Raw genomic sequence first — 57,671 nt, 5'->3', positions numbered from 1 at the left:
GAGGGCCTGTGCGGAAGGCTGGCGATTATCTCCCAGCGCATGCACGCCATTCATGGAAGAGAGCAGCGTTGCTCCGCAGGCGGTGTGACAGCCGTGGAAGGCAACAGATTTACCATTTACGGTAAAGGTTGGATGCCCCTCAACGATGGGGCAGACACCATGTCCCTTCTGTGGGCAAGCCACCATATCGCCCACCACCGCCACAGGTGTACCGTTAACAAGATAGCTAGCTTGGGCAGTGACGACCGTTCCGCCATGACTGGTCGAGTCGCCCAGCAGGATAGTCCCATCCCCTGGATTGAACATTCCCTACCCCCACTTCCATATGAGCCGAAAAGTCATCCTAGCGCTCTAGGCGATGTCTCGGGGGAGCAGGTTGTGCTGTAGAAGCCAAGCAACGCGTCACCTCAGAGCATGCAGGAAATGGCTAACGGGTCTGAGAGTGCTGTCTCAACAAAGCGACGGTACCAGACACCATGACGTGACCTGAACAGATAAGGCGCGCTGGGGCTCTTGCGCTGACGAGAAGATGAGCGGAGCTTTGATGGCCGAGGCTTTGCTGACCGAGGCTTTGATGGGCAGGGCTCTGGAGAATCTTGGTCTGTTGGCTTTTCAACAGAGGAAGGCGCTGATTCGGGCATCTTTGTACCACCTCGTTGTACCACTGTGGGTCAATGAGGGGAAAACCTGCGAATCATCAAGGAGGGGGCCTGAAATGGAGGCAGCCCCGACAGCCACATCCCGGCACACGCGTCCACCACTACCGTTGCTCCCTTCCGGGCCTGGCGGGGTTTGCGGTCTAGCGTTGCGGGAGGACCGACGGGGCCACCACAGCGAGGCAGAGTAACGATTCTACTGCCTGTGCCTGAAGCGCTGGCATGCTGAACTCTCTCATCTTGCCTTTCAAGAGGTACTCTTTTGGGGAACACCTCAAGGACAAGACCTTCGAAATCAGCCCCTTGCCTCAGAGCGCGTGCACTATACCAAGGTCGCGCCTTGGCCACAAGGGTAAACCCAGTAGACTTTGCCTTTCCGGCCTAAAGACGGCCGATATGTGAGACTTCCCCCCTAAAGCTGTATGGTGAAAGCCTCTTATTGCCTGGGAGCGCACCTTTCCGGGCACCGTCATTTGAGGATAACGACGACCGACGATTCCGACCTCACGCACCTACATGCCTGTTACAGGAGGCGCTGCATGAACAAGGACCCCAATAAAGGCTACATCGCCCTGCTCGGCTGGAGCTTGAATGCCATCGAAGCCGCCGAGAACTTCGATCGCCGCTACGTTGTGGTGGCACCGGACTGGGCCGAGGACTACTGCAAGCAGCACGACATCCCCTATGTCTCCTGGAACTTTGAGCGACTCAATGATCGCTCCATGGAGATCGCCGAAACCTTGCGCGACATGGGCGTGGACGTCGCCATTCCGCTGTTCGAGGAAACGGTCGAATGGTCTGGCGCCATCAACTCGGTATTGCTGGACAACCCCCGCCTCTACGGCCAGTCGCTGCTGCTGCGCGACAAGGCACTGATGAAGCGTCGCGCCCAGCTTGGGGGCATCCGCGTCGGCATCTTCGAAGAGGCCCACGATCACCAGGACGTGATTCGCTTCCTCAAGCGCGTCAACCAGACCTTGCTCAAGCTTGATGGCGACCCCAACGACCCCATCCATCTGAAGGCCTTCGACAAGGCGGGCTGCCTGGGTCATCGGGTCATTCGCACGCCAGACGAGGTGGACACCATCCCGGAGGAAGAATTCCCGGTCCTGATGGAGTCCCACCTGGATGGCTGGGAGTTCGCCGTCGAGGCATGGATTCACAACGGCAAGATCGCATTCCTCAACATTTCCGAATACGTGACCTTGGGCTACTCCGTGTTTGTCCCGGCCTCACCGGAGCTGGAGCGCTACCGGGAGCAGATTCGGGTACAGATCGAAAAGCTGATCAAGGCCTTCGATATCGACTTCGGCCTGATTCACCCGGAATACTTCGTCACCAGCGACGGCGAGATGTACTTCGGTGAAGTGGCCTATCGTCCCCCTGGCTTCAAGGTGTTCGAACTGCTGGAGCGGGTTTACGGCTTCAACGCCTATCAGGCCAGCATGCTGGTCTTCGACCCCAAGACAACGGCCGAGGAAGTCGCGGACTTCTTCCCCAAAGAGGTGGTCGACGCCAACGGATTCGCAGGCTGCTTTGGCGTTTACCCCCGTCGTCGTGTGGTCAGCCGTCTGGAAATCCCGGAGTCGGTGGAGGACCACCCCTACTTCGAGTCCCACGAACTGACTGCGCCCCTGGAAGAGACGGTGACCAAGCGCACCGCCTTCGGCACCCACTGGGGACTGGTGTACTTCCGTGGTGACGATGCGCACACCCTTCGAGACCTGCTGAAAGCCCAGGAAGACGAGGACTACTACGTCTAGGCGCCGGGCCAACCGTTCATAAAGGCGTCACCACGCGTTATTGCCCCCGTCCACGGTGCCGATGCCTGCACAACGACACCGTGGCACGCGGCGGCGTTGCACATTTGCGCCAGCGTCACGCATCATACCGGAACGGCTAGACGCCCTCGCCCACCAACCGCCCAGGAGCCGGAGTGACCTCCCCTGACATCTCCCCCACCGACAACGACAAGCTGAAGCGACTGCTGGTCAAGTTGGACGATGCCATCGCTGGTCTTGAGGCCGCTGCCGCGTTCGCCAAACCAGGCAAGCTCCCCCATGTACTCGACATCTGCCGCCGGGTGCTGCTGCAGCCCGATGGTTGTGCGCAGCTGGAAACGCGAGCACAGCGCCTGGAGCAGGCCGGTGTCTTTGACGGTTCCGACTGGGCCTACCCCCACATTCTCATCCCGTCGCTGACCAGCCACTCGCTAAAGAGTGCCGACGCGCAGCTGGTGGTGATCGAGGTGCTGAGCGAGCTGCGTATGCTGGCAGTGGCCAAGCAGCAGTACCGACACCCCTTGATCTCGAGTGAAGGGGCTCACCGCTATCTGACCCAGGTCATGGCCATCAACCTGCCGCTGCTGTTCTCGGCTCCCAGCGAAGCCGAGCGGGAAACCCAGGGACGACTGGCCCAGATCCCTCGCGCGCTGTTCCAGCACCTGGCCAACCGGGTCGGTTACGAACACGTCATCGACGAGCTGATCAGCGAAATCTGGCGGATACTCCAGCAGCGTCCGATTCAGGTCGAGCCGGTCAAGCAGATGGTGACCCAGATCGCACTCTGCCAGGCCAACCCGAATATTGATCTGGGCGCCAGCGGCCAAGGCGCGGACCGCCTGGTCAGCTCGCTGTTCGGCCCGACCCAGGGCTGTCGCGAAGACCCCGGCGTGGAAGTCTTTCGGGAGCGCCTGACCGCCATGGATGCCAGGGCACTGCAATACGAAGCCAGCGGTTTTGCCCGGGCCATGCATGACACGGGACTGGTGTCACCCTATCACCCGGTCCTGCTCAGGCACCTGCTGGACCTGGGCGACAACCTACTGTCGGAAGCCCTTGGCCTGTCGTCGACCGGACGTGATTGTCTGCTGTGCTATCGGGACCTGGTGCACAGCATGATTCGCACCGCGATTCATCCCCAGACAGCCCAGGCGGTCTACGGCCTGGCCCTGACCCTGGAGCGCGGCATTCTCTATCAGCCCCCCGTAGCCCCCGCCCTGTGGAGGCAATTGGGTCTCACCTTGTCGGACTGGTCAGAGGCGCGCCTGCATGCCGCCTTCGGGGACGCAGTGTCACACCGCGCCCGACTGATGGAGGGCGTGCTGTGCATGCTGGGCCTGCCCCTGGGGGTCGGCCAGGGCAACAACCCCACCTGCCAGTCCGCTCGCGCCCTGTCCATGTGGGCCTACAACGATCCGGACTACCTGCTGCAGATGGTGACCTGGGCAGCCAGGGATGATGAAATCATCATGCACTTCGAGGGCCAGCCAATCTCGTCCCGCGACAGCGAGTCAGGGGTTGCCCAGACCTTGCCGCTGGATCTCGACCCGGTGTCATTGCTGGTGGTTCCCCACCTCGATCGCATCTATGCGGAAATGGGGCGCCGCTGTATCGGTCGCGAGGGAGACCCCCACCGCTGGGTCAATCCGGAATTTCACGGCTGGTGGGCCGGCCGTGGCTTTGGCATCAACGTCGACGTCGCCACCGGGCAACTGGCCGATGTGGACATCTTTTTGCGCCACTTCTATGCCAGCTACCACCCCTACTACAACGGCAACCAACCGCTGATTCACCCGCAACCTGCCGGCATCGCGGTCACCGATAGCGCCGGCCGCTTCATTGGCTGGCACGCCATCACCATCCTGCGCGCCTCCCTCGATCCCGCCGGCGACATGCGGGTCTACTTTTTCAACCCCAATAACGACAGTGGTCAGGACTGGGGCCTGGGCGTCAAGGTCAGCACCTCTGGCCAGGGCGAGCGCTTCGGTGAAGCCTCATTGTCCTTCGAACAGTTTGCCTCACGCCTCTACATCTACCACTACGATCCACTGGAGCATGGCGAGCTCGCCCAGGTGAGGCAAGAAGAGCTGGACCGGGTCATCGCCATGATTCAAGAGAGCTGGGGGGCAGACAGGATTCCGGCGGGGGGCCTGCAGGCCGTGGACAGCAGCAACCCTGGGTGACACGCAGCACGGTAAATTCTGCCCCACCTCCTGACCGGCCTTTTGGTTAATCCCTCAAGCGACCTCTCGTTCAAACCGTGGGCGCACCCGTCGTGAGAGTGGCGGCGCCCATGGCATAATGCCGCCGCATCTCACGTCAGGAACGTTCTATCGCCATGCTTCGTCTCGACCAGCTTCTCGTGAGCCAGGGGTTCGCCCGCTCTCGTACCCGCGCGCAGCGCTTGATACGCCACGGCCGCGTCAGCCGCCTGTCAGATGGCAAGGTGCTCACCCGCCCTGGTGAGAAGTGCCCTGAAGACCTGGCACTCCAGGTGGAGCAGGATCCGGAAGATCGCTACGTCTCACGGGCAGGACTCAAGCTGGAAGCCGTGCTACAGACCCTCGGGTTATCTCTGGAAGGCCTTCGCGTACTGGATGTGGGCCAATCGACCGGCGGCTTTACCGACTGCGCACTGGCAGCCGGGGCGCGGCACGTGGTGGGTGTCGAAGTCGGCCATGATCAGCTGGATGCCAGCCTGCGCGCCGACAGCCGGGTCACCTGCCTTGAGGGGCTAAACGCCCGCCACATGGCAAGCGCCGCGCCGCTGCTCGAGCTTTTGGAAAGGGATGGGCGCCCGGACGTCGCCGTGATGGACGTATCCTTCATCTCGCAGACGCTGATTCTTCCGGAGCTGGCCAAGCTGCTGGCGTCCGACGCCCTGCTACTGTCACTGGTCAAGCCGCAGTTCGAGCTGGGGCCAGGCGCAGTCGATCAGCGTGGACTGGTCAGCGACCCGCGCCGCTACGCCGACGTCGAACAGCGGATTCGCCGCTGCTGCGACCTGCACGGATTCGACATCCTGCACTGGCAGGAGAGCCCGATCCTTGGCGGCGACGGTAACCGTGAATTCCTGCTTCAGGCCCGACGCCGTTGACGGCAAGGGCCTGAATCCACACTGCGCGCTCGCGATCAGCGCCCCCCGGCATCGCCACCGCCATCTGCGCCACCCTCTCCACCGCCGATACCGACATCCCCTGGGTCTCCCTTGGCGCCGGGAGGGGGGTGACCATCGCTAGGGTCGGCATACTGGCGCTGAATACCTTTCCACACGTCTCGCTGGCCCGACCGCCGTATATGCACATCGAGTTGATCGAAGGCGATACGAATACCGTTTTCGGCAAACAGGTCCCCGATGCGACCGTTCAGCTCATCCGTGGCGAGCAGACGGTCCCCCAGCGCATTCACGTAGATACGCAGCTCGTATTCCATGGTGCTGGCGGTGTACGCCATAAAGTAGATCTCTGGAGGCGGATCGGTCAGCACCCGCTCGTTCTCCTGGGCCGCCTGTTCCAGCAGACGATGCACCAGACTGCGATCCGCGTCATGACTGACCCCGTATTTCAGGGTGACCCGCGTCACGCTATCTGACAACGACCAGTTGATCAGCTGATCGGTAACAAAGGTCTTGTTGGGGATGATGATTTCCTTGCGATCAAAGTCCGTCACCGTGGTCGCACGGATGCGAATACGACTGACGGTACCCGTCAGGTTCCCCAACGTAATGGTGTCGCCGATACGCACCGGGCGTTCAAACAGGATGATCAGGCCGGAGATAAAGTTGGCAAAGATCTCCTGCAGGCCGAAACCAAGACCCACACCAAGCGCAGCCACCAGCCACTGCAGCTTGGACCAGGACACGCCGAGGGCACCCAGCGTCATCACCGAGCCGGTACCGACGATCACGTATGACAGCAGCGAACTGATGGCATAGGCACTGCCCTGCTTCAGTTCCAGCCGCGACAGCACCATCACCTCGAGCAGACCCGGCAGGTTGCGTGCCAGCATCATGGTAATACCGGCGATAAACAGCGCGACCAGCACGTCGCCCACGCTGAGGTTGTCCTCCAGCGCCTCGCCGCCTTCGCCCATGGCACCCTCGACCAGGGTGACATTGTCGAGATACCCGATGACCGCCAGAAAGTCAGCCCACACCACATACAGCATGGCGGCGAAGCCGATGGTCAACAGCAGCTTGGACAGCCGCAGCGATTGCTGGTTGACCTGTTCCATGTCTAGCGGTGGCTCCTCGACGATATCCAGGCCGCTGTCATCCTGGCTCAAGGCCCGCCGCCGCGCCAAGGCGCGGCGGTACGCCAGCCGCCTGGCCGCCACGGCCAAGCCGCGGACCACGGTCGCCTCGACCAGTATCCATACACCGAGCAAATACAGGGAGATCACGAAACGGCTGATCAAGCTGAGCGAAGAGTAGACGTAGCCGTAGAGCACCGCCCCAGCCAGCGCAATCGGCACCAGCGCCAGGGCAAGCCCGAGCACCAACCTGAACAGCTTGACCCCGAAGAATGGCGTATGCGCCAGGATCAGCTTGGACAGGGCCACGCTCATACCGAGCAGCCCCACCAGCAGCAACCCGAGCCCCAGCGGACGCTGATTGAAGGTCAGCGCGGCATCCCGGGCGTGGGGAGCAATCAGCAGCACCGGGGCCAAGCTCACCCCCAGCCACAGCATCCACCAGCGCAGCTTGGCGGCGTACTTGACCGGCCAATGGAAATGCCGGGTCGCGACCCCGTCGTTCACCAGCAGTCGGCGCGACCAGGCCACCACGCCCCAGGCCAGCGACAGCTGCAGTACGGAGTGACCGATATCCACCGCCACCTCAGACCCGCCCAGCGTCAGCAGCAGCCCAAAGGCCACTAGGCACAGTGGCCCCGGCGCGGCAATCAAGGCGTTGAGGGCAATCGCCCTCGGCGTGTGCAGCTGGCTATCGAAGCGCAGGCGGCCGATCTGTTCATGAATTTCGCCTAGCCTGCGCAGAATGGCCCGGCGCAGTAACAACAGCAGGGCCACGACCAGCAGCACCGGCGCCGCTATCCATCCCCCAGGTCCGGGCCACTGCCAGTGTGTCGGCAGCACCTGCCGCCATTCTCCCTCGCGCCACTCCATCAGCAGGTTCTGGGGAATCTTCATCATCCACCCCAGGTCGATGGGGCGGGCGTTGGCGACCCAGAACAGCTGTTCATCGATGCTCGAGCGCAGCTCAGCACTGATATCCAGCAGCTGTTGCTGGTTGAGCTGCAGGTCGATGGCCGCACTCAGGATTTGACCGTAGGTGGGTTCCAGCTGGTTGATCAGCTCCCGGCGGGAGTCAAGCAGCTGCACAAGGGGCTGAACCAGGGGCTCCGGGTTGTCTACCGCGGCCTCGTCAAGCGCCTTGCGTGCCATGCTCTCGGGGGATCGCAGTGCCTCTCGCTCACTATCCAGCTCGAACTGGGCCAGGCGCACATCGGCAATCTCATCACGCAGCCCGGGGCGCGGCTGCACCTCGGGCAGTGACTGACGCTGCTCACGGAGAATGCGAGACAGCAGAATACTGCCGCGCACGGCTTCGATGTTCTGACTGAGCCCCTGCTGCAGACGACGCACCCTTTCAAGCTGACGCCTGACTTCCAGCCCATCCCGCACCAGATCATTGGCCCGGGACGTCGCATTGAGCAAGTCCCTCGACAGCTCCCGATTGGTGACCTGGGCCGCCTGAATGACCGGATGCTGCGACACTGCCTCAGGCTCGTCACGCACCGCATCGGCAATCGCCCGCTCGGTCTGCTCGCGACGCAGCTGATCAAGTCGTCCCTGTAGCGCGGACACCCAGGCTTCCTCGCTGGCGGCTTCCAGTTCGAGCAGCTCCAGGCGCTGCTGCAGCACTTCGCGCATCCGCGTGTTGGTCGTCAGCTGACGCTGGTGAAAATCCAGCTGTGCGTCGGCCAGTGCCTGCTGGGCTCTCGCCGCCAGGCGCTGTGGAGCATCGTCCGGTAGATCACGACGGTTCAGCTCCTCCAGCGACAGACGCGCATCGTCCATGGCCTGATTGGCCTCCGTGATGGCCTGTTGCGCGCGCTCCGGAAGCGTCTGGGCGCCCAACAGCTGACTCTGCACACTGGTGAGCGTGTCCTGGGTCGACTGAAGCACACGAGCAGCGTCACTCAGACGCTGCTCCACGGCAGGTATCTGCAGCCCTTCCAGCTCCGACAGGTCATGGGACTCATCTTCCTCTCGCTGGCGCAACGCCTGCTCCAGCGCCGCCAGACGTTCGGGTGCCTCCTCCAGGCGTCGCTCGAGACTCGCCATGTCTCGCTTGACGTCCTCAAGCTTCTCCAGGGAGTCAATCGCCGAGGTCAACGCATCGATATCCTGTTGCGCCGCAGCACTGGGGGGATCACTGGCATTGGCGATACGCTCGTCCAGGCGGGACTGCAGCTCCTGCTTATCGGGAAGCCCCCTGTCGGGAGCTTCCTGAGCGGCCACCGGAAAGGCCGCAAGCGCCAGGCAGAGCAAGCAGGACAGCAGCACAAACAGCGCGGAACGAGGGCTTGGCATCTTAAGGAAATTTCCTGTCGCAACGGGGTGAAAGGCGCGATTTTCAACCCAGTGTGTCAGTATGGCAATCCAGTGCAAGATTCTTTCATGAAGTTGACTCGTGCTGCCGCCATGGTAGAACAACGCCTCAACCTGTCCATTGGATCATCCTATGAGCCGCCCCGCCCTCCATTTATCCTTGCTACCCACCCTGCTGGTGCTTGCCATCGCTGGGCAGTCGGCCCAGGCGGCAAGCCTGACTGAGGCAGAACGCTCGGCCAAGGAAGCCCGCGTTGAAGCGCTCAAGGCCGAACTTGCCAGGCTGGAAAGCGAGCTCAACGACGATGAAGCCCAGCAGGAGACCGCCCAGGCCCTGACGGGCACGGCCGGTGAGGCTCCGGACACCACTGGCTTGCCAGCGTCTGAAGAAATCGTCGCCCAGGCGTCCGGCAAACCTATTGAAGAGACGGTTGAACAGCGTCGCCTGCTGGAACGTGAGTCCGCGAGCAACCCCTTCGCGATCACCACCCACCGCCGCAACTACATCTTGCCGGTGACCTACAACAGCAGCCCCAACGAGGATGCATTCCGCGCGGACGACGACGACCCGAACATGGACAACACCGAACTGAAGTTCCAGTTCAGTGCCAAGTTCAACCTGGCGGAAGATCTCGTGTTCGACAATGGCGATCTGTATTTCGCCTACACCCAGAAGAGCTGGTGGCAGGCCTACAACGGTGATGAGTCATCGCCCTTCCGTGAGACCAACTACGAGCCGGAGTTCTTCCTCGAATTCCAGAACGACTACAAGCTCTGGGGCTGGACCAACGTCAGCAACCGTATTTCCCTCAACCATCAGTCCAACGGCCGCTCGGACCCCCTGTCGCGCAGCTGGAACCGCGTCATCGGCACCACCGCCTGGGTCAACGACGAGTGGGCAGTGGCCGTCGCACCCTACTGGCGCGTGCCGGAAGACGATAACGACGATGACAACCCGGACATCGAGGACTACATGGGCTACGCCGATATCACCGTGGCGCGGCAAATGTTCGGAACCCATGAAGCTAGCCTGATGATGAGGGGCAATCCTGACGAAGGTAACTACGGCAGCCAGCTGGATTACTCCTGGCCGCTGTTCGGCAAGGTGCGTGGCCACCTGCAGTACTACTACGGCTACGGCGAAAGCCTGATCGACTATGATGAGCGTACCAACCGCTTGGGGATTGGCTTCAGCTTGAACCCGCTGTTTTCGGCGGGAAGCTTCAGTCCCTGATAAGGTGCTAGCGTGAGTCGCAGGTCCGGCGCCCTGGCGAGCCGCCTTGCCAGGCGCCAAGGCCATTGCGGCACCTGCTACTCTAATGCGAGCATAAAGAAGATGGCTGATGCCTCTTCAGCGTCTGTCCACCCACGTCAAAGGAAGACATGATGGCTACACGAAGCTCCAGCACCACCAGCAAGACCAACGCCAAAGCCGATGCCGCCGAAGCCGCTTCTTCAAGCGCCTCCACGGAGCAGCTGCGCGCAGACCTGAAGCAGCTGTCCACCACACTGGAGGATCTGCTCAGCGCCACCGCCGATGACTCCAGTGAAGCGGTGAAGGAATGGCGCAGCAAGGCCGAAGCGCGCCTTAAGGATACCCGCGCTCGTCTCGAGGCCACCGGTGAGCGAGTCTATCGCCAGACCCGTGACAGCGTGACCGAGCAAGTGGATGCCTGCGACCGCTATGTCCACGACAACCCGTGGAAGAGCATCGGTATCGGCGCCGCCGCTGGCGTCGTGATCGGCATGCTGCTCGGGCGTCGCTGATGTCTGACAGCCAAGGACCGGCACAGCGACTGTTCGGCGCAGGGAAGCGTGTCCTTTCCAGCCTGATCGCCACCGGCGAGACGCGACTGCGTCTCGCCGTGCTTGAGCTGGAAGAAGAACGCGCCAGACTGGTCACCATGGCACTGCTGCTGGGCCTCAGCATGGTACTGCTGATGCTGGGCATCGCGACCCTGACGGCGTTCGTGATCATTGTCTTCTGGGATTCGTATCGGCTGACCGCCATCGCCGTCAGTGCGGCCGTCCTGCTGCTGTCGGGAGTGGGCATGGCGCTGGTGGCCATGCGCATGGCACGCCAGCGCACCCTGCTGGTCAGCACGCTGAAACACCTGGCGCTGGATCGCGAACTGGCAGAGTCATCGCTCAACGACGATCCTGGCGCGCATCGGGATATGCGAGGACCCTCGGCATGAATCGTGATCAACCTTCTGCCACTCGAGCGCAGCGCAAGGCAGCGCTCGAAGCCACTATCGAACAGCAGCGGCTGGACATTCTGCTGGCCGCCCACCGCTACCAGCAGGCCGGCCGACGCATTGACGCTGGCTGGCAGGCCGTGAGCCGCTACCGCACCCCGGTGTTGCTTGGAGCCGGTGCCGCGCTCATTCCGGTTCTGCGCCACCCAGGTCGACTGACACGCTGGGGACGCAAGCTGGTCGTTACCGCGCTGGCCGTGCAGCGGGTCAGACGCCTGATCCAGCGCTAGCCTGGTGGTTCTTGCCTGGCATTCTCTTGCCACGCTGTTCCTGACCGACTCTTTCTGCCTCCCTCTGCCTCGCTTCCTCTGCCCCGCTTCCTCTGCTCCGCCTTCAACCTGGTCCCAACGTCTACCTCTATCGAGCGCCAGCCTTTGGCCAGCCCGGCATGGGCTCTGCCGCGACAGGGGCTTATCCTACAACGACTCGGCCGTGCAATCTGCGCGTTGCTGACGGAAGACTCAACCTCCGTTCCATGACACAGCGAAGCTGCTAAAGCTGTGTTAGAGTCCTTCGATAACGTCATCAATTATCAGGGATAATCGGCGATGCGAATGCTGTCGCTCTACAGCATCAAAGGCGGCGTCGGCAAGACCGCGTCCGCCGTCAATCTCGCCAGTGAAGCCGCTGGATCAGGCCTGCGCGTGCTGCTGTGGGACCTGGATCCTCAGGCGGCCACCACCTTCTATCTCAAGGTGAAGCCAAAGATTCGCGGTGGCGTCGAGAAGCTGGTCAAAGGCAAGGCCGCTTTCAACAAGGTCATTCGCGCGACCAATGTGGACGGTCTCGATGTGCTCCCGGCATCGCTGGACTCGAGGGAAATGGACCACCTGCTGGAGCATCAGGGGACCAGCCACCTACGCCAGATACTGGCGCGGGTAAGAGACGAATACGACCTGGTCATCCTCGACTGCCCGCCTACCCTTTCGCACATGTCGGAAAACATGTTCACCAGTGTCGATGCCTTGCTGGTGCCGGTCGTGCCGTCGACCCTGTCGCTGCGCACCCTTGAGCAGCTCGAGACCTTCCTCGACGATCGCCATCTTACCTGCCCGCTATGGCCCTTCCTGACTCTGGCAGATCGACGCAGAAGCCTGCACCGGGAGGTCATCGATAGCTTCGACAAGCGCTGGCCACTGCGACTGTCGACGGTGATTCCGGCGGCAAGTGCGGTCGAGCGCATGGGGCTTGAGCGTGCCCCGGTCCGTCACTTTGCCCCAGCAAGCCCGGCTGCACACGCCTATGCCGGCCTGTGGAAGGAAGTGTCCCAGCGCTTGAAGTGAGTCACTGCCGACGTCAAGACGCTGCCCTCATCTGCTGAGCGGCTTCTTCGAACCTGGCCGCCAGGCGTGCAAGCTGAGGCCTGCGACACAGGGTCATGACACGGGTCAAATGCGCCTCTGTCTGCTCTCGCTGGCGTCCCTGCAACAGCATGAATCCGCGCAGATGGCGCGGAGCGCTAGCCCGCACTGGCGCAGCCGTCGCAGCGCTTGCCAGTCGCTCCAGCATTTCATCTTCGGCGTGCTGCAGTGCTGCGGCCGTCAGGGCATCGGCTCGCACCAGGTCATCGTGGAGATCGCCGAAGGCATCCTGAAGGCGCTTCATCTCGTCTTCCAGCTCAACAAAGGCACTGCCCTGTTCTCGCCAGGGTTTCAGCAGATAGCGCAATCGCTTGCCGGTGATACGCGGACGATGCAGCGCTTCCTCTTCAGCGCCAACGCGCACCTGGGCAAGCTCCGCCAGCCACTGGTCTCGCAGCCGCTCCAGGACCTCGGCACTGGCAACCCCAAAACGGGGGGCTTCACGCACATCCCGCTTGCGCGTCGACTTCCGCATGGCGCTGCTGCCCAGTGCCGCCCGTTTACCCCGCGCTCGATTGGCCGCCTCGCGTAGCTTGGCATCGAGCATAGGGAAGCTCGCGATCGGCGCATCCAGCCTGGCGTAATGCCTGTCGACCTGAGGCGCCAGGCGCTCACGCCACCAACCGAGTGCGCCCCGCTCAGCGGCTCCACTGGTCGCCACCTGTTCGTCCAGCCAAGCCAGCATGACCTCGCTGTCACGCGCGTCGTTGGTCGCACGCGCCAGCGCTGTCAGCTGTCGATAAAGCTCTTTATCGACAGCCACGCCGGGCTGTGAGCGGAAATCCTTGAGCAAGGAGCGTAGGCGACGAAGGGCCACCCGGAAATCGTGAAGCCCTTCCGGCTCATGGGGTTGGCGAATACGCGGGTAGGCCTGGCGCGCCTCATCGAGAAGAGCGCTGATGATGGACGCCATGGCCGCATTTACACGCCGTCGCCCCAACGCCTTGGCCATGCCCCCTCCTGAACAAGAAAGTTGTGATACATCCCAGCGTAGCGTAAAACCTCAGCGCTCCGACAGGTCTCTGGCCAGTCGCATCAGGCGTACTGCCTCGGCACGATAGCCAAAGCGATCTTCGCCCCTGTTGCCCTCCGCCAGGGCGATGGCATCGTCCCAGCCCCAGTCACCGAGATAGCGGTCATCACCGAGCAACTGACCAACGCCTGCGATGGCGGCGGCGAAGGACGCTTCGCTATCGGGCAGCTGCCAGGCTGCTTCCGTCGGCGCCTTGATCGGCATCTCGATCAGACGGCTGCGATCGTCCCCCGGCACCTTGTAGCGAAGCGCCAAATGGCCGAGCTCGTCGCTGTAGGGGCCCACCGGGCTGTGATCCTCCTTGGCGTAGCGCCGCGGTTCGCTCATCGCGGCGTGGGACCCCACCGGGGTGATCTCGTAAAGTGCGGTGACCTGATGCCCTGCGCCTATATCACCGGCATCTACCCGGTCATTGCGGAAGTCCTCAGGCCTCAGCGCCCGGGTTTCATAGCCGATCAAGCGGTACTCCTGCACCCGCGCCGGATTGAACTCGACACGCACCTTGACGTCATTGGCGATGGGCTCAAGCGATGCCGACAGTTGATCCACCAGCACCTTCTGCGCCTCGGTCATGCTGTCGATGTAGGCCGCCTGGCCGTTGCCATGCTGGGCAAGGGACTGCATCACGGCATCGTCAAGATTGCCGCGCCCGAAGCCCAACACCGACAGGTAGGCGCCATCGTCGCGCTGGTCGGCGATAAAGCGCTCCAGCGCTTCGGGGTCGCTGATGCCCAGATTGAAGTCGCCATCGGTGGCCAGCACCACTCGGGTCGTCTCGCCCTCGCCGCTCATCCGCCTCGCCACTCGGTAGGCCTGACGCAATCCCGCCTCACCGGCCGTGCCACCGCCCGACGTCAGACGCTCCAGTGCGCTGATGATGTCATCACGCTGGGCGACCCTGGTCGGCTTCAGCGCTATGCCGGCGCTGCCAGCGTAGGTGACGATGGCGATTTCGTCGTCGTCTTCCAGTTCACCCAACAACAGCGCCATGGATCGCTTGAGCAAGGGCAGCTTATCCGGCGAGTGCATCGAGCCAGACGTATCGATCAGCAACACCAGATTGACCGGCGGGCGGGGGCCTGGCGTGGCCGCCCTGCCCTGAAGCGCTACTCGTACCAGTTGGCGCCCGGAGTTCCATGGCGAGGCAAAGACGTCAACGATCGGGAGAAAGGCCTCGGCGTCAGGCTGCGGGTAGTCGTAGCTGAAGTAATTGATCATCTCCTCGATGCGCACCGCCTGGGGTGGTGGCAACTGTCCCTGCATCAGCGACGAGCGCACCACCGCGTAGCTCGCCGTGTCCACGTCCACCGAAAAGGTCGACACCGGCGCCTCGGCGGTCACCCTAAGGCTTGAGGCATCGAACTCGGGATAGGCTTCCGTGGTGGCGGTAGACACCCGGGCCGAAGGCCCCGGGCTCGGCAAGGGCGCTATCCGTGCGACCTCCTGACTCGGCATCAGGCCGCGCATCGCCGTCGATGTCGATGTCGCAGGAGAGAGCGACGCCGATGGTGAAGAAGCCAGACGTCCACGCTCGGTCGACTCCAGGGCGGCCTCGGACTTGCTGGCCATTCGAGGTGGCGCGACGACCATCTCGGCATCCTGGCTCGGCTCGGACCCCGTCACGACGTCGACGTCCTGGCCTTGGGGCCACAGCAGGTAAAGCCCCAGTGACAGCGCCGCCAGCGAGGCGGCGGCAGCCACCGATGGTCGACGGTGCAAGGGTCGATGTGTGCTTGACCGATTCATGGGGGTATCCCTCCGGGGGAAACGTGGCCACGACCTGGTGTCGTCGCGACCTTCCCCCGAGAGACGTGGCTCGTCCCTGGACTCTTGGTCGGTGGCCTGACATTGATCGAATCGGTCAAGCGCCGCCTTGAGATGCCCGGACTTCACCTCCGCCTCTGGCGCGGGTGCAGATGACAGAGCCCGTTCGAGGCGCTTCAGCTCATCACTCATCTTTCCTCCTCCCCCCGGGCCAGCGCGCTCAGTTGTCGTTTCACCTCACTCATGCGCCAGGCCACAGTGCCCTCAGATACCTCCAGCACCTCGGCCACCTGGGCCTGGGTCATGCCTTCACCCAGCGACAGCGCCACGGTGTCACGCAGCTCCATCGACAGCGTCGCCATTGCTCTGGCGAGCCAGCGCTGCTCAGCGTCGCGCTGTCGATTACGCCGATGTCGGTCTTGCTCCCAAGCCTCCCAGCCCTCGGCAGCCTTGCGCCGAGTAGCCTGCTGCCGGCGGCGATCGTGGGAGGCGTTGACCGCGACCCGATACAGCCAGGTGGAAAAAGCAGCACGCCCGTCAAAACTCGGCAATTTATCGGGTAGTGCCAGACAGATGTCCTGGGTCAGATCCTCGGCCTCGGCGCGGCTTCCGGTCAGCCGCCAGGCCAGCGCAAACAGCCGGTCGTAGTGGCGAGACAGCAGGCGCGCGAAGGCCTCACGCTCGCCTCCGGCAGCGCCCTTCACCAGTTCTATATCCGTTGGTACCCGGGCTTCGGGCTGTTGAATCGACAAGTGGCCGCTCCTCGCGGTCGGACTCTCGGAAAACCACATCACCCCACAGGGGGGGCGTCTTCATGTAAAGACGTCGCTGATGCCCTGATCCTTGGGCGGCCGAGAAAAAAAACGCAGGCAGCATCCCTTGAACAGGAAGCCTCCACGTCTGTGCAAGGTAGTAGCATAAAAAAGAGGCGGCCCGTAGGCCGCCTCCCCGCGCTTTAGCACCCGGGCTTGTGCTCTGCTTCAAGACGCCAGGTATCGCTGCGCCCTGTCTTCGCTGCCTTGCCGTTCTTGACAGGGCAGCGTAGCGACTCAGGAGGGCAGCGTGCCGGCGCTCTTGTGGCGCCAGCGTTGGACGCCCCAGATCGTCGCACCGAGCCCCAGCCCCATCAGATCGGTCACCAGCCCGCCAGCAATCATCGCCAGGGCAGCCACTCCCAGCACCAGCCTTGCCACCAGGCCCACAGGTGCTGCCAGGAAGTAGCCCTGAAGCGCCGCCGCCAGCAGATAGATACCGATACTGGCGGTGACCGCCACCCTGACGATCTCCCACCAGGCTCCCTGCATCAGCAGCGCAGGACTGTAGAAGAACATGAAAGGCACGATAAAGGCGGCCAGGCCGAACTTGAATGAGGTGGCCGCGGTCTTCAGCGCATTGGTGTTGGAGATTGCTGCCGCCGCGTAGCCCGCCAACGCCACTGGCGGCGTGATCGCCGACAACACCGCGTAGTAGAACACGAAGAAATGGGACACCAGCGGTGAGATGCCAATCTGCTGAAGTCCTGGCGCCACCACCGAGGCGGCCACCGCGTACGCTGCCGTGGTGGGCATGCCCATGCCCAGCAGGATCGAGATGCACATGGCGAAGAACAGCGCCAAGAAATGGCTGGTATCGGCAATTCCCAGCAGCATGGACGCAAAGCGCGCGCCCACCCCGGTCAGCGAGATGACGCCGACGATAATCCCGGCGCAGGCACACACCGCGATCAACGGCACCGACATCCGCGCGCCCAGCTCCAGCGCCCTGAGCAAGGCCTTCGGCCCCATCCAGTGCGGCGTCAGCCAGGACACCACGGCGGCGCTGACCATGGCCAGCGTGCCCGCACGGATGACCGAATACCCCATGAACAGCGTGGCGATCAGGATGATGATCGGCAGAAACAGATAGACCCGCTTGACCATCTCCCCCATCTGGGGCAGCTGCTCCCTGGGCAGGCCCTGCATGCCATCCCGGCGCGCTTCCAGGTCCACCATCAGGTAGATGGCGAGGAAGTACAACGCCGCCGGAATCAGCGCGGCAAAGGCAATCTCGGTATACGGGATACCGGTAATCTCGGCCATGATGAAGGCCCCGGCACCCATGATCGGCGGCACGATCTGGCCACCGGTGGAGGCCGCCGCCTCGATTCCCCCGGCACTCAGCGGGTGATAGCCGACCCGCTTCATCAGCGGAATGGTCAGCGACCCGGTCGCCACCACATTCCCGGCAGAGGTGCCGTTGATCATGCCCATCAGCCCCGAGGCAAAGACGGCTACCTTGGCGGGCCCACCCCTGGAGCGCCCGGCCATGGCAAAGGCAAAGTTGACGAAGTAGTCGCCCACCTTGGACGCCTGCAAGAAGGCGGCAAAGGTGATGAACAGAATGATGTAGGTCGACGATACCGCCGTGGTCGGCCCAAGCACCCCACTGTCGGTGTACAGATAAGTGAAGAAGCGCTTGGCGGTGTAGCCGTCGTGGGCCAGGATGCCGGGCAGGTAGGGGCCGGCGAAGGCATAGACCAGAAAGACGCTGGTGATGACGATCAGCGCCAGTCCCGCGATACGCCGCGTAAGCTCCATGATCAGCAGGATACCGCTGGCCGCGACCAGCCACTCAGCGGTGCCGACCAATGGTGTTCCCGCCGCCATGCGCCAACGGCCCAGGACAAAGATCAGGTAAGCGGCCACCACCAGTGCCGACACCATCAACGCCAGGTCCGGCCATTGAATCCGGTCCCCTCGACTGCTCGGCGCCCGGCAGAAGGCCCAGCTTGCGAGCACGCCGAGCGTACTGGCAAGCGTCAGCGAGACGGCCAGATGCATCGGTAGAGCAGGATGAAAGGCGGCGCCACGGGCATCGCTGAGTCCCCACAGCACCAGGGCACAACCCGCCGCATACAGGCTCGCTGCCAGGGTCAGCGTGGCCATCGCCCGCTCGGCGCCAGACGGCCGGCGCGCTCCGCTTGTCACCGCATCAGGGTCTACCGACATCGCCGCGGTGATCGCGAACCCCACCAGCAGACCGCCTGCCACGTGAAGAATGCGAAAGGTCCAGGTTTCGATCGGCGCAATGTTCAGCGCATAGAGGTGCATCGCAGTAAACAGCACGCACCCCAGCATCACCGTACGGCCGACCAGGCCGTCAAGCACGCGCTCATTATGGGCACGGGGCAGGTCATCGGCGCCCTCAGCCACCACCGTGTGCAGAGAAGCCACCTCGCCAGCGGGCTCCGCTTGTCTTGTCGTGGTCATGTTAGTCGTCCCTCAGATCACCAACGCCGAGACCCACCCAGGGCCTCGGCGCAAGGGCATCAAGGCCAGCCGCTACATCGGCCGGCCCATGCGCATCAGCCTTCCAGGTTGTCCGGGATGTCGTAGCCGTTTTCCTCGAACCAACGGACCGCTCCCGGATGCCAGGGCATGAAGCTGTTCTGGGAAGCGTTCTCCGGCAGGGTTTCCTTGGCCGAGCCGTGCACCTTGAGCATGCGCTCGTGCTCTTCCATCACCGTCTTTGTCACCTCATACACCAGCCCTTCGGGCATGTCCTTGTGGGTGATGGCAAAGTTCCAGATCGACACGGCTGGGGTCGGTTGTTCCAGCGACTGATAGGCACTCGCCGGAATCGACGAAGCGCTTAACGCAGGGAAGTCCTCCAGGAACTGCGCGCTTTCCTCCGGGGAGAACGAGAAGATATTGACGTCGGCTTGCGCCTCGAGCTGACTGAACGCGGAAACCGGTATACCGGAAGCGAAGGCAAAGGCATCGAGCAGGCCATCCTGGACCTGCCCCGCCTGATCGGCGGCGCCGCCATTGCGGGTATCGACCTCGATACCCAGCTTGTCGAAGATCTGCGGGAAGTAGAGATCACCGGTTCCACCGGCAGGCCCGATGCCGATGGTCTTGCCGTCCAGGTCGGCGACGGAGTCGATACCTGAATCCTTGAGCGCAATGACCTGCAGTGCGGTCTGGTACATCGGGAAGACCGCCCGCACGTCGGTGTGCTCGACTCCTGGCGCCAGCTGGCTGTTGCCTTGCCAGGCCTGATAGGCGGGTCCCATGGTGACCATGCCGAACTCATGCTCGCCCATCTGCACCATGGTGACGTTCTGCACCGGGCCACCGGTGACCTCGGCACCAAACGAAATGCCCGTGCGCTCGCCAACCAGGTTGCCCCAGCCGCTGCCGTAGATGTAATAGGTGGCACCCTGGCTGCCGGTACCGATGGTGACGCTCTGCGGCCAGTCTGCCGAGTCGTCGGAGGCGAAGACCGGGCTGGCGGCGGCAGCGATCAGTGCGCTGACAATAAGCGGTGTGGTGTTCATGGCGTTGCTCCTCGATATTGTGATTGTTGCTGGCAAGCCTCTTGCTGGGCTTGTGGAGCGGAGAGCCGATGATCTCCGGCTCCCCAGAGACTCACGCAGGTGGACATGACGCTGCGCGAGTCACGTCATCGCCCCCCGACGCCACGGCACCAGGGGGAGTCAGGCTTATCCCTGGGCTTCAATATCTGCACAGATGGCGGCGGTCACGTCTCGGGTAGTGGCGTCACCGCCCAGATCCCTGGTCTGCATGCCGGAGGCTGTCAGTCGTTCGATGGCTGCCATCAGGCGTTCTGCGGCAGTGGTTTCGCCGAGGTGTTCAAGCATCATCGCGGCGGTCCAGAACGACCCCACCGGGTTGGCAATGCCTTGGCCTGCGATATCAAAGGCGGAGCCGTGGATCGGCTCGAACATCGATGGAAAGTTGCGTTCCGGGTTCAGGTTGGCGGTCGGGGCGATGCCCAGACTGCCGGACAGCGCCGCCGCCAGATCAGACAGAATGTCAGCGTGCAGGTTGGTGGCCACCACCACGTCCAGGGTCTCAGGCTTGAGCACCATGCGGGTGGTCACCGCATCCACCAGCTCCCGGTCGATCTCGACCTCGGGAAAGTCCTTGGCCACTTCGAAGAACAGCTGGTCCCAAAGCACCATGCCGTGACGCTGGGCATTGGACTTGGTCACCAGCGTCAGCTTCTTGCGCGGGCGGCTCTGGGCCAGCTCGAAGGCAAAGCGATGGATACGCTCGATGCCCTTGCGCGAAAAGATGGAGAGCTCAGTGCCAATCTCGTCAGGCAACCCCTGATGCACCCGGCCGCCGTTGCCGGAATACTCACCCTCACTGTTTTCACGGACGATCACCCAGTCGATCTTGTCGGCGCCTTGCAGGCGACTCTTGACCCCCGGCAGCACTCTGGCCGGGCGCACATTGGCGTACTGATCGAACCCTTGGCAGATCGCCAGGCGCAGCTCCCACAGTGACACGTGGTCGGGCACGTCTTCGCTGCCCACAGCGCCGAAATAGATGGCATCGAAGCCCTTCAGACGCTCCAGTCCACCGTCGGGAATGTACTGCCCCTGCTCCAGGTAGCGCTTGGAGCTCCAGTCAAAGTCTTCAAATTCGAAGCCGAAGTCGCCACTTTTCTTGGCCAGAGCCTGCAGTACTTGCTTGCCCGCTTCGATGACTTCCAGCCCGATCCCATCGCCGGGCATGATCGCTACCTTGTGTGTTCTCATCTGTCTTGGACCTCGTTGACGGACCAGAAAACCTGGTCATTGATGGTGTCAACGAAGGCTAAGTGACAGCAGGAAATAGCGGCAATAGACTGGCGGTTAAAGCTACCTTGACCCTAGGGTTAACCATGAAATCCATTGCCGATCTCGAATTCTTTGTCTACCTGTGCGAAGCCGGCAGCCTGTCCCGCGCCGCCAAGGACCTGGATATCACTCCCGCTGCGGCCAGCAAGCGATTGGCAAACATGGAGAAAGCGCTGGAGACTCAGCTGTTTTATCGCACCCCGCGTGCGATGAGTGTGACGCCGGATGGGGTGGTGATGCTGCGCTATGCCAAGCGAATGCTGGCGGATATGGCATCACTACAACGCGCCCTGAAGGTCAATTCCGACGACACCTCGGGACAGATTCGGATCAACGCGCCTTTCGGTTTTGGCCGCCGACATATCGCCCCTTTTGTTGCGACGTTTGTCGAACAATATCCCGGTATCGACTGCCAGCTTCAGCTATCGGACCACCCGCTCAACCTGGTGGCCAATGCCTTTGATATCGGCATTCGCTTCGGCAGCCTGCCTGACTCAGGACTGCATGCGCGCAAGATCGCCTCACATCGCCGCCTGCTGTGCGCCTCGCCAGCCTATCTGGACCGACACGGCCATCCCCGAACACCGGAGGAACTCAGCGATCACAACTGCATCGTGCTCAGGCAAAACGACGACACCTACGGCAACTGGCGCTTTACCCGCGGCGAGCGCCACCATCAGATCAAGGTCCGCGGCAACCTGTCCGCCAACGACGGTGAGAGTGTCCTGACCTGGGCGATGCGCGGACACGGCATCGCCGTAAGGGCAGAGTGGGACGTGCACGAGCATCTGGCACAGGGACGACTGGTACAGGTACTGCCCGACTATCAGCTTCCCAACGCCGACATCTACGCCGTCTATCCCTACGCCGACCACCTGCCCACCCGCATTCGTCGCTTTATCGACCACCTGGTCAGCGAGATGGAAGCCCTGCCCTGTGCTACTTGAGCTGATTGCCTACAGCGACTGCCCGCAGGCGACGGCACTGGCCCATGCCCACTGGAAGTTGTAGCCGCCAAGCTCGCCGGTCACATCCAGGACCTCACCGATAAAGCGCAGCTGCGGCAGGCCCTGGACCTCGAAGGTCTTAGAGGAGATGGCGTCGACCGCCACGCCCCCCATGGTAACTTCGGCGGTGCGCCAGCCTTCGGTGCCGGCGGGCTTGATGCGCCAGCGGTTGAGGGATTCGGCCCAGGACGCGAGGCTTGCGTTGGAACGCTCGGCCAGCACGCCATCATCCCCGTGCCACTCCACCAGCGCCTGAGCCAGGCGCTTCGGGTAGCGCTCGGACAGCCAGGTCGACAGGCGCCGCTTCGGCGTCTCTCGGCGGGCGATACACAGCGCCTCAAAGGCGTCTTCACCGGGGAGCAGGTCAATCTCTAGGTCATCGCCGGGCTGCCAATAGCTTGATATCTGCAGCATGGCAGGGCCCGACAGCCCGCGATGGGTGAACAGCAGCGGCTCGCGGTACTCGCCACCGCGACAGCGGGCGACGACATCCGTCGACAGACCCGACAGCGCCGAAGCCCGCTCCTTCCATTGCGATGTCAGGGTGAACGGCACCAGGGCCGCCCGTGTCTCGGTGACCTCAAGCCCAAACTGGCGGGCGATATCGTAGCCAAAGCCACTGGCACCCATGGTCGGAATCGACAGGCCTCCTGTGGCGATGACCACGGCTCCCGCCTCGATGCGACCGGCCGAGGTCGTCAGGCGCATGCCTTCCCCCTGGCGTTCGATGCGCTCGACGCGGGTCTTCAGGCACAGCTCGACACCGGCCCAGTCACACTCGGTCAACAGCACGTTGAGCAGATCCTTGGCGGAGTCGGCGCAGAACAGCTGACCGGGGGCCTTTTCCACGTACTCCAGACCGTGCCGCTCTACCAGCTCGACAAAATGGTCGGGGCGATAGCGCTTGAGAGCCGAAATGCAAAAGTGCGGGTTCGCGGAAAAGAAGTTGGCAGCGGAGGTCGCCATATTGGTGAAGTTGCAGCGGCCGCCGCCTGACATCAGGATTTTCTTGCCCGGCTTGTTGGCGTGATCGATCACCATGACCGAGCGACCGGCGTAGCCGGCCGTGAGCGCACACATTAACCCCGCGGCACCCGCGCCAATGATGACCACATCCACCTTCATCCGACTGCTCCCCACACCCTGGCAAAGCCGCCAATACTAGCAAACAGTGCGCCATGAATCGCCCAGCTTCGACGCCCTGACGTCACGCTCTGCCGTCTCGCGGGTGCAACGGGCGTGTGCAACGCTCTGTTGTTATCCGGCGAACGACTTGCGAAAACAATGTGCAAGTGCACCAGGCTCGGGCTATCAACGCCATGTCTCCGGCATGCTGTCGCTATACTCGGACATTCTGTCACTCAAGGTGACCCACCCGTTTCGTTGTCACGCTCCGCCGAAGGGCTGCCGGGTGTCGACGCCGCTGCTTCGCCCATGTTTATCAGGACGATTACCATGCCACTACGCTTACCACGGTCACCTTTCTTGCCGAAAACTGCATCACGGCACCGGAAAGGCTGCCTGGCATGGGCCAACGCCCTGCTCCCGGCGCTCGCTCTGTTTGCTACCCCCTCCCACGCTCAGCAGGCCCCCGGAACCACACCGCAAGGACCGCCACCGACCCCGATCATCGCTGCAGAGGTGGTGCTAGACGACTGGTCAGACCCGCTGGAATCTCTGGGCACGCTGTCCGCCAATGAGAGTGTCACCCTATCGGCCACGGTGACGGACACGGTGTCGGCGATCAATTTCGAGGGCGGTGAAGAAGTCAGCCAGGGCGATATTCTGGTGGAGCTATCCGATACCGAAGAGCGTGCGGCCCTGCGCGAGGCCCAGGCCTTGCGTACCGAGCGCCAGAACGCAGTCAACCGGTTCGCCCAACTGCAAAGCCGCAACCTGGCGCCGCGAGCCGATGTAGAAGACAGTCGTGCCCAGCTGCAGCAGGTGGACGCCACCATCGCCGGGTTCGAAGCCATGCTCGACAACTACCGCGTCCGCGCGCCCTTCGACGGAGTGGTCGGGGTACGCGATATCAGCGTGGGTACCCTGGTCACGCCGGGCACCGAGCTGACCACCCTCGACGACATCTCGCGCATGAAGCTCGACTTCGACGTTCCTGAGGTGCAGCTGGGGTCGCTATCGCGTGGTCTTAGTCTGTCCGCCACGACCGCCGCCTATCCAGAGCGTGTATTCGAGGGCGAGATCGCCACCATCGATTCTCGAGTGGACCCGGTGAGTCGCAGCATCACCGTGCGGGCTCTGCTCGACAACGACGAACGCCTGCTGCGGCCAGGAATGCTGATGCGTGTGACCATTGCCCGAAGCCCCCGCCAGGCGCTGGTCATTCCCGAGTCGGCCCTGGTCCCCGAAGGCCAGCGCCAGCGGGTCTGGGTGTTGCCCTCACGGGAGGACAGCGACGTGGTGCAGCGAGATATCGAAGTCGGCTCTCGCCGCGAGGGCGACGTCGAGGTCATCGACGGACTCGAGGCTGGAGAGCTGGTCGTGACCCACGGCAACGATCGACTGCACGAGGCTTCCCGGGTCGAGCTGATCGGCATCGAGGACGAGACCACCAGCGTCAGCGACATCCTGCTTGAGCAGCGCCAGGAGGGCGACCGCTGATGCGCCTGTCCGATGTGTCCGTCCAGCGACCGGTGCTGGCCACCGTCATGGCCGCGCTGATTGTCGCCTTTGGCCTGCTTGCCCTGACCCGCCTGCCGCTGCAGGAATATCCCACCATCGACCCGCCCATCGTCAGCATTCGCACCGCTTACCCTGGCGCCTCAGCCGATGTGGTCGAGACCCGCATCACCCAGGTGCTGGAGGAGCGTATCGCCGGCATCGCCGGGATCGAGGTCATTACCTCTACCTCCACCGACGGCAATTCGAACATCAACGTCGAGTTCAGCCTGTCCACCGATATCGACGCCGCCGCCAACGACATGCGCGACCGGATCTCTGGCGCCGCCGACAACTTGCCCGATGAAGCCGACCCACCGGAGGTGCGCAAGGAAGACACCAGCTCCGAGGTGGTGATGTGGCTGATGCTGTCTGGCGAGGGCTACACCACGGCAGAGCTGACCGACTACGCCGAACGCTATCTGGTGGACAGCTTTTCGGTCCAGGAAGGCGTGTCCGGGGTGTTCGTCGGCGGCGCCAAGGAATACGCCATGCGGGTGTGGCTCGACAACGATGCCCTGGCCGCCCGCGGGCTGACCGTCAGCGACGTGGAGTCGGCCCTGCGGGCAGAAAACGTGGAGCTGCCCGGGGGCGCGGTGGAATCCCAGGATCGCCAGTTCATGGTACGCCTGCCGCGCAGCTTCTCGACCCCGGAAGACTTCCGTGCGCTGGTACTGGACCGCGGCGAAGGCGGCTACCTGGTCAGGCTGTCCGATGTCGCCCGGGTTGAGCTTGGCACCGTGGAGGAGCGTTCGCTGTTTCGCGGCAACGGCAACACGGTGGTGGGGCTCGGCATGGTCAAGCAGTCCACCGCCAACGTCATGGCCCTGTCCAGTGCCGTGCGCGCCGAGATGGAGCGCCTCTCCCCTCGCCTGCCCGATGGCATGAGCCTGTCGCTCAACTATGACGCCTCGACCTTCGTTTCTGGCGCCATCCGCGAGGTGGTCAGTACCCTGTTGATCGCCATTGGCCTGGTGGTGGTGGCGATCTTCGTGTTTCTCGGCAACCTGCGCACCACCCTGGTCCCTGCGGTCACCGTGCCGGTTACCCTGATCGGCACCTTTGCGGCCCTGGCCGCCATGGGCTTTACCATCAACCTGCTGACGTTGCTCGCCCTGGTGCTGGCCATCGGCCTGGTGGTGGACGACGCCATCGTAGTGCTCGAGAACATCCACAGGCGCATGCACCTGTACGGCGAAACGCCCTTGGTGGCTGCCTTCCGCGGCGCCCGCCAGCTGGCCTTTGCGGTGATTGCCACCAGCCTGGTGCTGATCGCCGTATTTGTGCCGCTGAGCTTCATTCAGGGAGACGTCGGCAAGCTGTTCACCGAATTTGCCCTGACACTGTCGGCGGCGGTGGCCATTTCCACCCTGCTGGCGCTGACCCTGACACCGATGATGGCCTCCAAGATCCTGTCATCGAGTCTCCACGAAGGGCGCCTGGCTCACCTTGTCGATCAAGGCTTGCAGCGTGCCCAGGGGGTCTATCGGCGCTGCCTCGAGGCGGTCCTGAAAGCGCGCTGGCTGGTGGTGGCCTGCTTCGTCGCCATGCTCGCCGGCATCGCCTGGCTCTACCCCCAGCTACCCGCCGAGTACACGCCCAGAGAGGACCGCGGCACTTTCTTCGTCATCATCAGCGGTCCCCCTGGCGCCACCTTCTCCTATATGGAGGACTACATGGACGAGGTGGAGGCCCGACTGCTCCCGCTGCGCGACAGTGGAGAAGTCGAGCGCGTGTTGATCATCGCCCCCCAGGGCCGCGGCAATACCGAGAACTTCAATTCCGGCTTCAGCATCGTTGGCCTGTCGGACTGGGCCGAACGACGCCCCGCCTGGCCGATCATGAACGAAGTTCGCCAATCCCTGGCAGAACTGCCAGGCATTCGTGCCTTCCCGGTCATGCGCCAAGGCTTCGGTGGGGGTACCGAACAGGGCCTGCAGTTCGTGCTGGGCGGCGGCAGCTATGAACAGCTGGCCACCTGGCGCGATGCATTGATGGACCATATCCGCCAGACCAACCCCAACCTGCTCAACCTGGAAAGTGACTACGAGGAGAATCAGCCCCAGCTCAACGTCAATATCGACTACACCCGGGCGGCGGACCTTGGCGTCACCGTCAGCGAGATTGGCCGCACCCTGGAGACTCTGCTCGGCGGGCGCACAGTGACCCGTTTCACCGATCAGGGCGAGGAGTACGACGTTATCCTCGAGGGTGAACGCGGCTCCAACCCAACCCCCAGTTCACTGGACAACGTGCGGGTGCGCTCCGATCGCAGCGGCGAGCTGATTCCGCTCTCAAGTCTGGTGACCGTGGAAGCCTTCGCCGGCCCCAGCCAGCTCAACCGCTACAACCGGCTGCGTGCGGTGACGCTTCAGGCCGACCTGGCCGACGGTTACTCCATGGGCGAGGCCCTCGACTATCTCGAAAATGCCGTCAACGAGGTGCTGCCAGCGGGCGTACAGACCGACGTCAAAGGGGCGGCCCGTGACTATCGGGAGTCCACGGGCGCGACCACTTTCCTGCTGGTGCTCGGGACGCTGGTGGTATTCCTGGTCCTGGCGGCCCAGTTCGAAAGCTTTATCCACCCCCTGGTGATCATGCTGACGGTACCGCTGGCCATCGGCGGCGCCCTGCTCGGACTGTGGCTGACGGGACAGTCCCTCAATATCTACAGTCAGGTAGGGCTGGTCATGCTGGTGGGGCTGGCGGCCAAGAACGGTATCCTGATCGTCGAATTCGCCAATCAGTTGAGAGATGAAGGCATCGCCTTCCGTGAAGCGCTGATGCGAGCCGCCATGACCCGCCTGCGGCCCATCGTGATGACCTCGGTGACCACCATCGCCGGCAGCGTACCGCTGATCCTGTCCAGCGGCGCCGGTGCCGAGACCCGAATGGTCATCGGCACGGTGATCTTCACCGGCGTCGCCGCCGCCACTTTCTTTACGCTGTTCGTGGTACCGGTGGCCTACGACCTGATGGCACGGCGCACCGGGTCTCCCGGGGATGTGGCGCGCAAGTTGGAACGCGAAATGGAACAGTCGCCGGAAGCCCACTGAAGCAGAGCGTCACAGGCCCGCTTGCTCAAGACAGCTGGCCAGGCGCTCCAGGGCATCGACACCCTGGATATCAGTGGGCAACCAAGGCACCCGGGGACGCGGCATTCACGGACCCGGTTTGCCGGATGGGCCTGGCCAGAAGGAGGGATGATGGGCCACTTCCCAGAGGTGTCCGTCGGGGTCGGCAAAGTAGCCCGAGTAGCCTCCCCAGACCACCTGTTGACCCGGTTTGAGCAGCGTGCCTCCAGCGGCTTTGGCCTGGGCCAGCACCGCATTCACTTCATCAACATCGCGAGCCATATAGGCCAGGGTCACGCCACGAAACCCCTCGCCACCGGCATTGACCATCACATCCTCGGCAAGCGCGTTCCAGCCATAGAGGGCCAGCCACGTGCCTTGCAGGGTGAAGAAAGCGATCTTGGCGTCATCTTCCTCTAGACGTGGCCAACATAGTCCGTGCTGATAAAACTCGATGGCACGATCAAGCGATTGGACCCCGAGGGTAATCAGCCCGATACGTGGCTCCGGTGGGCGGGGTTCGACCTTTGGCATCATTCGACTCTCCATTGCTGACGCGTTACACGCCATGCTGAGAGCCTAGACGGGAAACCTTGCATGCTGGATGCGTAAACACCCGCCGTGCCGAAATGACACAGCGGGTATCTGTCGGGTATCGGTGTGGTTCAGTTATTCGCCGTCTGGCTAGGCCATTCTGTGTGGCCCCGCCGGCGGCCTGGCTGGGTGCGGGAAACAGGCTCAGCCTTCAACGACCAGGGTGTAGTCCAGGGTCGGGTTAAGCGGGCAGGAATAGACGTACTCTCCGGGCTCCAGGCTGATGGCAAAATCCTTGGTCTGTCCGGCGGCCAACCCGCCCCCTGATGCGCTGGGCAGACGCGCACGGTTGACCAGCCCATCCCCGCGCAGCCAGAAGCCCAGTTCGTAGGGGACACCTTCGTTCTTGACCCGAAAGACGTAGTCGCCGGGGGGCAGGTGGATCACCTTGGACGCGGCCAGACGTGCCTCGCCCGTCTCATCATTAAAGGCCTCGCAGTCAGCCTTGCTGCGCGGTTGGACACCATGGTGGGTGCCGTTTTCGCTTTCCAGGAATTGACAGCCCACCTGGGTCAGCTCGATCACCCTGGGAGACGCGGCGTGGGACTCAGCGGCCTGGGCGGGAGCCGTCCAGCCGATCGTCCCGGCCAACCCGAGCGCCAACGCCCAACTCGCCCACCACCCCCTGTTGCCGCCGTGAACACTCGTTGCCCGAGCTTGCATAAAGGCCACCCTCGTTTGCATGATGATGAAGGCGAGGCAAGAGGCCTTCGCCCTGCTCCATCGTCGTCGCCAACCGACCAAGGGGCCTTACAGGTACAACGTCAGGCCTTTCCAACGTAAGCCCGCGCAGCGCCCGTCGCGGCCAGCAGCGACTATGCTGAACATGGTGCTCCAGGTTTCCTCCCGCGACCTGGCGACGCGCCCCCACCGTCCCCCGACAAGGAGATTTCCGATGCTCGAGCAGATTCCACATCCCGCTGATCATGTGGTGGCCATCCGTGCTGGTGGCACCGTGACCGCTCAGGAACTGCAGCAGGCCATCGACCTCATCGAAGCCGCCAAGAAGCGCTACCCCAAGGTCAGCATGGTGGCCGAGCTTGATGACCTGCGTTGGATGACGCTGACCGCGCTGCTGCGAGACCTTGGCTACGGGCTGACGCAGATTGGGGAGCTCGACCACTATCATCGTGCCGCCGTGATCACCGACAAGGAGTGGATCAAGCACGTCGCCCATCTGGAAGATCGGCTGGTGAAGAAGATCGAGATCCGCACCTTTTCACACAAGGAGCGGGACGCCGCCATGGCCTGGGTCGCTGCGCTGCCGCCAGGCGCTGACTCAGCAAGCGAGGATGAGCCGGAACGAGATGGCTATCACGGCGCCTGACGGCCCGGCTCCCGACACCAGCTCCGTGCCTACTCGAGATAGCAGGCAGAACGGACAGGGGCGCTCAGCCGAGCGCCCCTGTCACTGTATCTGTATCGCTACGCCTTCCCGCCGACTACAGGAACAATCTCCTGTTCAGCCGCTCTTTCTCAATGAGTGGAGCCCCAGCTGGTCGAGCCGGGTGATGCCGAGCAGCGCCATGTTGCGCTCGATTTCCTCGCTCAACAGGCGTGTGGCGTGGGCCACACCAGCATGTCCTGCGACGCTGGCGGCGTAGTTGTAGGGGCGGCCGATAAAGACAAAGTCAGCCCCCAGCGCCAGTGCTTTCAGCACCTGGCCACCGCGCCGAAAGCTGCCATCGATCATGACCGGGATAGCGCCCTCGGTCGCCTCGAGCACTTCAGGAAGCATGGTCAGGGGCGCCACCGTGGCATCCAGCTGGCGCCCACCATGATTGGAAACGATCAGCCCATCGGCACCGATGTCCCGCGCCCGACGCGCATCATCGGGATGCAGAATCCCCTTGACCACCAGTTTTCCCGGAAAGCGTGAGCGCACGTGCTCCAGGGTCGACCAGTCAAGATGACGACGCCCGGCAAAATCACGGGCCGCATGCTTGGCCAGTACCGGTACGCCGCGGGTGGCAAAGTTGTTTTCAAAGTGAGGCACGCCATGGCGATACAGCGTTCGCAGGAAGGTGCCGAATAGCCAGCGAGGCCGCGTCACCCCATCCCAGGCGAGCCTGACACTGGGCTTCAAGGGGCTGGAGAAGCCCGCTCTGCGGTGGTTTTCCGGATTGGGCGGCACCGCATAGTCCACCGTGACCACCAGACGGGTATAGCCCGCCTGTATGACCCGATCAAGCAAGGCGTCGATGCCTTCCAGGGTGCCTGGCAGATAGGCCTGGAACCACTCGGCACCGTGTGACTCGGCGAGCGCTTCCATGGGAATCAGGGACGAGCCGCTGACAATCATCGGAATCCCTGCTCGGCGGGCTTCATCGGCCAGCACCCGATCGCCCTGATAGGCGGTCAGGGCACTGATGCCCATCGGGGCAATCCCGAAGGGTTGGGCATAGCGCTGTCCCAGCAACTCCACTTCGGTGGAGGTCGTCGAGACATTCACCAGCGCTCGCGGCAGCCACTGATAACGATCGAAGGCCTCGCGACTGGCACGCGCCGTGGCACCCTCTTCCGCGACGCTGGCCACATAGCCAAACAGCGGACGCGGCAAGTGACGACGGGCCACCCGCTCGAAGTCATCAAGGCTGTAGATGTCATCGAGACACCGCTTCATTCGCTCTCTCCCTTCCTTGTTGTTCACCGAGGGTCGTCGGCCAGGACACCGCCATTGACCGCGTCCACCTCTCCGCGTCCCGTCAGAGCATTGATCAGATTGGCGACCGCGCGCCCAGCCATGGCAGCACGCGTCTCATGGGTCGCCGAGCCAATGTGCGGCAACACCACCACATTGTCCATTCGGCATAGGGGTGAGTCGGGGTTCAGCGGCTCCTGTTCAAACACATCCAGCCCCGCCGCGCGAATCACGCCACGCTGCAGCGCATCGATCAACGCCTGCTCGTCCACCACCTTGCCCCTGGCCACATTGATCAAGGCGGCCGATGGCTGCATGCGCGCCAGCGCGGCGGCGTCGATCAGGTGGTGGGTGTCCTCTCGATACGGGACGCTCAAGCAGACGATTTCGGCACGCGCCAGCAGCTCGTCCAGCGAGCAACGCTCGGCCCCCAGCTGCTGCTCCAGAGACGGCTTGGGGGTGGAGGCGGCATACAGGACCGGCATGTTGAACCCCAGCGCGGCGCGCCTGGCGATGGCCGCCCCGATACGGCCGGCGCCAACAATGCCCAGCACCTTACCGTGCACGTCATGGCCGAAATGATGGGGGCCAACATGGTTCTGCCAGCGCCCCTCGCGCACCATGCAGGACAGCTCCACCAGCCGCCGTTGGGTGGCCATGATCAGGGCGAACGCTGTATCCGCGGTGGTTTCCGTCAGCACATCCGGCGTGTTGCACAGCAGGATACCGCGACGACTCATCGCCGCCAGCGGCAGGTTGTCGTAACCCACCGAAATGGTCGACACCACCTTCAGCTGCGGTGCGCGCTCAAGTGCAGCGTCATCCAGCTCCAGCTTGCCGCCAATCAGGCCATGGGCCCTGGCCAGCGCGGCGTCATACTCGGCGCGATTGCCGTCATGCAGCTCATCGAAGTAGTCGACCTGGGCCACCGCCTGCAGCGCGGCCAGGTGCGCCTCGCTCAATCTGCGCAGGGCCACAATCCTGAGGTCGTGTTGTGCCATAGTACGTGACATAGTGTGTGCCATGTTGATGCCCTCGTTCACGCATCCTGTTAGTGGGACACACGTTCGCTGTCCGGCATGCTGAACCCCTGAGCCTCGAGCGCTGCCAGCAAGGACTGCCGGCGCTGGCTATCCAGCTCGACCAGCGGCGGCCGCAGCCGGTGCCAGTCGTCGACACCCGAGAAGCTCGCCTTGGCGGCCTTCATGGCGGGAATCACCGGGTAGCTTTCGAACAGGTCACGCACCTGGTTGAGGCCAGCCTGATGCTGGTCGGCGTCGGCGTCTTGCCACGCACCAGCAAGCGCTGCGATGGCCGCGGGGTTGACGTTGGCCGTGGCACTGATGCAGCCGGCTCCCCCTGCCCGCAAGGTATCGAGCAGGAAACGTTCACTGCCCGCATATACCTCGAAGCCGTCAGCGGCAAAGCGCTCGATCAGGTTCAGGGTATGAGCCCAGTCCCCACCGCTGTCCTTGATGCCGACCACCGTCTGCGGGAAGGCCTCACGCAGACGCTGGATCAATCCCAGCGACAGCGGGACCTGCGCCACCGGCGGAATATGGTAGAGGTACACCTTCAAGCGGGAATCGCCGACCCGCTCAATGACCTCGGCGTAGTAACGAAACAGCCCTTCATCACTGACGCCCTTGTAGTAGAACGGAGGCAACATCAGCACCCCAGCGGCCCCCATCTGCACGGCATCACGGGTCAGCACCACACTGTCATCGATGGCGCAGTGGCCTGTACCAGGCATCATCCGCGCCGGATTCAGCCCGGCTCGCTCCAGACGGCTCAAAAGGTCGCGCTTCTCGGTGACGCTCAGGGAGTTGGCCTCGGAGTTGGTGCCAAACACCGCCAGCCCCACACCGTGGGACTGGAGCCAACGGCAGTGGTCGATCAGCCTCGGCGTATCCACGCTCAGCGACGATGTAAAGGGAGTAATGACCGGCGCCCAGGCGCTGCCCCGGCGATCAGGGTGGTTCACGTTCATGATGTGGGTTCCTCACGCTGTACAGGACGGCAGATTGACGACGTCACATGCCGCTATTCCATGGCTAGACCGTGCCTCAAGAGCGGGCCTCAAGAGCGGGTCTCAAGAACCGTTCTCACGACCATGGCTCGCTGGCGTAACGCTCCAGCGCATCGCTGCAGAAGTTGAAGCCGAGCCCAGGGGTCTTGGGCAGCAGCAGATTGCCGTCAGCAAACTCCAGCTGGGTATCGACCAGGCGGCGGAAGTTGAGCACCTGATCGTCGGCAAAGAATTCCACCATGCGCGCGTTCGGGGCCGACGCCACCAGGTGGACATGCAAGTCATGGAACCAATGGGGATAGACCTCGACGCCGAAGCTCGCCGCCGTCGCAGTGATTCGACGAAACTCGGTGATACCGCCACAGACGGCGGCGTCGGTCTGCAGGATCATCGCCGCGTCCTGCTCCAGCAGCTCCTTGAAGCGCCATCGCCCGGCCTCGATCTCGCCGGTGGCGACCGGCACCGGCGTCCGCTCTGCCAGGCGGCGATGGTTGTCGATGTCATCAGGGCTGAACGGTTCCTCAATCCAGTAAGGGGCATAGGGCTCAGCCATGCGCACAAAGGCCAGCGCCGACGGCAGATCTCGCCAGGCATTGTTGGCATCGAGCATGACCGCCACGTTCGGCCCCACCGCTTCGCGCACCGCTGCCAGTCGGGCCTCCTCGCCGGCGAGGTCATCGCGCCCCACCTTCATCTTCACCGCCTTGAAGCCCTGCGCCACATAGCCGGCCATCTCCTCGGCCAGCAAGGCGGGCGTCTTGCCCTCCAGGTAATAGCCACCGCTGGCATAGGCCGGAACCGACTCGCTGTCGCTGGCCCCCAGATACTTGAACAAGGGCAGCCCGGCGGCACGGGCATTGCGGTCCCACAATGCCGTATCCAGGATGCTGATGGCTCGCATCACCGAGCCACTTCGACCATGCAGCAACGACTCCTGATACATGGCCTGCCACACGCCTTCCGTGGCGTGGGCGTCGGCCCCCAACAGCACCGGCCTTAGCAACTCACGCACCGCCTGTGACACCAGTGCGCCGGCGTTATTGCCGCCGTAGCAGAAGCCGATACCCACCACTCCGTCATCGCCTTCGACCTCGACCAGTGCATAGTCACGCTTGAACACCTGGCGGTTGGAGAAACTGGTGGGGTGATCCAATGGAACGCTGACGGTACGAGCACGAACATCGGTAATACGGGTCATGGCGAACTCCTTGAGACATTGTTGTTGGATCTGTCTGTTTCGGGCGTGTCTATTTCAGACGTGTCTATGTCGGACCTGCCTATTTCAAACGTGTCTATTTCAAACGTGCCTAGGGTCGATACCCGGCGATCCACCCAGGAGGACGAACGCCGGGGGTGGGCACTGTGCCCCGGCGCTCTAGCCGCACTCTAGCCACGTTCTGGCGCTAGCCCGTGCGGCCCCGGCGTGAGGCGCCGGTCAGTCGTCCCCGCAGCCAGCGGAAGAAGGGCGTTGCCTGGAGGATCGACAGCACCGCGATACCCAGCAGCACCATGGCGATGGGACTGTTGAGGAAAATCACGGGACTGTTTTGACCAATCAGCATCGACTGCTGAAAGCTGGTTTCCATTACCGGCCCCAGGATCAGGCCAATGACCATCGGAGCTGGCGAGATACCGGCCTTGTTCATCCAGTAGCCGAACAGCCCGAACCCCAGCATCAGCCCTACCTCGAACAGACTGTTGTTGATCGCGAAGGCGCCGATCACGCAGAGCGTGATGATGGCGCAGGCGACGAAGCTGTCCGGCACCTTGGTCACGCCCACGCAGACACGGGTGAAGGCCAGGCCGACCGCCAGCAGGCCCACATTGGCCAGAATCACCGCCCAGATCAGGGTGTAAGTCACGTCGCCGTAGTCGGTCAGCAGGTTGGGGCCCGGCAGAATGCCCTGGACCATCAGCGCGCCGAGCAGAATCGCGGTGGAAGAACTGCCTGGAATGCCCAGGGCGATGGTGGGAATCAGAGCACCGCCGACAACGGCGTTGTTGGCGGACTCCGGGGCAGCGACCCCCGCGATGTCACCCTTCCCGAAACGGCTCTTGTCCTTGGCGAAGCGCTTGGCCTCGTTATAGGCAAACCAGCTGGCGGTATCGCCCCCCGTGCCGGGGATCAAGCCAGTCACGATCCCGATACCGCCAGAGCGCAGAATGTTCGGCATCAATTGGCGCAGCTCCCTGAACCGCGGTACCAGGCGGTCGGTGATCTTGCTTGCCACCTTATCGTTGTCGTGGGCGTTCTCCAGCAGGATCAATGCCTGGGGAATCGAGAACAGCCCAATCAGCGCCACCGTGAACTCGATGCCTGAAAACAGGTTGATGTTGCCGAAGGTCATGCGTGGGGTGCCGGTGATCAGGTCCATGCCCACGGTACTGAGCAGAAGCCCCATCACCCCCGACAGCAGGCCGCTGACGATGGAGCCCTGGGACAAGGAACCAATGATGGTGATGCCAAGCACGGCAATGGCAAACAGCTCGACCGGGCCGAACTTGAGCACCAGCACGCCGAGCAGCGGTGCCGCCGTCAACAGCGCGACGCCGCTCATCAAGCCCCCGAAGAAGGAGGCAAACAGCGAAATCCCCAGCGCCTTGCCCGCTTGCCCCTGCTGGGACAGCGGAAATCCGTCCAGCACGGTCGCGGCAGCCGAAGGGGTGCCAGGGGTACGCAGCAAGATGGCGGCGATGGAGCCGCCGTAGGAGGCGCCGACGTACAACGAGGCCAGCATGCTAAGCCCGGTCGCCGGGTCCATGGTAAAGGTCAGTGGCAGCAGCAAGGCCAATGCCATGGTGGCGGACAGCCCAGGCATGGCGCCGACAAACAGCCCCAGCAAGGTACCACCGAGGATCAGTGACACATTGGTCAGGGTGAGCACATTGCTCAACCCCACCATGACGAGATTTTCGTTCATAGGGTCAGGCTCCAGGTTCGCTCAGATGCGCTGAAGGCTCCGGCGAAGCGGATCACATTGGCAGGACACTATCCGGCTCATGACAGCGACGGCAGCAGCGGCACGGGCAGGCCCAGAAAGCCGATGAACACCAGGCACACCACCGTGATCAGCGCCGCGATACCGATCAGACTGAAGCGCAGCGATACGTGGCGGACCAGGACCAGCGCCAGGCCCATGAAGGCCGCCGTCGCGATCACGTAGCCCAAATAGTTGATGGCCTGGACGTAGACGACAGCCAGCGCGAACACCATCAGCGCCTTGACCGGCTTGGCGGGCGGTGTCTGGGTCTGGGCCTGGTTCTGGATCGGGGACTGAGCATGGCCCGCGGAATCGATAGCGTCGGCGGTATCAGCTTCACCTGGTACGGCGGCGGGGTCATGGGCCTGCACATCTCGCAACTGACTGCCTTCTCGCGTCGGTCGATGACTGGCCTCGGCGGTCCTTGCCCTCCTGGCTCCGAGCACTTCCTGAGCGATCATCGCCAAAGCGAAGGCTGCCACCACCACTGCATAGATCAGCGGCATTCTTGCCGCAGCGCTGGGATATCCCAGCGAGGTGATGCCAAACAGCGCGGCAACACCGAGCGCCAGCAGGCCAAACAGCAGACGGCTAAGTTTCATCTTGTCTTCTCCCGATGATGTCGAGGGGGGAGAGGCGCTCGACCTCTCCCACCCCTGCCATCAACCGTTGACGTCATCCTTGACGCTGGCCCAGATCTGCTCGAACTGACCTTCCATCTCCTCGATCATCCGCTGGTAGTCGTCACCGGTCTGGATATCCAGGTTCATGGCGCGCTCCTCGGCGACCTGCTTAAACTCGTCGTTGGTCTTGAGCGCCTCGAAGGCATCGATCAGCTGCTGGCGTGCCTCGTCGGGAATACCGGCGGGCGCGCTGTAGCCTCGCGACGACCCGGCCACCACCTCAATGCCCTTCTCGCTCAGGGTGGGCACGTCCGGCAGCATCGACAGACGTTCACGAGAGAACACGGCCAGCGGACGCAGGCTGCCAGACTGGATATGCCCGTAGACGTTGCCAAGATTGTTGAAACTGGCGTCGATCTGCCCGCCCATGGCCGCCGTGGCCGATGGGCCATCGCCCTGGAAGGGCACCTTCTGGAAGCTCAGCCCGGTGGCCTGCTCGATCAGAATGGTCGAGAAAAAGTCGTCTCCACCAACGCCGGAATTGCCGACCGTGATAGCGCCGGGACTCTGCTCAGCGGCGGCGAGAAAGTCCTCGACGCTCTGGTAGGGGCTGTCGGCCGGCACCACGATGATGCCGGGGTCGGTCACGACGTTGGCGATGGGCGTCAGCTCCTCAATCGAATAGGTGATGCTGTCGTTCATGATGTAGTTGGTCATCAGCATCGGCGTATTGGTGATACTGATGGTCGTGCCGTCGGCCTCGGTCTGCTTGGCCAGACGCGTCCAGGCGATGGCCCCGGTCGCCCCCGGCAGATACTCGTTGACGAAGTCGACCCCGAGCTGCTCGCGCAGGAAAGGCTGCGTCAACTGGGCCAGGGCATCGCTCCCCCCGCCCGCCTTGAAGCCCTGAAGCACCTTGATCTCGTCGCCGGCGGAATAGTCCGCCATGGCGGCGCCAGGCAAGAGCAGGGTCGAGAGGAGAATGGCGGCGTATGCTCCACGCTTGTTCATGGCTGCACCTCACGTGCTGTTGTCATTGTGTTGCGCTTGTAGTTGCGCTTGTTGTTGCGTGCGGTTCGATGTCGAGCTTTGGTCACGCCCTGGGGCGCTGGGTGTTATCGGGTCCGGCACCGAGCACATCGTGATTGCCAACATCAACGTAGTAGGTTGCCAATAAAATTGTCAATAATCTTGTTAACCATCTTTTCTCGTCCTAATCTTGCTGCAACGAGAGGCGGGAAGGACCAGTGACACCCTTCCCTGTCACCTCCCTTCGGGAGCGATAACAACGCCAAGGTAAACGCGCGCTATCGCTCACCCGTCAGCACCCAGAACTGTGAGGACCCAACCATGAGTCAGGACTCCGACAACAACCACAAGAGTGCCACCCTGGGCATGTCCAACCGCTTGACCAATTATGGCGATGCCGACTTCTCGCTCTTCCTGCGCAAGGCCTTCATCAAGGGCATGGGCTACACCGACGACGCGCTGTCCCGGCCGGTTATCGGCATCGCCAATACCTACAGCGGCTACAACGCCTGCCACGGCAACGTCCCTGGGCTGGTCGAGAGCGTCAAGCGCGGGGTCATGCTGGCCGGAGGACTGCCCGTGGAGTTCCCCACCATTACCCTGCACGAGTCCTTTGCCCATCCCACCAGCATGTACTTGCGCAACCTGATGGCACTGGATACCGAGGAAATGATCCGCGCCCAACCGATGGACGCTGTCGTACTGATCGGTGGTTGTGACAAGACCGTGCCGGCCCAGTTGATGGCCGCCGCCAGCGCCGACATTCCCACCGTCCAGCTGGTAACAGGCCCGATGCTCTCCGGCTCCCATCGTGGCACTCGTGTCGGCGCCTGCACCGATTGCCGGCGTTACTGGGCGGCCTACCGTGGACAGGACATCGACGATGCGGAAATCAGCGAGGTGAACGACAAGCTGGTGCCGACGGTGGGGACCTGCTCGGTGATGGGGACCGCCAGTACCATGGCGTGTCTGGCCGAGACCATGGGCATGATGCTGCCCAATAGTGCGACCGCTCCGGCGGTCTACGCTGACCGTCAGCGAATCGCGGAACAGTCGGGGGCCGAGGCCGTGCGGCTCGCCAAGGAGGGCATCACGCCATCGCAGATTCTCACCCCCGAGGCCTTCGAGAATGCCCTGCGCGTGCTGCTGTCACTGGGTGGTTCGACCAATGCCCTGATTCACCTGACGGCCATTGCCGGACGCCTGGGCATCGACATCGATCTGGAGGCCTTCGATCAGATGAGCGCGCAGACCCCCGTGCTGGTGGACCTGAAGCCCTCTGGCGAGGGCTACATGGAAGACCTTCACCGGGCGGGTGGCTTGCCCACCTTGCTGCGTGAGCTGGGGCCGCTGCTGCACATGGACGCACCGACCATCAACGGTCGTACGCTAGGCGAAAACATCGAGGCGGCCGTGCACCTGATCGATCAGCCGGTGGTTCGCCCTCGCTCGCGCCCCATCTATGCCCAGGGCGGCATCGCCGTCTTGCGTGGCAACCTCGCGCCCAGCGGCGCCATCATCAAGCAGTCTGCGGCGTCTGCCAGCCTGATGCAGCATCGCGGACGAGCGGTAGTGTTTCACTCGCTGGAAGACCTGGCCCAACGCATTGATGACCCTGAGCTCGACGTCAATCCGGACGACGTGCTGGTGCTGGCCAACATTGGCCCCAAGGGAGCGCCGGGAATGCCGGAGGCGGGCTATATACCGATTCCGAAAAAGCTTGCCGCCCAAGGGGTCAAGGACATGGTACGGATCTCCGACGGGCGCATGAGTGGCACCGCCGCCGGCACTATTGTCCTGCATGTGTCGCCGGAGGCTGCCGAGGGAGGCCCCCTTGGGCTGGTGCGCGATGGCGATATCATCACCCTCGACGTGGCCGCCAACCGGCTGTCGCTCGAGGTCGATGAGCAGACCCTGGAAAGCCGTCGTCGGCAGCACAGCTCAGCCGCTGCGGACACGGGCGCTTTGCTCGGCTATCGTCGGCTGTTCATGGAGCAGATCCTGCAGGCTGACCAGGGCTGTGATTTTGCCGTATGTCGCCCTGAACTCCACTGTCGCGTGCCGCGCCGCCGTGCCCAGACGCCTGACCAGCGGTGACAATGCCAGACCAGCGGTGAAGGCGCTCGCCGCTATTGGTAGACTAGACGAGCATCGTCCTCGCGCCGATGCTCGACCGCCACCACCATCGCAGGGGACGCGAGATGAGCCGATCTAGTGTGCAGGATGCTGACGACCTCGAGACTCGGCCCAGTGCCGCCAGTGTGGCTGAGGAGATAGTCGGCAGTGTAGAAGAAGACATTGTTCTGGGGCGCCTGCACCCGAAAGAACGTCTGGTGGAAGAAGATCTGATCGAACGCTTCGACTGCAAGCGGCATGTCGTGCGTCAGGCGCTGTTCCAGCTCGAGGATATTGGACTGGTCGAGCGCATCCGCAATCGCGGCGCCTTCGTCAAGGCCTATACGCCGGAAGAAGTGGAACACCTCTACGCCATGCGCGAGATTCTTGAGTTGGCCGGCGTCGACGCCCTGCCCTTGCCGGCTCCGAGCTCATGGCTTGACGAGCTCAGCGAACTGCACCAGCGCTACAGCGCTGCGGTGGATGCGCAGGACCTGCGCCGTGTCTTTCACCTCAACATCGCCTTTCATCGGGCCCTGTTTGCGGCGACCGGCAATCCCTATCTGGCTGACACGATCAATGAGTTCGCCCAGAAAGCACACGGCATTCGCTTTATCGCGATCGCCGATAGTGACAGTCTCTCCAGGGCGCGGCATGAGCACCAAGCGATGATCGAGGCCATCCGCCGTCAAGATCGCGACGCCCTTCGCGAGCTGTGTCGCCAGCACCTGCTCCCGTCGAAAAATCGCTACCTTCAGCTGCATCCAACCCGCCGCTGACACTGAACCACTGGCCGTATTCAGGCGCTACCAGGGCGCTGCCTGGGCAATATCAGCGGGCAGCGCAGGCGCCCTTGGCCACTTCCCAGGACTGGCGGATGTGGTCCTCCAGCAGATGCCGGGCATCATGAATGCGGCGCTCCAGCGCCAGCGTCACCAATTCACCGTGCTGGGCGTCCAGGCGCTCGCGAATCTCAGGATTGCCCGGGGCCAGACGGCGATAGCGGTCGAACTGATCGTGCAGTTGTTCGATGAAGCGAAGCAGCCAATGAGAGCCACAGGGCGCCAGCAAGGTGCGATGAAATCGCTGGTGGGCCTGCTCCCACTGTTCCACCTCGCCCTGAACCTTGTTGGCACGCGTCAGCCGGTGACTGGCGGCGAGCAGCTGTGACTCCCACTCCGCATCCCCTGCTTGAAACGCCTGGGTCAGTGCCATGCACTCCAGCTGCACCCGCAGCCTGGCGATGTCTTCAAGCTCATCCGCTGACAGCGGCGGCACGCGAAAACCCCGCTGATTGTGCTGTTCCAACAAACCGTAGGCGGCAAGCCGGTTCAACGCCTCCCGCAGGGGGCTCAAGCCCACCTCATAGCGGTCCTTCAGGGCGCTGATGGCGAGTTTCTCCCCGGCGGCAAAGCGACCGCGAATCAAATCCACCTTGAGGGCATGGAATACCTGGCTGGCGGCGGTCTCGCCGCTGGTGGCCGCCTCGGCCGGTTGGGACGTGGTCATGACAGGACTCGTGAAGGACAGAGGTGCAGGGTACGTCGGCAATTGACGTTCGCCAAGCGCCGGGGCATAGTTTTTGCCGAAATATCGATTTTACCATCATATGACGATATTTCTTACATCAATTGCGACATCAACCAAGAAACATCAGAGATCGACCGCACATCAGCCAGCCTTCGGCCACGCTTCAGTCGCCATCGTCCAGGCCGGACCAGACCTGGAGCCTTCGCGAACCTTCAGCAGGGACGATCACCAGGCGGTCTGCGTGAAGAGAGCTGTCGTAAAGAGCGGCCATAAGGGCTATCTGAAGGGCTATCTGAACAGCTCTCTAAACGTCGATCTCGACAACACAACCATAACAACTTGCCTTGGAGCGCCCTATGTCCCAACACTCCTCTTCAGCGGCTGAACGTGTCCCCTCCACGGGTGGTCCCTCTCACCCCGAAGACGCCCAGGAACCAGCGGTCTCCCTTTCTGGCCGTCGCCACGCGCTGCTGCTGGTGGCCGCCATCGGCAGCCTGCTGGTCGGCATCATGGGCCTCGGTATTCCCACAGCGGTGGCATTGATCGTCGCCGGCGCCATCGCCATGACCCTGTGTCTGGTGTGGGGTATCGCCTGGTCACGCCTCGAAGCCGACCTGCTCAAGGGGATCCAGGCGATGCTGGTGCCTATCCTGATCCTGATGAGTGTCGGCATGATGGTGGGGGTCTGGATGCTGTCCGGCACCATCCCGGCCATGGTGACATTAGGCCTGGAGTCACTGACACCGGGTTTGTTCCTGGTGGTGGCGTGTCTCTCGTGCTCCTTGATGTCGGTCATGGCCGGTACTTCCTGGGGCACCCTAAGCACCATCGGTGTGGCCTTGATGGGCGTCGCGCTGGGACTTGGTATTCCGCCCGCCTACGCCGCAGGAGCCATCGTCACCGGCACCTTCTTCGGCGACAAGCTGTCGCCCCTGTCGGACACCACCGTCATGGCCTCGGCGGTGTGCGAGGTCAACATCATCAGTCACATTCGCCACATGCTCTATTCGACCCTACCGGCGTACCTGATCGCCCTGGTCGTCTATGCATGGCTCGGCAATGGTGTCGCCGAAGCCGGTGCGGCGATGACGACGGACGGCATGTCGGACCAGACCCAAGCCATCATCGACACCCTGGCCGCTACCTTCAGCGACAATCTACTCACACTGCTTCCGCCGCTGGTCGTGTTCGGCTGCATCCTGGCCAAGAAGCCGGTGCTGCCCGCCTTCATGCTGGGTATCGTCAGCGCTGCGCTGATCGCCGTGGTGTTGCAAGGCGCCAGCCTCGCCGAGATCGGTAGCGCCATGAACGCAGGGTTTGTTGCCGATACTGGCGTGGCGATGGTGGACAAGATGCTCTCTCGTGGGGGGCTGCAGGGCATGATGTCCACCGTGGCGGTGCTGATTGCGGCGGCGGTGCTGGGAGCACCGTTCAAGAGCGCCGGCACCCTGGACGCCGCCATTGCCTGGTTGGCCCGCCGCCACGCCGCGCGCCGCCAGGTATTGGGAGGATCGATGGCACTGCACAGCCTGGCCTTTCTGCTGACCGGCAGCTACTACGTGACATTCTCTCTGCTCGGCCCGCTGCTACGACCCTTGGTCGCCAGCAGCGGCAGCCCTACCAAGAACCTGTCACGCATCCTCGAGGATACCGGTACCACGCTGTCGCCGCTGGTGCCCTGGGGTGTCACCGGGGCCTTTACCGCCGCCACCCTGGGCGTCGCCACGGCGGACTTCTTTGTCTACGCCATCCTCTGCTACGGCGCTATCGCCTTTTCCCTGCTGTATGTCCTGACCGGCTGGACCCTGGGCCACGACAGTGAAGAGCTCCCGCAACAGCAACCCGCTACCCTGCGCTGACAAGCGATAGCCCTGACGCCATAGCCCTGTCGCCACCGCCCCTGCTGTCTTGCCCAGGGGCGGTGGTTGGAGAGAGCCCGCACGGCACTGACGTCAGTCACCTGCCCAGGGATTGACGCTCGCTGCAGCGCACGGCATAGTCAAACCACAAAATCGATTTTTAAACACAATACCGATTACCACCTTTTCTTTCGACGAGAGACGCCATGTCTTCCCAGCGCGATATCCCTGGCACTGCTTCCGCAACCGCTTGCGGTCACCTGTCCACGCCCTATCCCGATGCCACGCCCTTCCCGTCTCGACGCAGCCCTACGTATTCTCGCCACGGCATGGTGGCCACTTCGCAGCCCCAGGCGGCCCAGGTGGGACGCGACGTACTGGCCCGCGGCGGCAATGCAGTCGATGCCGCTATCGCCACGGCAGCGGCACTGACGGTCGTCGAGCCGACCGGTTGCGGCATCGGCGGCGACGCCTTTGCCCTGGTCTGGATCGCCAGCGATGACAACGGCAACGGCGAGCTGCACGGACTCAACGCCAGCGGTGTTGCCCCCCAGGCGCTGACGCGGGAAATGCTGGTCGAGGCGGGGCATGACAAGGTGCCGCTATACGGCTGGACCCCTGTCACGGTCCCCGGTACGCCGTCCGCCTGGGCGGAACTGTCGCGCCGCTTCGGCAAGCTGGACTTCGCAAGCCTGCTGGCACCCGCCATTCGCCTGGCCCGGGAAGGGTTTCCGGTCTCGCCCGTTATCGCCAGCCTGTGGCAGCGCGACACGGCCACCTTCAAGCGCCACCTGGAAGGTGAGGCCACCCAGGGCTGGTTCGATACCTTCACCTTCGACGGGCGTGCCCCGCAGGCGGGTGAATGGTTTACCAACCCCGGTCAGGCCGACACCCTGGAGGCGATCGCTGCATCCCATGGGGAGAGCTTCTATCGCGGTGAGCTGGCTGAGGTCATCGACGCATTTTCACGCCGTACCGGTGGCTATCTGCGCAAGGAAGACCTGGCGAGCTATCAGCCCGAGTGGGTCACCCCCATTTCTGCCCGCTATCGTGACGTGGATGTGTGGGAGATACCGCCCAATGGGCAGGGTCTTGTGGCCTTGATGGCACTGCGCCTGCTCGACGGTTTTGCACCGTCCCATCGCGACGATCCTGAACTGCTGCATCGCCAGCTCGAGGCCATGAAACTGGCCTACACCGACGGCAAGACGCACATCAGCGAGCCCGAGGCGATGACCTACTCGGTCGAGGAGCTGCTGTCCGACCACTACACCGACGCGCGCCGCGCGCTGATCGGCGACTCGGCCATCGACCCCGAGCCTGGTGACCCCAAGGCCGGCGGCACCGTCTACCTGGCCACGGCCGACGCCGATGGCAACATGGTGTCGTTCATTCAGAGCAACTATCACGGCTTCGGCTCGGGGGTCGTGGTCCCGGGTACCGGTATCTCCTTGCAGAACCGCGGCCATGATTTCAGCCTGGACGAGCATCATGACAACGTCCTCAAGCCCGGCAAGAAGACGTTCCATACCATTATTCCCGGCTTTCTCACCCGTCATGGCAAGGCGCTGGGGCCGTTCGGCGTCATGGGCGGCTTCATGCAGCCCCAGGGCCACGTGCAGGTCGTGATGAATCTGGTCGACTTCGGGCTCAATCCCCAGGCAGCACTGGATGCCCCACGCTGGCAGTGGCTGGGCGAACGCACCATCGGTATCGAACACAGCTATGCTGCGCCGCTGGTTCGCGCCATGGCAGCGCGTGGTCACCGTATGCAGGTCGACACGGACAGCCGCAGCTATGGCCGCGGACAGATGATCCTGCGAGACCCGGACACCGGCATCTATTGCGGCGGTACCGAGCCGCGTACCGACTCCAGCATTGCGGTGCTCTAAGCCATGGGACAACACGCCTCACTGTTCGCCGCGTTCTTTCGCATCGGTATCTTCGGCTTCGGCGGTGGACCGTCGATGATCCCACTGGTCCACCAGGAGGTGGTCAAGCGCCACGCCTGGATGGACGACGACGCCTTCGCCGATGTGCTGGCGATCGGCAATACCCTACCGGGCCCGATTGCCACCAAGATGGCCGGCTATATCGGCTTCCGTGTCGGTGGCGTGCTGGGCGCCATCAACGCCGTCGTTGCCGTCATCGTGCCGGTGATCTTCGCGATGATCGCCCTGCTTGGGCTCTACAGTCGCTACGGCGATCAACGCTGGGTCCAGGGCATGGGCCTCGGGGTGGTACCGGTGGTCATGGTGATGATGGCCCAGCTGACCTTTGACTTCTTCAACAAGTCTCGTGCAGGTCTCGGCGTTATCGCCACCCTGGTGCTTGGCGGGGTCGCCGGCGGGCTGATCTACGGCCTCGGCGTACATCCAGGTCTGGTCATCGGCGCCCTTCTCGTCGCCGCCCTGCTGCGGCCCGAGGCCAGCCGCAAGGCATCTCAGGGAGGGCCCTCTGCATGATCTACTGGCAGCTCTTTCTGGCCTTCTTCATTCCCAACATCGTCGGCTATGGCGGTGGACCGGCCATCATCCCGCTGATCGAGAACGAGGTCGTCGGCCATTACGGCTGGATGACCCATCAGGCCTTTGCCGAGACTCTCGCTCTGGGCAATGCCCTGCCCAGCCCCATCGCGACCAAGATGGCAGGCTACATCGGCTACGACGTGGCCGGCGCCGGCGGTGCCATTGTCGCGGTGCTGGCCACCGTTGGCCCCTCGCTGCTGCTGATGCTGGCCGCCCTGGGCACCCTGTATCGCTACCGAGATTCGATCAAGGTCAAGTCCATGAGCCAATGGGTCCGACCTGTTGTCATGGTGCTCATGGCCTATCTGACGGTGAGTTTCCTGCGCGAAGGAATGGCGACGTCAGGCCTGCTGCACACGGCCATCATCGCCGCAGTGGCCGCCTTCCTGCTACTTCGGACCAAGGTACATCCGGCCCTTGTGGTGTGTTTCGGCCTCGCCTACGGGGCCTTGCTGCTGGGCTGATCCGCTCACGCCGACGACGACAGACGTGAACACCACGACACATAACAACCGACGCTTCATTCACAACAATCATCAACAACGATCACTTGCTCAGGACATCAACATGACCACTGTACATCGCCGTTGCGCTACCTCCCTCGCCCTTGCCGTGGCAGCTGCTTCCATGGCCATCGTCCCCCAGGCCATGGCCCAGGAGGCGTTTCCAGAAGACCCCGTCGAGTTCATCGTGCCCTGGTCCCCTGGCGGCGGTAGCGACACCCTGATGCGGCTGGTGGCGAACCACGCGGAAACCTACCTTGGCCAGCCCCTGCCGGTCATCAATATGCCCGGCGTCAGCGGGACTACCGGTCTCAAGGAACTCTCACGGCGCGATGCGGACGGCTACACCATCGGGCAGGTGCACGAGGGCCTGATGGTCGCCAGCCACACCGGCCTCACACCTCTTAACTACGATGACTTCGAGGCGGTAGCCGCCGTCACTCAGTCCCCTCAGTACCTGACCGTGCCCGGCGATGCTCCCTACAGCACCTTTGACGAGTTCGTCGACTACGCCAAGCAGCATCCTGGCGAGGTGCGCTTCGGCGTGACCCTGGGTGGCGTGCCACATATCCACGCCGCGATGATGGAAGAAGCCGAGGACCTGCAGTTTCGCTATGTCGGCTTCGAAGGCACCGGCCCTCGCATTCGCGCGCTGGTAGGCGGTCATATTGATGCCGCCATCGGGGATATCTCTTCCAGCGGCGAATTCGTCAAGAACGGTGACTTGCGCTTCCTGGCCGTCGGCAGCGAGGAGCGCCAGCCAGAAGCGCCGGACGTGCCCACCTTCGCCGAACTGGGACACCCGGAGCTGAAGCTCAACATCATCCGCGGCATCCTGGCGCCCAAGGGCACACCCGAGGAACGTATCGACGTGCTGGCCGCCGCCTTCGAATCCATGAGCCAGGATGAAGCCTTCGCCCAGGCCGTGCACAACGCTGGCGCCAGCGTGGTATTTGAAGGCCCCGACGCCTTCGCCGAATACCTCGAGACCAGCGATGCCACCATCGAGCGTCTATCAGGGAAGCTGGCGCGATGAGTGCTTCCCACGACGACACCCTGTCCCCTGCAACCGCTCCATCAGCAGGCTCCCCCCAGGGGGGGCCGGTCGCCCAGGGCCGTGGCGACCACCTGGCCCACGTGCTTCTGAACCTGGGGTTGGCGGCGCTGTTCACCGGTCTCTATGTGCAGGCCCGTGACCTGCCCTCCTCGATGTGGGAGCCACTGGGGTCCGGCAGTTTCCCGCGTCTGGTGCTGGCGGCGCTAGTCGTTCTCAACCTGGCCATTACCGTCAAGGAAGGCCGCCGCTTCATGGCCCAGCCCGCTGCGGCTCGCGGCCAGGCCGGCACCTGGATCTGGCGGCATCGACTGGCCTTTGCCGTGTTAGGACTCTTTGCGGTCTACATCATCACGCTGCCCTGGCTGGGCTTTAGTCTCGCGTCCTTCGGCTTTCTGCTGGCAGGTCAATGGATGCTGGGTGCCCGCACCGCAAAGCCGGTGGCCATCGCCGTGGTGATCGCGGTGATCTTTTCGCTAGGCGTGGACACTCTGTTCCGTGACGTCTTCGTCATCAGCCTGCCCCGCGGCCTGTTCGGCTAAACCGGCAACGACGTCTCGAGGAAACTTCTCATGATGGATACGCTGCTGTCCGGTATGGATCAGCTTTTTACCGTTTCAACCATGATCGCCATGCTGCTGGGTGTCATCGCCGGTGTGATTGCGTCGGCCATTCCCGGCTTCACCATTACCATGGCCATCGTCCTGACCCTGCCTCTCACCTTCACCATGGAGCCGCTGCAAGGCGTGGCCACCATGCTTGCAGTGTATGTCGGCGGCTACAGCGGCGGTCTGATCTCGGCCGCACTGCTCGGCATTCCCGGCACGCCGTCATCGGTTGCGACCACCTTCGACGCCTTCCCCATGGCGCGCAAGGGCGAGCCGGGTCGTGCCTTGGCACTGGGTATCTGGGCCTCCTTCTTCGGAGCCCTGGTCAGCGTGGTGGTGTTGATCATCGCCGCCCCGCCGCTGGCGATCATCGCCGTCAAACTCGGAGCCTGGGAATACTTCTCCCTGATCATCTTCGCCATGACGGTGGTCGCCAGCCTGGTCGGCAAGTCCATGCTGAAGGGCCTGATGACTGGGCTACTGGGGCTGTTGATCGCGACTGTCGGCTCCGATCCGATGATGGGCGTGGCTCGCTTCACCTTTGACTCTGACCTGCTCGCCAACGGCTTTCCCTTCCTGGTGGTGCTGATTGGCATCTTTGCGGTCAGCCAGCTGCTGTCCGAGGTAGAGGACGCAGACGGCATCAAGCACGGTAAGGCGTTGATGCCGGAGAGCGTCAGCTTCAGCCCGCTCAAGGCGTTGAAGGAAACCATCAGCTATCCGATCAACCTGCTGCGCTCTTCGCTGGTCGGCGTCTTCATTGGTGCTGTTCCCGGTGCCGGAGGCAGCATCGCCAACCTGCTCGCCTACGACCAGGCCAAGCGTGCCTCCAAGACACCGGAAGCCTTCGGAACGGGCACCCCCGAGGGGGTCATCGCCTCGGAATCCGGTAACTCCGCCACCTCCGGCGGCGGCCTGATTCCGATGATTGCACTCGGCATCCCCGGCAGTGCCGTGGACGCCGTACTGATGGCCTCGTTGATGGTGCATGGTATCGGCGTTGGCCCCCGGCTGATCATGGACCATGGCGACCTGGTCTACGGCATGTTCATGGCGATGCTGGTGGCCGCCGTGATGGTGCTCGTGGTGTGCCTGTTCAGCATGCGCTGGTTCCTGCGCGTCACCGAGGTGCCCAAGTCGATCATTGTTCCGGTTGTGCTGGTGTGCTGTGTGATCGGTGCCTTTGCCCTCAACAACCGCGTCACTGACGTCTACCTGCTGTTGGGCGTCGGCATCTTCGGCTACCTGCTGAGCAAGCTCGACTATCCTCTGGCTCCGCTGGTGCTGGGTGTGATTCTGGGCCCCATCGCCGAGACCAACCTGCGCCGGGCGCTGATGTCCGATGAGAACTGGACGCTGTTCTTCACGCGCCCCATCTCACTAGGACTGCTGCTGCTGGCGGCACTGTCCATTGTGCTGGCGATACGCCACCACCGGCGCTCCCGACGCCTGCAGCCGGCCTGACCCCGGCGCGGACGACACCCGACAGACCATGGGGGGCGCAAGCAGCCCCCCGTGATCCACATAACGACAACGTCATCAAGACTCCCCCGACGACAACACAAGGTCTTCCATGCGTTCATTCTCCAAGTATTTGCTGTCTCCCCTTGCCCTTACCTGCGCGGTGGCGGCGGCAGCCCCCTCCCTCGCCGATGAGTCCCGCCAGGTGCGCATTGCCGTGGATGTGCCCTACCCTCCGTTTGAATATCGCGATGCCAACGGTGAACTCGCCGGCTTCGAAATTGATCTGGGCAACGAGCTTTGCCGCCGCGCTGAACTCGACTGCGAATGGATCGTGCAAGGCTGGGACGGCATCATTCCTGGGCTGCTGGCACGCAAGTACGACGCCATCCTGTCATCCATGCGCATCACCGAGGCCCGCGAGCGCCAGGTGCGCTTCAGTGAGCCCTACGCCATGTCACCCAAGGTCTGGGTGGCTCGCCGAGACGCCGTGGTCGATCCCGAAGATCTGGCAAGCCTCGAGGGCATGACCGTCGGCGTGCAGCGCGGCACCACCCAGGACACCTACATCACCGGTCGCTATCGTGAGGTGCTGGACATCCGGCGCTACGCCACCGCCGATGAGGTGGCCCTGGATATGGAAAGCGGGCGCCTGGATCTCGCCTTCATCAACTACCCGGTGGCCATAGAGGCGCTCTCCATCCAGCAGGAAGACGGCGACTTCACCCAAGTCGGCGAGCGCATCAATTCACCGGAGTCGATCTTTGGCAGGGGCAACGCCATCGCCGTACGCCCCCGGGACGAGGCCCTGGCCGCAACCTTCAATGAGGCCCTCGACGAGGTCTATGCCGACGGCACCTTTGAGCGCCTGATGGAGCAGTACTTCGACTACGATCTGCGTCCCGCCAGCCGACTGTAAACCGCTTAGACTGGCGCCTGACATGACCGTCGGCCCGTAACGAAGCGCGCCCCCACCTTGCGGCTGGGGGCGTGTCGCATTCAGGGGTATGCCACCCTCACGTGCCGGTACGTGGCGACGTTAGGCAATGGAGTCCCTAAGATCAACGATCTCGCGTGGAAGCCCCCTGCCGTGCCAGCATTGCCCGAACACAGCGTTCGTAAAGCCAGGTGGGCAGCAACCAGTGCAGCCCCACCAGGAGCTTGGCGTGCAGCGGCAACAGGTAACGCCGACGCGGTCGCGCTGCAGTCAACGCGTGCAGCACTACTCTGGCAATCTGCTCAGGCTCGCCGGCCTGGCGCTGATCGGCCAGCACCCTGGACATGCCACGCTTGATGCGAGCATAGGGTGCTCCAGCGGCATCCTCCTCCAGGGATGCGCGTGCGATGTCTGCCCACTCGCTACGTATCATTCCGGGCTGGACCAGGCTCACCTTGATCCCGAAGGGTCGCAGCTCGACCCTCAATGCATCGCTCAGGGCCTCAAGCGCAAACTTGGTGGCGTGATACCAGCCGCCCACGGGCATCCATAGTCGTCCCGCCATGGAACCGATATTGACGATGCGACCACGGCCACGCTGGCGCATGCTGGGCAGCAACGCCTGGGTCAAGGCCATCAGCCCGAAGACATTGACCTCGAACTGACGCCGAGCTTCCTCGATGGGGACTTCTTCCAGCACCCCATAGCTGCCATAGCCGGCATTATTGACAAGCCCCTCGAGCACCACTCCGTCATCACTAAGCGTCTTCACCAGCCTGGCGATACTGTCTCCATCGGCGATATCGAGCGCCATGACGTGGGCGCCTTGCTGCGCCAATGCCTGCATGCGCTCGGTACGCCTGGCAACGGCGTAGACGGTGAAGCCCTCCTCGAGCAGCGCGCGGCTGATGGCATCGCCGATGCCGGATGAAGCCCCTGTCACCAGTACGCTGCCTTTTCCGGCCGACGCTTGATATTGCTCGGTCATATGCAAGATTCCTTGATTCGTGATGGACCAGTGCGCCATGCCTGTCACGGTTGTGGTCACGGACACTTGGCAGAAATCAGCCTGCTTCCATCACGTTATGCTCAAACATGCTTCTGATAGGCAAGGCCCACTCTCAAACGACATACGCTGATCTAGAGTATGAACTGCCTTTTCTTGACGTGGATGGGGGCTGTCTTGGATCGCGGCTGTCTTGGATCGCGGCTGTCTTGGATCGCGGCTGTCTTGGATCGCGGCTGTCTTGGATCGGACCTGTCTTGGATAGATCTTGACCTGGACTGTGCCCGACAACCCCTTCGCTGGGTGCTCTCTGCGCGGACTCCAGACGGCATAAGCCGGGTGCCATCGAACGGCATCTGTACTGCTGGCAATGGCGGCCCCAGCGGTGCCGCCCACGCCCTCAGGACAGGCTGTTCAACGTCACTACGTCACCACATCCCGCGTCACAAGAGACCACGCCCCTGAAGGAGTCGCCAATTGATGCGCACGATCCCTGCTATCGCTCTTGCTGTTGCCCTCTGCCTGCCCCTGGCAGCAGGTTCCCAGATCGCCGCGGCCGATGAAATGCCCGGCCGCCAGTATGCAGATGTGGGCGACTACCGTGTCGCCTATCGGGAGTGGGGGCAGGAAGGTGATCCTGCTGTCATGCTCATCCATGGCATCCCCCTCAACAGCGTGCTGTTTTCCAAGGTCGGTCCGCTGCTGGCAGATCAGGGCTACCATGTGTTCGCGCCGGGCCAGCTCGGTCTCAGCTACACCGACGGACCCATGGACGCCGACCATTCCCTCAAGGGCCAGGCAGAGATCATGACGGCCTTCGCCAATCAGGTGATGCCAGGCCCCTATATTCTGTTCGGCCACGACCTTGGTGGCGGTATCGCTCAAATCATGGTGACCGATCCTGAGCTGAAAGATCACAACGCGGTGCGCAAGATCGTCATCGGCAACTCCGCCGTGCTGGACATGTGGCCGGTCCCTGAGGCCAACGCGGCTATCGCCAAGGCCAAGTCAGATGAGGCGGAAGAGATCTTCAACGAAGAAAATGTGCGGGACATCGTCAGGAATTTCGCGTCTGCGGGGCTGTTGAATCCCGACGAGACCCTGACAGACGAGATACTCAACGACCTTTACGGCAACTATGCAGAGAACGCCTCCACCCGGCGCCACTTCATTGAATATTTGAAGGCCATGGACCATCGCCTGACCCTGGAAGCCTCCCCCCAGATGGTGATGTGGAACAAGCCTGCGATGCTGCTGTGGGGGATCCATGATCCCTTCCAGCCCCCCTACGTGTCAGGCGTTGCCCTGGCCCGCATCATGCCTCACGCGACCTGGGAATACCTCGACGCCAGCCATTTCTATCCGCTGGAACGTCCCCAGGAGGTGGTCGAGGCCTTTGTTCGCTGGGACCGTGAGTAAGCGCACGCATCTTACGCACGCACTTAGCGCACGCACTTAGCGCACGCACTTGGCTCCCGCCACCGACCTCACGCCCGCCCTGCGCGGGCGTGCTCTTTTCCTCGCGCTGATAGCGTTGAAAGGTTAGCGAGTCCTCGCTCTCTCGTGATAGAGGCCATACTGATGCATAGTGAGAACACCTAGACGCCTTATACCTCGACCACCCCAGCCCGCACGCGACAGGCGGTCACCGCTACAGCGCTGGACGGCGGGCCTCAAGCGAAGGAGCCCTGATATGGCACGGATCTATGAAGACAACGCCACGGCCATCGGCAACACCCCTCTGGTACGACTGAATCGGGTCAATGAAGGCGCTACCATCTGGGCCAAGATTGAGGGCCGCAACCCGGCCTACAGCGTCAAGTGCCGAATCGGCGCAGCGATGATCTGGGACGCGGAGGAGCGCGGCGTGCTCAAGCCGGGCATGACCATCATCGAGCCCACCAGCGGCAACACCGGGATTGCCCTGGCCTACGTGGCCGCCGCCAAGGGCTATCCGTTGACGCTGACCATGCCGGCCTCGATGAGTCTGGAGCGCCGCAAGGTGCTGAAGGCCCTGGGCGCAGAGCTGGTGCTGACCGATCCTGCCAGGGGCATGCCGGGCGCCATTGCCAAGGCCGAGGAACTGGCCAAGTCGGATCCCGAGCGTTACTTCCTGCCGCAGCAGTTCTCCAATCCGGCCAACCCGCGTATCCACGAAACCACCACCGGGCCGGAAATCTGGCAGGATACCGATGGCGCCATCGACGTCTTCGTCGCTGGTGTCGGCACTGGAGGCACCCTCACTGGGGTCTCACGCTATATCAAGAACACCCAGGGCAAGGCCATCACCACGGTGGCGGTGGAGCCCAGCGACTCCCCCATCCTGACCCAGACCCGGGACGGCGAGTCCCTCTCTCCTGCCCCCCACAAGATTCAGGGCATCGGAGCAGGCTTTGTCCCGGACAACCTGGACATGAGTCTGGTGGATCGCATCGAAACGGTCACCAATGATGATGCCATGGAGATGGCCCACCGGCTGATGCGTGAAGAAGGCATCCTGTGCGGTATCTCGTGCGGTGCAGCTGTTGCGGCCGCCACTCGTATCGCCAAGCTGCCGGAATTCGCCGGCAAGAACATCGTGGTGATACTGCCAGATAGCGCCGAACGCTACCTTACCTCCGCGCTGTTCACGGAACTGTTCACCGAACAGGAACTGAATCAGTAAGCTCCGTCAGACGGCGCTCAACAACAAAGGCGTCGGAGTCTCGCTCCGACGCCTTCACTGTACTGTCGTACTTTCGCTCTCCCACCAGACGAGTCCTGTGGACCCGACAGGCCGCGCTATCCTGCCTCGCGATCCTGCATGTCCTGATGGTACTCCTCGGCCAGATTGGCCTTGGTGGCATCATCAAACACACGACCTGCCAGCTGAAAGACCTCCTGCTCTTCTTCTTCCAGATGATGGGTGACCAGATGCTGCAGTTTCTTGGCATTGGCCAGCCAGCCTGGTGAGCTATAGTCCGTGGACTCCAGCGTCTCGATCAATTCATCGATTTCGTGGTGCTCGGCCACGCTATGGCGCGCCTTCTCCTGGGTCATGTCATATTCCATCATCGGCACGTACAGCGCTCGCTCTTCCGCACCGGCATGATTCTCGAGCTCTTCCTTGAGTCGCTTGAACAGCTCGTCACGCCCTTCGCTGTTACCTTCCGTCTCCACCAGCAGTTCCAGCAGTCGGCGCTGTTTATCGTGGCTCTCGCGCAGGGCTTCAAAGATGGTCACAGGTCTCTTCCTCCTTGTTGAAGCGATGCCAGCATCGCGCCGTGGGCGGCGTCTGATTACCGGCAACATCACGGTCCGAACTGTGCGTAGCAAAACGCACCACATCATGTACCAAACTTGTACAAGAATGGACGCATAGATCGAAAACTGCAACCAACTGCCTGCCGAGGCCGAAGTCTACCGAGCTGACGGCAACTGACCAGTAGCATTGATGCCTAAGCGCGGTGGGAGCGAAACACAAGCAACGATAGAGCAACACAAGCAACGATAGAGATGGCCCGGTCCAAAGAGCTCAAGGAAAGTGACGTCGGGGTCGGGGACGTCAAGACGGGACATCAGGGCCAGAAACAGCGGCTCAGCCATAGAAAACTGAGGACGCCCGATCTCCCACGGTCCAAAAATACGCCGCAGAATATCCCCCGCTGGCCGGGTCGAAGACTTAAAGGTGCTCAAACAAGCCAACGAAGGCGCCACCGATGAAATTGTGGTGAGTCGTGGCCAGGCTGGTACCTGGGGTTCTGTCTTATCGTCGCCGAGTGATATCTTGAGCACAGCTGCATTAGTAAGTACACGGTGGGCCCGTCTCCTACCGGTCACTCTGGCAAGAACCTTGGCTCCCTTCGGTCTGATCACTCGCAAAGACAGCTCACTGAGCGAGCCGGCTCGCGCCCTGGCAGAACGCTTGCGGCAAGAGGCCGCAACGCTCAAGCATGATTCCCGCTGACGGTCACCCCTGGCTTGATCACTCACGCTATTGGTGGTTTGCTAATACAACATGCGACAAGGACCTTCCTATTGAGAGCCGTCCTTCGAAGCCTGCTTCTGGCAGGGTGCGTTGTCCTATTGAGTCACCCCAGTCACCCGAGCTACGCGGCGAATGCCGCTCCGGCTGCCGACGATCAGCGTGTCTTGATCGGTATCTCCGGCAGCTCCGATCTTGATATCGGCTTTAGCGCCGCCATTTCCCGCCACCACCAGCAGGGTCCTTCGTCACATCGGATTGAAATGACCACACGACAGGATGCCCTGTTCACCCTGGTGGAGCTGGACACCATGTTGAAAGAGCGCCTGAAAACCGCCTGCCTCCTGGCAGCCTTGGCTGAGGTACGCCGCATCAGCGCTGAGCAGGTCGGCCTACTGGGGCAAGATGGCGATGAGTTCCGCTTTCGCCTGCTGACCATGATCTTACCGGTGACGGCAGCGCCCGACGTTGCGCTGGTCACCAGCGAGGACATCGTGGCAGAGCTGGAAGACGGTGAGCGACGGCAGACGCCACGTACCTTGGCGGGATGCCTTGGTCATCTGGGCAATCACGCCGCAGCCTTGGCCGCCAACGGTCATGATGTGATTCTCGCCATTCCTCATCCGCAAGCACTCAGCTGGGCCGCTGCCCATGAGCAAGGCCCAGAGTCCCTAAGAGGCTATGCCCTGGGCATCCTGCTCGGCGAAGCGGTAGCCTTGGCAGCGCCGGATCTTACTCGATCGTCACTCACCGCAGCGCTGCAAGGCATGCCCCTTAGCGCCAATACGGTCTACCTGGAGCCACACTTCACCCCAGCATCATTGATCAGAGCCCCGCTCAGATAGCGGTGAAGAGTCGCGCCGCCAGATACATGCCGAGCGCAAACACCACATGCCCTACCACATTATTCAGGCGTGCGAGACCAGGGTTCGGTGCATTGGAACAAGCCACGCCAACCCCCAGTCCCGGCTGCAGGATGAACCAGCCGGCCCCAACGGTCACCAGCCCCACCATCAAAGCCGGACCAAACGTCGGCATAGCGGCCCATTCAAGGCCCCAAATCAGCAGAAGTACCAGCGCGAAACTGATTCCTACCACGTAGTGCATGCACCATCCGATGGCCAGCTCCCCTCGGACAGGTACCGACGCGGAGATACCTTGACGATGAACCAGCTGACCTCGCGGCAGGCCGGCGAACCAGCGGCCGATCAGGTGCCAGGGCGGTAGCGGCTGACCCAACGTCCTGTTCAGCAGCAGGTTCCATACATCGAGTAGCGCAGTGCCACCAAGCCCGATCAATACCGCAAGCCCCAAGGTTTCCAGCATGTTCGCCTCCCTGCCGGGGCACTCGTGCCCCCTGATGATCCAGTAGAGAAAAGCCACTAGGCCCATCCCTGTTCGCTCTACTATCGAATAGGTCGACACATTTCCACAATGCTCTTTTGGGTGGATCTCCCGTGATCGCTGCGCTAAGGCCGGGACATAGACGCCCAGCCCCTCATCACGACGAACTGGAGCGCAGCGGATAGTGCTTAAGCGCGCCCACGTGTAGCACACGGCTGAACGTATAGAGAGTCCATGCATGCGGCTCTTTAAATAAAGAAAGCCCAACTCCTTTCGAAATTGGGCTTCTTCTAAATAAACGCCTGACGATAACGCTTAGATATCAATGTCTCTACTCGCCTCATCCCTGAGACTCGCCCTTCGTTCCTCAGGGCCCGCCTGCGGCGGTTCTCCCCTATTCCCTACAGGGGAGTCGCATGGGGGTGAGCCACCCTGGCGCTCTTTACAACGGCTCCAGCGAAGCTGCAAGAGGTGGCGAAGGTCACGAGCCCGCCCTTGAGAAGAGCCAGGCCGGACCACGCCGAGGGGGTATTCGGCGTGGCCCCACACATAAAAAGCGGCTGAACGTATCAAGAGCCCATGCATGCGGCTTTTTAAATTAAGAAACCCCGACCATCTCTCGATAATCGGGGTTCTTCTGAATAAATGCCTGCCGATGACGCTTAGATATCAATGTCTCTACTCGCCTCCTCCCTGAGACTCGCCCTTCGTTCCTCAGGGCCCGCCTGCGGCGGTTCTCCCCTGTTCCCTACAGGGGAGTCGCATGGGGGTGAGCCACCCTGGCTTTTGCAGCGAAGCTGCAAGGGGTGGCGAACGCCACGAGCCTGCGAGTGGCCGGACCGCACGCAGTGCGGCCCCACATATAAAAAGCGGGTCTCCCCATGCATGCGAAAAACCCCGACTATCTCTCGATAATCGGGGTTCTTCTGAATAAATGCCTGACGATGACCTACTCTCGCATGGGGAGACCCCACACTACCATCGGCGCTGAGCGGTTTCACTTCTGAGTTCGGCAAGGGATCAGGTGGTTCCCACTCGCTATGGTCGTCA

At 62.8% G+C, this 57,671-nt stretch carries 47 protein-coding genes, 1 rRNA gene and 1 other RNA gene (1 of these 49 running past the window's edge); 25 read left to right on the top strand and 24 right to left on the bottom strand.

Annotated features, from left to right (window positions below):
* Nucleotides 1-306 carry the start of a PAAR domain-containing protein gene (locus KUV45_RS10080; RefSeq protein ID WP_222162949.1) on the bottom strand. The gene continues 810 nt to the left of window position 1, outside the view, so the window shows 306 of its 1,116 coding nt (coding positions 1-306); its start codon is at nucleotides 304-306; its stop codon lies off the left edge, out of view.
* Between the two features lie 419 nt (nucleotides 307-725).
* An RNA gene (gene ffs / locus KUV45_RS10075) (signal recognition particle sRNA small type) lies at nucleotides 726-822 on the bottom strand.
* A gap of 373 nt (nucleotides 823-1,195) precedes the next feature.
* On the opposite strand from ffs, the gene KUV45_RS10070 reads away from it, so the two are divergent.
* The 3 genes from KUV45_RS10070 to KUV45_RS10060 all read left to right on the top strand — a co-directional run bounded on the left by KUV45_RS10070 (nucleotide 1,196) and on the right by KUV45_RS10060 (nucleotide 5,534).
* Nucleotides 1,196-2,419, top strand: coding sequence for an acetyl-CoA carboxylase biotin carboxylase subunit family protein (locus KUV45_RS10070; RefSeq protein WP_206936942.1), 1,224 nt, complete (start codon nucleotides 1,196-1,198; stop codon nucleotides 2,417-2,419).
* A 173-nt stretch (nucleotides 2,420-2,592) separates the two neighbouring features.
* Entirely contained in the window at nucleotides 2,593-4,620 is a 2,028-nt protein-coding gene (locus tag KUV45_RS10065) for a hypothetical protein (protein ID WP_222162948.1), read from the top strand.
* Nucleotides 4,621-4,775: 155 nt separating this feature from the next.
* Nucleotides 4,776-5,534, top strand: coding sequence for a TlyA family RNA methyltransferase (locus KUV45_RS10060; protein ID WP_206936939.1), 759 nt, complete (start codon nucleotides 4,776-4,778; stop codon nucleotides 5,532-5,534).
* Nucleotides 5,535-5,569: 35 nt separating this feature from the next.
* On the opposite strand, the gene mscK is transcribed toward KUV45_RS10060, so the two are convergent.
* Complete coding sequence (mscK, locus tag KUV45_RS10055) at nucleotides 5,570-8,992, bottom strand: mechanosensitive channel MscK (protein WP_222162947.1); 3,423 nt, start codon at nucleotides 8,990-8,992, stop codon at nucleotides 5,570-5,572.
* 151 nt (nucleotides 8,993-9,143) lie between these two features.
* Here mscK and KUV45_RS10050 point away from each other — a divergent pair, with 151 nt between their 5' ends.
* The 5 genes from KUV45_RS10050 (at nucleotide 9,144) to KUV45_RS10030 (ending at nucleotide 12,551) form a co-directional block, all read left to right on the top strand.
* Complete coding sequence (locus KUV45_RS10050; protein ID WP_206936936.1) at nucleotides 9,144-10,244, top strand: phospholipase A; 1,101 nt, start codon at nucleotides 9,144-9,146, stop codon at nucleotides 10,242-10,244.
* A gap of 152 nt (nucleotides 10,245-10,396) precedes the next feature.
* Nucleotides 10,397-10,777 (top strand): YqjD family protein, encoded by a 381-nt coding sequence (locus KUV45_RS10045; RefSeq protein WP_206936934.1) that lies wholly within the window; start codon nucleotides 10,397-10,399, stop codon nucleotides 10,775-10,777.
* On the top strand, nucleotides 10,777-11,208 hold the full coding sequence (locus KUV45_RS10040; RefSeq protein ID WP_206936932.1) for a phage holin family protein: 432 nt from the start codon (nucleotides 10,777-10,779) through the stop codon (nucleotides 11,206-11,208). The genes KUV45_RS10045 and KUV45_RS10040 overlap by 1 nt, the downstream gene beginning before the upstream one ends.
* On the top strand, nucleotides 11,205-11,498 hold the full coding sequence (locus KUV45_RS10035; RefSeq protein WP_222162946.1) for a YqjK-like family protein: 294 nt from the start codon (nucleotides 11,205-11,207) through the stop codon (nucleotides 11,496-11,498). The genes KUV45_RS10040 and KUV45_RS10035 overlap by 4 nt, the downstream gene beginning before the upstream one ends.
* A 318-nt stretch (nucleotides 11,499-11,816) precedes the next feature.
* The gene (locus KUV45_RS10030; RefSeq protein ID WP_222162945.1) at nucleotides 11,817-12,551 is read left to right on the top strand and encodes a ParA family protein; all 735 of its coding nucleotides are present in this window, start codon (nucleotides 11,817-11,819) and stop codon (nucleotides 12,549-12,551) included.
* A gap of 13 nt (nucleotides 12,552-12,564) precedes the next feature.
* On the opposite strand, the gene KUV45_RS10025 is transcribed toward KUV45_RS10030, so the two are convergent.
* The 6 genes from KUV45_RS10025 to KUV45_RS10000 form a co-directional block, all read right to left on the bottom strand.
* Complete coding sequence (locus KUV45_RS10025) at nucleotides 12,565-13,581, bottom strand: CHAD domain-containing protein (RefSeq protein ID WP_222162944.1); 1,017 nt, start codon at nucleotides 13,579-13,581, stop codon at nucleotides 12,565-12,567.
* A 51-nt stretch (nucleotides 13,582-13,632) separates the two neighbouring features.
* A complete protein-coding gene (locus KUV45_RS10020; protein ID WP_222162943.1) occupies nucleotides 13,633-15,408 on the bottom strand; it encodes a VWA domain-containing protein in 1,776 nt (591 codons plus the stop codon).
* Between the two features lie 206 nt (nucleotides 15,409-15,614).
* Nucleotides 15,615-16,178 carry an RNA polymerase sigma factor gene (locus KUV45_RS10015; RefSeq protein WP_222162942.1) on the bottom strand — a complete coding sequence of 188 codons (564 nt, stop codon included), beginning with the start codon at nucleotides 16,176-16,178 and terminating at the stop codon, nucleotides 15,615-15,617.
* A 297-nt stretch (nucleotides 16,179-16,475) separates the two neighbouring features.
* On the bottom strand, nucleotides 16,476-18,674 hold the full coding sequence (locus KUV45_RS10010; protein WP_222162941.1) for a TRAP transporter permease: 2,199 nt from the start codon (nucleotides 18,672-18,674) through the stop codon (nucleotides 16,476-16,478).
* A 95-nt stretch (nucleotides 18,675-18,769) separates the two neighbouring features.
* Nucleotides 18,770-19,744, bottom strand: coding sequence for a TAXI family TRAP transporter solute-binding subunit (locus KUV45_RS10005; RefSeq protein ID WP_222162940.1), 975 nt, complete (start codon nucleotides 19,742-19,744; stop codon nucleotides 18,770-18,772).
* A 165-nt stretch (nucleotides 19,745-19,909) separates the two neighbouring features.
* The gene (locus tag KUV45_RS10000; RefSeq protein ID WP_206936919.1) at nucleotides 19,910-20,974 is read right to left on the bottom strand and encodes a tartrate dehydrogenase; all 1,065 of its coding nucleotides are present in this window, start codon (nucleotides 20,972-20,974) and stop codon (nucleotides 19,910-19,912) included.
* A gap of 125 nt (nucleotides 20,975-21,099) precedes the next feature.
* Here KUV45_RS10000 and KUV45_RS09995 point away from each other — a divergent pair, with 125 nt between their 5' ends.
* On the top strand, nucleotides 21,100-22,002 hold the full coding sequence (locus KUV45_RS09995) for a LysR family transcriptional regulator (RefSeq protein WP_206936918.1): 903 nt from the start codon (nucleotides 21,100-21,102) through the stop codon (nucleotides 22,000-22,002).
* Between the two features lie 9 nt (nucleotides 22,003-22,011).
* Here KUV45_RS09995 and KUV45_RS09990 read toward each other — a convergent pair whose 3' ends face one another.
* Nucleotides 22,012-23,187, bottom strand: a complete 1,176-nt coding sequence (locus tag KUV45_RS09990; RefSeq protein WP_222162939.1) for an NAD(P)/FAD-dependent oxidoreductase — start codon at nucleotides 23,185-23,187, stop codon at nucleotides 22,012-22,014.
* A 330-nt stretch (nucleotides 23,188-23,517) separates the two neighbouring features.
* Between KUV45_RS09990 and KUV45_RS09985 the strand changes: the two genes are divergently transcribed.
* Both KUV45_RS09985 and KUV45_RS09980 read left to right on the top strand, forming a co-directional pair.
* Nucleotides 23,518-24,684 (top strand): efflux RND transporter periplasmic adaptor subunit, encoded by a 1,167-nt coding sequence (locus tag KUV45_RS09985; protein ID WP_222162938.1) that lies wholly within the window; start codon nucleotides 23,518-23,520, stop codon nucleotides 24,682-24,684.
* Entirely contained in the window at nucleotides 24,684-27,797 is a 3,114-nt protein-coding gene (locus KUV45_RS09980; protein WP_222162937.1) for an efflux RND transporter permease subunit, read from the top strand. The genes KUV45_RS09985 and KUV45_RS09980 overlap by 1 nt, the downstream gene beginning before the upstream one ends.
* Nucleotides 27,798-27,902: 105 nt before the next feature.
* Here KUV45_RS09980 and KUV45_RS09975 read toward each other — a convergent pair whose 3' ends face one another.
* Nucleotides 27,903-28,352 carry a VOC family protein gene (locus KUV45_RS09975; RefSeq protein ID WP_224852044.1) on the bottom strand — a complete coding sequence of 150 codons (450 nt, stop codon included), beginning with the start codon at nucleotides 28,350-28,352 and terminating at the stop codon, nucleotides 27,903-27,905.
* A 201-nt stretch (nucleotides 28,353-28,553) separates the two neighbouring features.
* The gene (locus KUV45_RS09970) at nucleotides 28,554-29,072 is read right to left on the bottom strand and encodes a hypothetical protein (RefSeq protein WP_222162936.1); all 519 of its coding nucleotides are present in this window, start codon (nucleotides 29,070-29,072) and stop codon (nucleotides 28,554-28,556) included.
* Between the two features lie 232 nt (nucleotides 29,073-29,304).
* On the opposite strand from KUV45_RS09970, the gene KUV45_RS09965 reads away from it, so the two are divergent.
* On the top strand, nucleotides 29,305-29,736 hold the full coding sequence (locus KUV45_RS09965; protein WP_222162935.1) for an STAS/SEC14 domain-containing protein: 432 nt from the start codon (nucleotides 29,305-29,307) through the stop codon (nucleotides 29,734-29,736).
* 135 nt (nucleotides 29,737-29,871) lie between these two features.
* Here KUV45_RS09965 and KUV45_RS09960 read toward each other — a convergent pair whose 3' ends face one another.
* From KUV45_RS09960 to KUV45_RS09930, 7 genes are all read right to left on the bottom strand, one after another.
* Entirely contained in the window at nucleotides 29,872-31,032 is a 1,161-nt protein-coding gene (locus KUV45_RS09960; protein WP_222162934.1) for an alpha-hydroxy acid oxidase, read from the bottom strand.
* A 23-nt stretch (nucleotides 31,033-31,055) separates the two neighbouring features.
* Nucleotides 31,056-32,063, bottom strand: a complete 1,008-nt coding sequence (locus KUV45_RS09955; protein ID WP_224852045.1) for a D-glycerate dehydrogenase — start codon at nucleotides 32,061-32,063, stop codon at nucleotides 31,056-31,058.
* Between the two features lie 38 nt (nucleotides 32,064-32,101).
* The gene (locus tag KUV45_RS09950) at nucleotides 32,102-33,040 is read right to left on the bottom strand and encodes a dihydrodipicolinate synthase family protein (protein ID WP_222162933.1); all 939 of its coding nucleotides are present in this window, start codon (nucleotides 33,038-33,040) and stop codon (nucleotides 32,102-32,104) included.
* Between the two features lie 115 nt (nucleotides 33,041-33,155).
* Complete coding sequence (locus tag KUV45_RS09945; RefSeq protein ID WP_222162932.1) at nucleotides 33,156-34,277, bottom strand: mandelate racemase/muconate lactonizing enzyme family protein; 1,122 nt, start codon at nucleotides 34,275-34,277, stop codon at nucleotides 33,156-33,158.
* A 205-nt stretch (nucleotides 34,278-34,482) separates the two neighbouring features.
* Entirely contained in the window at nucleotides 34,483-36,000 is a 1,518-nt protein-coding gene (locus KUV45_RS09940; protein ID WP_224852046.1) for a tripartite tricarboxylate transporter permease, read from the bottom strand.
* 77 nt (nucleotides 36,001-36,077) lie between these two features.
* On the bottom strand, nucleotides 36,078-36,662 hold the full coding sequence (locus KUV45_RS09935; protein ID WP_222162931.1) for a tripartite tricarboxylate transporter TctB family protein: 585 nt from the start codon (nucleotides 36,660-36,662) through the stop codon (nucleotides 36,078-36,080).
* Between the two features lie 60 nt (nucleotides 36,663-36,722).
* The gene (locus tag KUV45_RS09930; RefSeq protein ID WP_222162930.1) at nucleotides 36,723-37,694 is read right to left on the bottom strand and encodes a tripartite tricarboxylate transporter substrate binding protein; all 972 of its coding nucleotides are present in this window, start codon (nucleotides 37,692-37,694) and stop codon (nucleotides 36,723-36,725) included.
* A 339-nt stretch (nucleotides 37,695-38,033) separates the two neighbouring features.
* Here KUV45_RS09930 and KUV45_RS09925 point away from each other — a divergent pair, with 339 nt between their 5' ends.
* Both KUV45_RS09925 and KUV45_RS09920 read left to right on the top strand, forming a co-directional pair.
* A complete protein-coding gene (locus tag KUV45_RS09925; protein ID WP_222162929.1) occupies nucleotides 38,034-39,809 on the top strand; it encodes an IlvD/Edd family dehydratase in 1,776 nt (591 codons plus the stop codon).
* A 104-nt stretch (nucleotides 39,810-39,913) separates the two neighbouring features.
* A complete protein-coding gene (locus tag KUV45_RS09920) occupies nucleotides 39,914-40,606 on the top strand; it encodes a GntR family transcriptional regulator (RefSeq protein WP_222162928.1) in 693 nt (230 codons plus the stop codon).
* Nucleotides 40,607-40,658: 52 nt separating this feature from the next.
* Here KUV45_RS09920 and KUV45_RS09915 read toward each other — a convergent pair whose 3' ends face one another.
* On the bottom strand, nucleotides 40,659-41,336 hold the full coding sequence (locus KUV45_RS09915) for a GntR family transcriptional regulator (protein ID WP_222162927.1): 678 nt from the start codon (nucleotides 41,334-41,336) through the stop codon (nucleotides 40,659-40,661).
* Nucleotides 41,337-41,713: 377 nt separating this feature from the next.
* Between KUV45_RS09915 and KUV45_RS09910 the strand changes: the two genes are divergently transcribed.
* From KUV45_RS09910 to KUV45_RS09875, 8 genes are all read left to right on the top strand, one after another.
* Nucleotides 41,714-43,216 carry a Na+/H+ antiporter NhaC family protein gene (locus tag KUV45_RS09910; protein ID WP_222162926.1) on the top strand — a complete coding sequence of 501 codons (1,503 nt, stop codon included), beginning with the start codon at nucleotides 41,714-41,716 and terminating at the stop codon, nucleotides 43,214-43,216.
* A 329-nt stretch (nucleotides 43,217-43,545) separates the two neighbouring features.
* Nucleotides 43,546-45,108, top strand: a complete 1,563-nt coding sequence (locus KUV45_RS09905; RefSeq protein WP_224852054.1) for a gamma-glutamyltransferase family protein — start codon at nucleotides 43,546-43,548, stop codon at nucleotides 45,106-45,108.
* A gap of 3 nt (nucleotides 45,109-45,111) precedes the next feature.
* A complete protein-coding gene (locus tag KUV45_RS09900; protein WP_206936890.1) occupies nucleotides 45,112-45,681 on the top strand; it encodes a chromate transporter in 570 nt (189 codons plus the stop codon).
* A complete protein-coding gene (locus tag KUV45_RS09895; protein ID WP_222162924.1) occupies nucleotides 45,678-46,208 on the top strand; it encodes a chromate transporter in 531 nt (176 codons plus the stop codon). The genes KUV45_RS09900 and KUV45_RS09895 overlap by 4 nt, the downstream gene beginning before the upstream one ends.
* Nucleotides 46,209-46,311: 103 nt before the next feature.
* The gene (locus tag KUV45_RS09890) at nucleotides 46,312-47,283 is read left to right on the top strand and encodes a tripartite tricarboxylate transporter substrate binding protein (RefSeq protein ID WP_206936886.1); all 972 of its coding nucleotides are present in this window, start codon (nucleotides 46,312-46,314) and stop codon (nucleotides 47,281-47,283) included.
* Nucleotides 47,280-47,843, top strand: coding sequence for a tripartite tricarboxylate transporter TctB family protein (locus tag KUV45_RS09885; protein WP_222162923.1), 564 nt, complete (start codon nucleotides 47,280-47,282; stop codon nucleotides 47,841-47,843). Before KUV45_RS09890 ends, KUV45_RS09885 begins: the two co-directional genes overlap by 4 nt.
* Nucleotides 47,844-47,873: 30 nt before the next feature.
* Complete coding sequence (locus KUV45_RS09880; protein WP_222561535.1) at nucleotides 47,874-49,373, top strand: tripartite tricarboxylate transporter permease; 1,500 nt, start codon at nucleotides 47,874-47,876, stop codon at nucleotides 49,371-49,373.
* Between the two features lie 109 nt (nucleotides 49,374-49,482).
* Entirely contained in the window at nucleotides 49,483-50,289 is an 807-nt protein-coding gene (locus KUV45_RS09875; RefSeq protein WP_206936883.1) for a transporter substrate-binding domain-containing protein, read from the top strand.
* Nucleotides 50,290-50,431: 142 nt separating this feature from the next.
* On the opposite strand, the gene KUV45_RS09870 is transcribed toward KUV45_RS09875, so the two are convergent.
* Entirely contained in the window at nucleotides 50,432-51,295 is an 864-nt protein-coding gene (locus tag KUV45_RS09870) for an oxidoreductase (RefSeq protein WP_222162922.1), read from the bottom strand.
* 498 nt (nucleotides 51,296-51,793) lie between these two features.
* Between KUV45_RS09870 and KUV45_RS09865 the strand changes: the two genes are divergently transcribed.
* Both KUV45_RS09865 and cysK read left to right on the top strand, forming a co-directional pair.
* Nucleotides 51,794-52,732: an alpha/beta fold hydrolase gene (locus KUV45_RS09865; RefSeq protein ID WP_222162921.1), complete on the top strand. Its 939-nt coding sequence runs from the start codon at nucleotides 51,794-51,796 to the stop codon at nucleotides 52,730-52,732.
* Nucleotides 52,733-53,006: 274 nt separating this feature from the next.
* A complete protein-coding gene (gene cysK / locus KUV45_RS09860) occupies nucleotides 53,007-53,978 on the top strand; it encodes a cysteine synthase A (protein ID WP_206936878.1) in 972 nt (323 codons plus the stop codon).
* Nucleotides 53,979-54,094: 116 nt separating this feature from the next.
* On the opposite strand, the gene KUV45_RS09855 is transcribed toward cysK, so the two are convergent.
* A complete protein-coding gene (locus tag KUV45_RS09855; RefSeq protein WP_206936877.1) occupies nucleotides 54,095-54,535 on the bottom strand; it encodes a hemerythrin domain-containing protein in 441 nt (146 codons plus the stop codon).
* A gap of 843 nt (nucleotides 54,536-55,378) precedes the next feature.
* Here KUV45_RS09855 and KUV45_RS09850 point away from each other — a divergent pair.
* A complete protein-coding gene (locus KUV45_RS09850; protein WP_222162920.1) occupies nucleotides 55,379-56,122 on the top strand; it encodes a hypothetical protein in 744 nt (247 codons plus the stop codon).
* Here the strand turns inward: KUV45_RS09850 and KUV45_RS09845 are convergent.
* Entirely contained in the window at nucleotides 56,115-56,603 is a 489-nt protein-coding gene (locus KUV45_RS09845) for a DUF2938 domain-containing protein (protein ID WP_222162919.1), read from the bottom strand. The two genes, KUV45_RS09850 and KUV45_RS09845, sit on opposite strands and share 8 nt — an antisense overlap.
* A gap of 954 nt (nucleotides 56,604-57,557) precedes the next feature.
* Nucleotides 57,558-57,671 (bottom strand): 5S ribosomal RNA (rrf, locus tag KUV45_RS09840); the annotation flags it as partial.

The organism is Halomonas sp. DP3Y7-2, assembly GCF_019800795.1.
GTDB lineage: Bacteria > Pseudomonadota > Gammaproteobacteria > Pseudomonadales > Halomonadaceae > Halomonas > Halomonas litopenaei_A.
The sequence above is the reverse complement of the archived record's forward strand: the minus strand, read 5'-3'. Positions and strand labels throughout refer to the sequence as shown.

What these genes read in the sequence shown, in the direction of transcription:
- mscK (WP_222162947.1), bottom strand. Translation starts at nt 8,992, where the DNA reads ATGCCAAGCCCTCGTTCCGCGCTGTTTGTGCTGCTGTCCTGCTTGCTC.
- KUV45_RS09995 (WP_206936918.1), top strand. Translation starts at nt 21,100, where the DNA reads ATGAAATCCATTGCCGATCTCGAATTCTTTGTCTACCTGTGCGAAGCC.
- KUV45_RS10020 (WP_222162943.1), bottom strand. Translation starts at nt 15,408, where the DNA reads ATGAATCGGTCAAGCACACATCGACCCTTGCACCGTCGACCATCGGTG.
- KUV45_RS09950 (WP_222162933.1), bottom strand. Translation starts at nt 33,040, where the DNA reads ATGAACGTGAACCACCCTGATCGCCGGGGCAGCGCCTGGGCGCCGGTC.
- KUV45_RS09890 (WP_206936886.1), top strand. Translation starts at nt 46,312, where the DNA reads ATGACCACTGTACATCGCCGTTGCGCTACCTCCCTCGCCCTTGCCGTG.
- KUV45_RS09930 (WP_222162930.1), bottom strand. Translation starts at nt 37,694, where the DNA reads ATGAACAAGCGTGGAGCATACGCCGCCATTCTCCTCTCGACCCTGCTC.
- KUV45_RS10040 (WP_206936932.1), top strand. Translation starts at nt 10,777, where the DNA reads ATGTCTGACAGCCAAGGACCGGCACAGCGACTGTTCGGCGCAGGGAAG.
- KUV45_RS09875 (WP_206936883.1), top strand. Translation starts at nt 49,483, where the DNA reads ATGCGTTCATTCTCCAAGTATTTGCTGTCTCCCCTTGCCCTTACCTGC.
- KUV45_RS09980 (WP_222162937.1), top strand. Translation starts at nt 24,684, where the DNA reads ATGCGCCTGTCCGATGTGTCCGTCCAGCGACCGGTGCTGGCCACCGTC.
- KUV45_RS09845 (WP_222162919.1), bottom strand. Translation starts at nt 56,603, where the DNA reads ATGCTGGAAACCTTGGGGCTTGCGGTATTGATCGGGCTTGGTGGCACT.
- KUV45_RS09915 (WP_222162927.1), bottom strand. Translation starts at nt 41,336, where the DNA reads ATGACCACGTCCCAACCGGCCGAGGCGGCCACCAGCGGCGAGACCGCC.
- KUV45_RS09945 (WP_222162932.1), bottom strand. Translation starts at nt 34,277, where the DNA reads ATGACCCGTATTACCGATGTTCGTGCTCGTACCGTCAGCGTTCCATTG.
- KUV45_RS09895 (WP_222162924.1), top strand. Translation starts at nt 45,678, where the DNA reads ATGATCTACTGGCAGCTCTTTCTGGCCTTCTTCATTCCCAACATCGTC.
- KUV45_RS10030 (WP_222162945.1), top strand. Translation starts at nt 11,817, where the DNA reads ATGCGAATGCTGTCGCTCTACAGCATCAAAGGCGGCGTCGGCAAGACC.
- KUV45_RS09975 (WP_224852044.1), bottom strand. Translation starts at nt 28,352, where the DNA reads ATGATGCCAAAGGTCGAACCCCGCCCACCGGAGCCACGTATCGGGCTG.
- KUV45_RS10045 (WP_206936934.1), top strand. Translation starts at nt 10,397, where the DNA reads ATGGCTACACGAAGCTCCAGCACCACCAGCAAGACCAACGCCAAAGCC.
- KUV45_RS09880 (WP_222561535.1), top strand. Translation starts at nt 47,874, where the DNA reads ATGATGGATACGCTGCTGTCCGGTATGGATCAGCTTTTTACCGTTTCA.
- KUV45_RS09870 (WP_222162922.1), bottom strand. Translation starts at nt 51,295, where the DNA reads ATGACCGAGCAATATCAAGCGTCGGCCGGAAAAGGCAGCGTACTGGTG.
- KUV45_RS10050 (WP_206936936.1), top strand. Translation starts at nt 9,144, where the DNA reads ATGAGCCGCCCCGCCCTCCATTTATCCTTGCTACCCACCCTGCTGGTG.
- KUV45_RS10025 (WP_222162944.1), bottom strand. Translation starts at nt 13,581, where the DNA reads ATGGCCAAGGCGTTGGGGCGACGGCGTGTAAATGCGGCCATGGCGTCC.
- KUV45_RS10070 (WP_206936942.1), top strand. Translation starts at nt 1,196, where the DNA reads ATGAACAAGGACCCCAATAAAGGCTACATCGCCCTGCTCGGCTGGAGC.
- KUV45_RS09940 (WP_224852046.1), bottom strand. Translation starts at nt 36,000, where the DNA reads ATGAACGAAAATCTCGTCATGGTGGGGTTGAGCAATGTGCTCACCCTG.
- cysK (WP_206936878.1), top strand. Translation starts at nt 53,007, where the DNA reads ATGGCACGGATCTATGAAGACAACGCCACGGCCATCGGCAACACCCCT.
- KUV45_RS09900 (WP_206936890.1), top strand. Translation starts at nt 45,112, where the DNA reads ATGGGACAACACGCCTCACTGTTCGCCGCGTTCTTTCGCATCGGTATC.
- KUV45_RS09955 (WP_224852045.1), bottom strand. Translation starts at nt 32,063, where the DNA reads ATGTCACGTACTATGGCACAACACGACCTCAGGATTGTGGCCCTGCGC.
- KUV45_RS10060 (WP_206936939.1), top strand. Translation starts at nt 4,776, where the DNA reads ATGCTTCGTCTCGACCAGCTTCTCGTGAGCCAGGGGTTCGCCCGCTCT.
- KUV45_RS10000 (WP_206936919.1), bottom strand. Translation starts at nt 20,974, where the DNA reads ATGAGAACACACAAGGTAGCGATCATGCCCGGCGATGGGATCGGGCTG.
- KUV45_RS09910 (WP_222162926.1), top strand. Translation starts at nt 41,714, where the DNA reads ATGTCCCAACACTCCTCTTCAGCGGCTGAACGTGTCCCCTCCACGGGT.
- KUV45_RS09865 (WP_222162921.1), top strand. Translation starts at nt 51,794, where the DNA reads ATGCGCACGATCCCTGCTATCGCTCTTGCTGTTGCCCTCTGCCTGCCC.
- KUV45_RS09935 (WP_222162931.1), bottom strand. Translation starts at nt 36,662, where the DNA reads ATGAAACTTAGCCGTCTGCTGTTTGGCCTGCTGGCGCTCGGTGTTGCC.
- KUV45_RS10005 (WP_222162940.1), bottom strand. Translation starts at nt 19,744, where the DNA reads ATGAACACCACACCGCTTATTGTCAGCGCACTGATCGCTGCCGCCGCC.
- KUV45_RS09960 (WP_222162934.1), bottom strand. Translation starts at nt 31,032, where the DNA reads ATGAAGCGGTGTCTCGATGACATCTACAGCCTTGATGACTTCGAGCGG.
- KUV45_RS09965 (WP_222162935.1), top strand. Translation starts at nt 29,305, where the DNA reads ATGCTCGAGCAGATTCCACATCCCGCTGATCATGTGGTGGCCATCCGT.
- KUV45_RS09925 (WP_222162929.1), top strand. Translation starts at nt 38,034, where the DNA reads ATGAGTCAGGACTCCGACAACAACCACAAGAGTGCCACCCTGGGCATG.
- KUV45_RS09990 (WP_222162939.1), bottom strand. Translation starts at nt 23,187, where the DNA reads ATGAAGGTGGATGTGGTCATCATTGGCGCGGGTGCCGCGGGGTTAATG.
- KUV45_RS09920 (WP_222162928.1), top strand. Translation starts at nt 39,914, where the DNA reads ATGAGCCGATCTAGTGTGCAGGATGCTGACGACCTCGAGACTCGGCCC.
- KUV45_RS10035 (WP_222162946.1), top strand. Translation starts at nt 11,205, where the DNA reads ATGAATCGTGATCAACCTTCTGCCACTCGAGCGCAGCGCAAGGCAGCG.
- KUV45_RS09970 (WP_222162936.1), bottom strand. Translation starts at nt 29,072, where the DNA reads ATGCAAGCTCGGGCAACGAGTGTTCACGGCGGCAACAGGGGGTGGTGG.
- KUV45_RS09985 (WP_222162938.1), top strand. Translation starts at nt 23,518, where the DNA reads ATGCCACTACGCTTACCACGGTCACCTTTCTTGCCGAAAACTGCATCA.
- KUV45_RS09885 (WP_222162923.1), top strand. Translation starts at nt 47,280, where the DNA reads ATGAGTGCTTCCCACGACGACACCCTGTCCCCTGCAACCGCTCCATCA.
- KUV45_RS10010 (WP_222162941.1), bottom strand. Translation starts at nt 18,674, where the DNA reads ATGACCACGACAAGACAAGCGGAGCCCGCTGGCGAGGTGGCTTCTCTG.
- KUV45_RS09905 (WP_224852054.1), top strand. Translation starts at nt 43,546, where the DNA reads ATGGTGGCCACTTCGCAGCCCCAGGCGGCCCAGGTGGGACGCGACGTA.